The sequence below is a fragment of the Nocardia araoensis NBRC 100135 genome, assembly GCF_000308435.1.
Taxonomy (GTDB): Bacteria; Actinomycetota; Actinomycetes; order Mycobacteriales; family Mycobacteriaceae; genus Nocardia; species Nocardia araoensis.
In genome coordinates, this window is record NZ_BAFR01000347.1 from 1 (window position 1) to 40,764 (window position 40,764).

Annotated in this window: 38 protein-coding genes; 20 read left to right on the forward strand and 18 right to left on the reverse strand. The window is 68.1% G+C overall.

What is annotated here, in order from left to right:
* A partial coding sequence (locus ON21_RS33305; RefSeq protein WP_306307730.1) for a hypothetical protein occupies positions 1 to 850 on the forward strand: 850 nt, incomplete at its 5' end.
* A 1,518-nt stretch (positions 851 to 2,368) separates the two neighbouring features.
* On the opposite strand, the gene ON21_RS33315 is transcribed toward ON21_RS33305, so the two are convergent.
* From ON21_RS33315 to ON21_RS33325, 3 genes are read right to left on the reverse strand one after another with little or no spacing between them, the layout of a single operon-like run.
* A complete protein-coding gene (locus ON21_RS33315; protein ID WP_039804758.1) occupies positions 2,369 to 3,028 on the reverse strand; it encodes a 3-oxoacid CoA-transferase subunit B in 660 nt (219 codons plus the stop codon).
* Entirely contained in the window at positions 3,025 to 3,681 is a 657-nt protein-coding gene (locus ON21_RS33320; protein WP_039804798.1) for a 3-oxoacid CoA-transferase subunit A, read from the reverse strand. Before ON21_RS33320 ends, ON21_RS33315 begins: the two co-directional genes overlap by 4 nt.
* Positions 3,681 to 4,871, reverse strand: a complete 1,191-nt coding sequence (locus ON21_RS33325) for a thiolase family protein (protein ID WP_039804760.1) — start codon at positions 4,869 to 4,871, stop codon at positions 3,681 to 3,683. The genes ON21_RS33320 and ON21_RS33325 overlap by 1 nt, the downstream gene beginning before the upstream one ends.
* 82 nt (positions 4,872 to 4,953) lie before the next feature.
* Here ON21_RS33325 and ON21_RS33330 point away from each other — a divergent pair, with 82 nt between their 5' ends.
* Positions 4,954 to 5,901: a LysR substrate-binding domain-containing protein gene (locus tag ON21_RS33330; RefSeq protein ID WP_039804762.1), complete on the forward strand. Its 948-nt coding sequence runs from the start codon at positions 4,954 to 4,956 to the stop codon at positions 5,899 to 5,901.
* Positions 5,902 to 6,041: 140 nt separating this feature from the next.
* Here ON21_RS33330 and ON21_RS41190 read toward each other — a convergent pair whose 3' ends face one another.
* The 5 genes from ON21_RS41190 to ON21_RS33355 form a co-directional block, all read right to left on the reverse strand.
* Positions 6,042 to 6,965 carry a transposase gene (locus tag ON21_RS41190; protein ID WP_444543669.1) on the reverse strand — a complete coding sequence of 308 codons (924 nt, stop codon included), beginning with the start codon at positions 6,963 to 6,965 and terminating at the stop codon, positions 6,042 to 6,044.
* 107 nt (positions 6,966 to 7,072) lie between these two features.
* Positions 7,073 to 7,438 (reverse strand): SRPBCC family protein, encoded by a 366-nt coding sequence (locus ON21_RS33340; protein ID WP_157171148.1) that lies wholly within the window; start codon positions 7,436 to 7,438, stop codon positions 7,073 to 7,075.
* A 282-nt stretch (positions 7,439 to 7,720) separates the two neighbouring features.
* Positions 7,721 to 9,496, reverse strand: a complete 1,776-nt coding sequence (locus tag ON21_RS33345) for an oleate hydratase (RefSeq protein WP_039804766.1) — start codon at positions 9,494 to 9,496, stop codon at positions 7,721 to 7,723.
* Positions 9,497 to 9,522: 26 nt separating this feature from the next.
* A complete protein-coding gene (locus ON21_RS33350) occupies positions 9,523 to 10,383 on the reverse strand; it encodes a 3-hydroxyacyl-CoA dehydrogenase (protein ID WP_039804768.1) in 861 nt (286 codons plus the stop codon).
* 60 nt (positions 10,384 to 10,443) lie between these two features.
* Complete coding sequence (locus tag ON21_RS33355) at positions 10,444 to 11,097, reverse strand: TetR/AcrR family transcriptional regulator (protein WP_051021647.1); 654 nt, start codon at positions 11,095 to 11,097, stop codon at positions 10,444 to 10,446.
* Positions 11,098 to 11,396: 299 nt separating this feature from the next.
* On the opposite strand from ON21_RS33355, the gene ON21_RS33360 reads away from it, so the two are divergent.
* The 8 genes from ON21_RS33360 (at position 11,397) to ON21_RS33390 (ending at position 17,111) form a co-directional block, all read left to right on the forward strand.
* On the forward strand, positions 11,397 to 11,774 hold the full coding sequence (locus tag ON21_RS33360; RefSeq protein WP_039804803.1) for a YciI family protein: 378 nt from the start codon (positions 11,397 to 11,399) through the stop codon (positions 11,772 to 11,774).
* A 17-nt stretch (positions 11,775 to 11,791) separates the two neighbouring features.
* Positions 11,792 to 13,018: an RNA polymerase sigma factor gene (locus ON21_RS33365; protein WP_039804804.1), complete on the forward strand. Its 1,227-nt coding sequence runs from the start codon at positions 11,792 to 11,794 to the stop codon at positions 13,016 to 13,018.
* 100 nt (positions 13,019 to 13,118) lie between these two features.
* Positions 13,119 to 13,265, forward strand: coding sequence for a hypothetical protein (locus tag ON21_RS39100; protein WP_157171149.1), 147 nt, complete (start codon positions 13,119 to 13,121; stop codon positions 13,263 to 13,265).
* Between the two features lie 376 nt (positions 13,266 to 13,641).
* On the forward strand, positions 13,642 to 14,064 hold the full coding sequence (locus tag ON21_RS39105; RefSeq protein ID WP_051021649.1) for an SgcJ/EcaC family oxidoreductase: 423 nt from the start codon (positions 13,642 to 13,644) through the stop codon (positions 14,062 to 14,064).
* A gap of 2 nt (positions 14,065 to 14,066) precedes the next feature.
* Positions 14,067 to 15,008: an LLM class F420-dependent oxidoreductase gene (locus ON21_RS33375; RefSeq protein ID WP_039804770.1), complete on the forward strand. Its 942-nt coding sequence runs from the start codon at positions 14,067 to 14,069 to the stop codon at positions 15,006 to 15,008.
* 25 nt (positions 15,009 to 15,033) lie between these two features.
* The gene (locus ON21_RS33380; protein WP_039804772.1) at positions 15,034 to 15,567 is read left to right on the forward strand and encodes a dihydrofolate reductase family protein; all 534 of its coding nucleotides are present in this window, start codon (positions 15,034 to 15,036) and stop codon (positions 15,565 to 15,567) included.
* A gap of 19 nt (positions 15,568 to 15,586) precedes the next feature.
* On the forward strand, positions 15,587 to 15,892 hold the full coding sequence (locus ON21_RS39110) for a hypothetical protein (protein ID WP_157171150.1): 306 nt from the start codon (positions 15,587 to 15,589) through the stop codon (positions 15,890 to 15,892).
* A 238-nt stretch (positions 15,893 to 16,130) separates the two neighbouring features.
* Positions 16,131 to 17,111 carry a hypothetical protein gene (locus tag ON21_RS33390; RefSeq protein ID WP_157171151.1) on the forward strand — a complete coding sequence of 327 codons (981 nt, stop codon included), beginning with the start codon at positions 16,131 to 16,133 and terminating at the stop codon, positions 17,109 to 17,111.
* Between the two features lie 260 nt (positions 17,112 to 17,371).
* On the opposite strand, the gene ON21_RS33395 is transcribed toward ON21_RS33390, so the two are convergent.
* Entirely contained in the window at positions 17,372 to 18,010 is a 639-nt protein-coding gene (locus ON21_RS33395) for a winged helix-turn-helix transcriptional regulator (RefSeq protein ID WP_039804777.1), read from the reverse strand.
* A 94-nt stretch (positions 18,011 to 18,104) separates the two neighbouring features.
* On the opposite strand from ON21_RS33395, the gene ON21_RS33400 reads away from it, so the two are divergent.
* From ON21_RS33400 to ON21_RS33445, 10 genes are all read left to right on the forward strand, one after another.
* Positions 18,105 to 18,980, forward strand: a complete 876-nt coding sequence (locus ON21_RS33400) for an SDR family oxidoreductase (protein WP_039804779.1) — start codon at positions 18,105 to 18,107, stop codon at positions 18,978 to 18,980.
* A 257-nt stretch (positions 18,981 to 19,237) separates the two neighbouring features.
* Positions 19,238 to 19,960 (forward strand): recombinase family protein, encoded by a 723-nt coding sequence (locus tag ON21_RS41195; RefSeq protein WP_373281174.1) that lies wholly within the window; start codon positions 19,238 to 19,240, stop codon positions 19,958 to 19,960.
* A gap of 202 nt (positions 19,961 to 20,162) precedes the next feature.
* The gene (locus ON21_RS33405; RefSeq protein WP_051021650.1) at positions 20,163 to 20,675 is read left to right on the forward strand and encodes a nitroreductase/quinone reductase family protein; all 513 of its coding nucleotides are present in this window, start codon (positions 20,163 to 20,165) and stop codon (positions 20,673 to 20,675) included.
* 1,152 nt (positions 20,676 to 21,827) lie between these two features.
* The gene (locus tag ON21_RS33415; RefSeq protein WP_039804782.1) at positions 21,828 to 23,003 is read left to right on the forward strand and encodes an ABC transporter substrate-binding protein; all 1,176 of its coding nucleotides are present in this window, start codon (positions 21,828 to 21,830) and stop codon (positions 23,001 to 23,003) included.
* Positions 23,004 to 23,006: 3 nt separating this feature from the next.
* Positions 23,007 to 24,140: a FecCD family ABC transporter permease gene (locus tag ON21_RS33420; protein ID WP_039804784.1), complete on the forward strand. Its 1,134-nt coding sequence runs from the start codon at positions 23,007 to 23,009 to the stop codon at positions 24,138 to 24,140.
* On the forward strand, positions 24,137 to 24,946 hold the full coding sequence (locus tag ON21_RS33425; RefSeq protein WP_051021651.1) for an ABC transporter ATP-binding protein: 810 nt from the start codon (positions 24,137 to 24,139) through the stop codon (positions 24,944 to 24,946). Before ON21_RS33420 ends, ON21_RS33425 begins: the two co-directional genes overlap by 4 nt.
* A gap of 15 nt (positions 24,947 to 24,961) precedes the next feature.
* Positions 24,962 to 26,269, forward strand: coding sequence for an NtaA/DmoA family FMN-dependent monooxygenase (locus tag ON21_RS33430; protein WP_051021652.1), 1,308 nt, complete (start codon positions 24,962 to 24,964; stop codon positions 26,267 to 26,269).
* Between the two features lie 7 nt (positions 26,270 to 26,276).
* Positions 26,277 to 27,629: an LLM class flavin-dependent oxidoreductase gene (locus ON21_RS33435; RefSeq protein ID WP_039804786.1), complete on the forward strand. Its 1,353-nt coding sequence runs from the start codon at positions 26,277 to 26,279 to the stop codon at positions 27,627 to 27,629.
* Entirely contained in the window at positions 27,626 to 28,579 is a 954-nt protein-coding gene (locus tag ON21_RS33440) for an amidohydrolase family protein (RefSeq protein WP_051021653.1), read from the forward strand. Before ON21_RS33435 ends, ON21_RS33440 begins: the two co-directional genes overlap by 4 nt.
* Positions 28,569 to 29,624, forward strand: a complete 1,056-nt coding sequence (locus ON21_RS33445; RefSeq protein ID WP_051021654.1) for an acyl-CoA dehydrogenase family protein — start codon at positions 28,569 to 28,571, stop codon at positions 29,622 to 29,624. Before ON21_RS33440 ends, ON21_RS33445 begins: the two co-directional genes overlap by 11 nt.
* Before the next feature lie 120 nt (positions 29,625 to 29,744).
* On the opposite strand, the gene ON21_RS33450 is transcribed toward ON21_RS33445, so the two are convergent.
* The 9 genes from ON21_RS33450 to ON21_RS33490 all read right to left on the reverse strand — a co-directional run bounded on the left by ON21_RS33450 (position 29,745) and on the right by ON21_RS33490 (position 40,738).
* Complete coding sequence (locus ON21_RS33450; RefSeq protein WP_039804787.1) at positions 29,745 to 30,965, reverse strand: acyl-CoA dehydrogenase family protein; 1,221 nt, start codon at positions 30,963 to 30,965, stop codon at positions 29,745 to 29,747.
* 61 nt (positions 30,966 to 31,026) lie between these two features.
* A complete protein-coding gene (locus tag ON21_RS33455; protein WP_086006520.1) occupies positions 31,027 to 32,064 on the reverse strand; it encodes an aldo/keto reductase in 1,038 nt (345 codons plus the stop codon).
* Positions 32,061 to 33,101 carry an aldo/keto reductase gene (locus tag ON21_RS33460; RefSeq protein WP_039804789.1) on the reverse strand — a complete coding sequence of 347 codons (1,041 nt, stop codon included), beginning with the start codon at positions 33,099 to 33,101 and terminating at the stop codon, positions 32,061 to 32,063. The genes ON21_RS33455 and ON21_RS33460 overlap by 4 nt, the downstream gene beginning before the upstream one ends.
* Complete coding sequence (locus tag ON21_RS33465) at positions 33,098 to 34,447, reverse strand: NtaA/DmoA family FMN-dependent monooxygenase (RefSeq protein ID WP_039804790.1); 1,350 nt, start codon at positions 34,445 to 34,447, stop codon at positions 33,098 to 33,100. Before ON21_RS33465 ends, ON21_RS33460 begins: the two co-directional genes overlap by 4 nt.
* Positions 34,447 to 35,787, reverse strand: a complete 1,341-nt coding sequence (locus tag ON21_RS33470) for an LLM class flavin-dependent oxidoreductase (protein ID WP_039804792.1) — start codon at positions 35,785 to 35,787, stop codon at positions 34,447 to 34,449. Before ON21_RS33470 ends, ON21_RS33465 begins: the two co-directional genes overlap by 1 nt.
* Positions 35,784 to 36,980: an acyl-CoA dehydrogenase family protein gene (locus ON21_RS33475; RefSeq protein ID WP_039804817.1), complete on the reverse strand. Its 1,197-nt coding sequence runs from the start codon at positions 36,978 to 36,980 to the stop codon at positions 35,784 to 35,786. The genes ON21_RS33470 and ON21_RS33475 overlap by 4 nt, the downstream gene beginning before the upstream one ends.
* 287 nt (positions 36,981 to 37,267) lie before the next feature.
* Positions 37,268 to 38,173 carry a LysR family transcriptional regulator gene (locus tag ON21_RS33480; protein WP_039804794.1) on the reverse strand — a complete coding sequence of 302 codons (906 nt, stop codon included), beginning with the start codon at positions 38,171 to 38,173 and terminating at the stop codon, positions 37,268 to 37,270.
* A 94-nt stretch (positions 38,174 to 38,267) separates the two neighbouring features.
* On the reverse strand, positions 38,268 to 39,917 hold the full coding sequence (locus ON21_RS33485) for a dipeptide ABC transporter ATP-binding protein (protein WP_039804795.1): 1,650 nt from the start codon (positions 39,915 to 39,917) through the stop codon (positions 38,268 to 38,270).
* On the reverse strand, positions 39,917 to 40,738 hold the full coding sequence (locus ON21_RS33490; RefSeq protein WP_063821179.1) for an ABC transporter permease: 822 nt from the start codon (positions 40,736 to 40,738) through the stop codon (positions 39,917 to 39,919). Before ON21_RS33490 ends, ON21_RS33485 begins: the two co-directional genes overlap by 1 nt.
* Positions 40,739 to 40,764: the final 26 nt, after the last annotated feature.

The following is a 40,764-nucleotide window of genomic DNA, read 5'->3' on the forward strand; positions in this document are numbered from 1 at the left end:
CGCGAATTCAGCCTCGACACACCGACTCCCGTCACTGCTGCGGCTTGACACGGTCATTGAGAGTCCGATCGACATCCGCGCGACCATCGGACAGCGCGAAGTCACGCGCGAGCAGGTGCTCGCGTGGGAATCGCGACGGGCCGACGCCGTACTCACCAAGTTCGCCAGACGCCTGGGCCCACTCGGGGCCGCCGAAATCCTGCCCGGTCACACCATCGACCAATTGCGCGGCGCGCCACTGGCTCTGCGCCGATCCGCGCTGCTCTCGCTCAAGACCCAGCTGGGACACGCCGGGATCTACGCCATGCTCAAGCGGGAGCTGGCGGTCTCCGAACGGCTGACCCGCGCCGGGGTCGCGACGAGCAGGGGCCGAGTCAAATACGCGGTCACCCGCCTGCGCGCGCCGGGACTGTCCGCTACGCGGTTCGCCGAATGGTTACACAACCTGATCGTCATCGACGACGAGACCGAGATGAACGCCGCCTGTCCGGACCACTACCTGCTGCGCGGGCTCCCCGACGGCCGCCAGGAGGTCGTCGAGACCACCGGCGGCTCCCCCGCCGCGTCACGATTCCTGGTCGACTACGAGCGCACCGCGCATGTCACCGTCCCGGTCGACCCGGCCTATCCCGTTCAGATCGCCGGCACTGCCATTCTCGACGACGGGCTGGCTATCGGTGGCGTCCGCCACCAGTTCCGCGATGACGACGGCACGCTCGATGCGCTGCTGACCGTGCAGTTCCCCGCATCTGTGCCCGGCAGGAACATCCACCAGCACCAGTGGCACCTGGCCTGCGAGTTCAGCAATTGGATGATCGCGTCAGCACCCTTCGCCGGGAGGACACGATGACCCTGACGACCGAACCCCCACCCCGCCGTGGAGGTCCCGACGTCTCGGCGGGCGGGCCCACTCGCCTTCGCCACTACGTTGCCTTGGGCGGCAGCCAGAGCGAGGGCCTCGGGGACAGAGAGATCACACCGGGCTCGTGGGCCTGGCCGACCGGCTCGCCGCGAGCATGGCGCGGTCCAGTCCCACCCCGCCCTGCAGTACGCCGACCTCGTTCATGAATCACAGCCACCGCGCCGGCGTTCACGGCATCCCTGTCCAAATCAACAGTTCATCTGCCTACCACCGTCCTGGTCGTTGAGCACTCAGACGCGAACCCACGCGCTCAGCGGCGGGTAATCCGCGCCGAAAACGCTTGCGTCACAATAACTACGGGGATTCCTGATGCTCGATGACAGCGCCGACGTTGCGTACCACCCAAGCTGCCGCGGCGCCGTGGCACATTAACCGAGCGGCTGGTCACAGCGGCGGCTCGGGACAGTCTTTTCGGTTCCGACGGTCTTCGGAACGGAACTGGCTCGTCCGTGTCTCGGACGACCGGAGTGCTGCGTCTGGACGCCATCGCGCGTTACCTCAGCGATCTGGGTCTCGAACATTTCGACACAGTCCCCGGCGGTGACCGCCATCCGTACTGGATGGTCGGCGCACCACCATCGAGGTCCACACGCCGGTGAAGTTGGGCGATCGGGTACACCTGCGCCGGTGGCCTGCGGGGCTGTCGAGTCAGTGGTTGAGCGCACGCGTGCAGATCCGCAGCCAGGCAGGCGGCTTGATCGAGGCCGAGTAGTTCCTTGCCTGCGTCGATGCGCAGCACAGCCGGGCGACCCAGATGACCGACGCGTTCATCACGGCGATGACCGACCCAGCGATTACCGCGCGACTGCGCTGGGAGCCAACAATGCAGATCGTCGCGAACTCACCGACACTGCGACACCCGTTCTCGCTGCGCTGCTCCGATCTGTCTGCCTCAGGGCTCGCCGGGCATACCCTGTCTTGGCACGGAATCGTCGAGGCCCTGTCGGAAGAACCCGACATCGGGCGCCAACCACCCCGGGCAACTGTCGAGCATCTAAGCCCAGTGCAGTCCAGTCCAGTGATCAACCCACGCTGGCCCCATCGCGCACAGGCTCCGGACTTCACCAGCAGCTCGAGGTCGACGGCGTGGTGAAATCCCTCGCCCACGTCATGAGTACCGAAGATTCGGCCATCGATCCACACCGAGCAGCGACCGGAAGTCAACACTCGCTCGCGGCCCATGGCCTGACACCCTCCGGCAGAGAAGAAATGGACAGCGAACAGCAACAGCTCCTGAACCTGGCCTGACCTGGTAACCCTTCGGCGGACCACCTGAAGAACGCATTCTGCGCACCTACGGTGCAGCGTCGGCATCGGACTGCAGTGAAAACCACTCATCAGTGGGCCCTGAGGGGATCGTCGGAAAGATCTCAGCGTGACGCTGTCGCCCGGCGACGCACTGCGCTGCGGCTGTGACAACTCGGGCAGCGATGAACCGGTCGAGATCTACCGGTCACCCATTGCTCGTCGGCGTCGTAGGGGCATGTCCAGGCGGCCGGCCAGTTCCGGGAGGGCGATGCCGAAGGTGTCGCGCACGACGACTGCGTCGGGTTGGATGTCGAAGACCGCGAGGTCGGTGTAGACCCGGGAGACGCAGCCGACTCCGGTGAGGGGGTAGGTGCAGGTCGGGACCAGTTTGGGAGTGCCGTCTTTGGTGAACAGTGTCATCATCACGAAGATCTGTTTGGCTCCGATGGCCAGATCCATCGCGCCGCCGACCGCGGGGATGGCGTCGGGTGCGCCGGTGTGCCAGTTGGCCAGGTCACCGGTCGCGGAGACCTGGAAGGCGCCGAGCACGCACACGTCGAGGTGGCCGCCGCGCATCATGGCGAAGGAGTCGGCGTGGTGGAAGTAGGCGCTTCCGGGGAGTTCGGTGACGGGGATCTTGCCCGCGTTGGTGAGGTCGGAATCAATGTCGTCACCTATCGCTGCGGGGCCCATGTTGAGCATGCCGTTCTCGGTGTGCAGTACCACGCCGGAGTTGGCGGGGAGGTGATCGGCGACGGTGGTGGGCTGGCCGATGCCGAGGTTGACATAGGAACCTGGCGGGATGTCCTTGGCGATCAGGGCCGCGATCTGATCCTTGCTGAGCGGGCCGGTGTTCATACCGCGACCACCTTGTCGACGTAGAGGCTGGGGGTGACGACCGTTTCGGGGTCCAGGACACCGGTTTCGACGACCTCCTTGACTTGGACGATGGTCGTGGTGGCGGCGGTCGCCATGACCGGGCCGAAGTTGCGGGCGGTCTTGCGGTAGACCAGGTTGCCCATACGATCGGCCCGGTAGGCGCCGATGAGGGCGACGTCCCCGCTCAGGGGATACTCCAGAACGTAAGTGCGGCCGCCGATCTCGCGGGTCTCTTTTCCCTCGCTGAGTTGGGTGCCGACACCGGTGGGGCAGAAGAACGCGCCGATCCCCGCACCCGCCGCACGAATGCGTTCGGCGAGGTTGCCCTGCGGCACGACCTCGAGTTCGATCTGTCCGGCCCGGTAGAGGCTGTCGAAGACCCACGAGTCGGACTGGCGAGGGAACGAGCAGATCACCTTGCGAACCCGCTTGGCTGCCAGCAGGGCGGCAAGGCCGGTGTCGCCGTTGCCCGCGTTGTTCGATACCACCGTCAGATCGGTGGCGCCCTGGTCGATGAGAGCTTCGATGAGCTGCACGGGCATGCCCGCCATGCCGAAACCGCCGATCAGAACGGTGCTGCCGTCGGTGATCCCGGCGACCGCCGCCGCGGTGGTCTCGCAGATGTCCACCATCACCACACCTCCCGCATGTTCTCGAGCACGACCGCCAGTCCCTGACCGACGCCGATGCAGATCGCGGCGACACCCCACCGCTGCCCGGACTCGACGAGACGGTGCGCCAAAGTCCCCACGATCCGCGCGCCCGAAGCACCCAGAGGATGGCCGATCGCGATGGCGCCGCCCTTGGCATTGACGATCTCCGGATCGGCCAGTCCCTGCGCGAGCCAGGCATCGACACAAGCCAGCGACTGCACCGCGAAAGCCTCGTTGAGCTCCACCGCCGACACATCAGCCCAGCCGATCCCCGCGCGAGCCAGCGCCCGGTTGGCTGCCTCCACCGGTGCGTAGCCGAAGTCCTGCGGATCCAGCGCGTAGGTCCCCCGGCCCGCGATGCGAGCCAGCGGATCGACACCCAAATCGGCTGTCTTGCTGGCGAGCAGGACTGCGGCCGCGCCGTCGTTGAGCGGGGAAGCGTTCCCGGCAGTGATCGACCCGTCGGTCCGGAACGCCGGTTTCAATCCGGCCAGCTTCTCGGCGGTGGAGTCGGGACGGATGCCCTCGTCGCGGGCCAGGCCACCGAACGCGACCACGAGGTCGTCGTAGAAGCCCGCCTCCCATGCCGCGTCCGCCAACCGGTGTGAGCGGGCGGCGAACTCGTCCTGGCGGTCACGGGATACCCCGAACCGCTGCGCGAGTTGTTCGTTGCACTCACCCAGCGAGACCGTCCACTCCGCGGGCATCTTGTCGTTGACCAGCCGCCAGCCCAGCGTGGTCGAGACCGCGGTGACGTGTCCGGCGGGAAAGGCCCGCACAGGCTTCGGCAGCACCCACGGTGCCCGCGTCATCGACTCCACTCCCCCGGCCACGACCACCTCCGCGTCACCGGTCTCGATGGTCCGCGAGGCGCTCATCACCGCATCCAGCGATGAGCCGCACAGCCGGTTCACCGTGGTCGCCGGCACCCCGGTCGGCAACCCGGCCAGCAGCACCGCCATCCGGCCGACGTTGCGATTGTCCTCACCGGCCTGATTCGCACAGCCCCAGATCACATCCCCCACCGCGTCGGGGTTCAGATGTGGTGCTTTGGCGAGCACGCCGGTCAGGGCCGCGGCGGCCAGGTCATCGGGGCGCTGGTCCGCCAGCGCACCCCCGAGCCGCCCGAACGGCGTGCGCGCCGCGGCATAGACGAAGGAATCGGTCACGCCTCGACGCTAAACACCACGATTGATGCAGTCCAATACTCATTTCATGCGTATTGATAAGTAGCAGCGATAGGATTGCTGTGTGGACTTCGACCTGCGGACCCTGCGCTATTTCCTCGCCCTCGCCGACGAGCGTCATTTCGGCCGAGCCGCAGCCCGCGTCCACATCGCCCAACCCGCGTTATCCCAGCAGATCAAACAGCTCGAAACCCAACTCGGGGTTCAGCTGTTCGACCGCTCGACCCGCCGCGTCGAGATCACCCCCGCGGGCGAACGCTTCACCGAACACGCCCGGCGGATCGAGGCGGCATGCGCACGCGCCAGCGACGACATGGCGGCATTCGCCCGCGGCAGCGCAGGCCGCGTCTCGGTCGGCTTCATCGGCACCGCCACCTACGACGTCCTCCCCCGCCTCACCCGGATGGTCCGCACCGAACTCCCCGACATCGACCTGCAAGTGCGCGGCGAACTGCTGTCCCCGCAACTGCTCGACGGTCTGGCCACCGGGGAATACGACCTGGCACTGGTTAGGCCCCAACCGGCCTCCGAACCGAGACCCGTTCGAGGACTCCACCGCCTCCTCGCACCGAGCCTCGACGCGCCGAACATCGTGCTCGAAACACTGCGCACCGAACACCTTCTCGCCGTCCTCCCCGTCAACCACCCACTCGCCCACACCGATCCGGTCGATCTCGCCGCCCTGGGCGGCGAAACCTTCATCACCCACCCCTCCGGTGACCGATCCACCATGCACCACCTGGTACTCGACGCATGCGCACGCGCCGGATTCCGACCTCCCGTCCTGGAAGTCAGCGAAACAGCGACCCTCGCCGTCTCCGTAGCCGCCGGCCTCGGCGTCGCCCTCGCCCCCGAACCCGTCCGCAGCCTCGGCCTCGACGGCGTCACCTACCGACCACTCCGGCAGCCGGAAACGGTCGACCTCGTGCTGGCCCGACGAGAAACGGAAACCTCGCCCGGCGTAGCAGCCGTCGCCACACTGGCCCGAGCCGCGACCAGAGATTCCGCTTGAAAAGATCCCTCAGCTATCCGAATAAATGTACGAAGACCTCCGAACCTTCGTAACAGGCAGGTCCCGTGACCCGTCCGCGGCACTCGCCCACAGGGGAGTGTCGGATAGACGGCTCTGGCTCACTTCCGGTGGTGCCCGGGCTATGCGAGCAGGATGCGGTGCCGAAGTAGTGGAAAACTGGCCCGGCCATACATTTGTCGCTTGATCAGTTTGGTTTTGGTGTTGACGCCTTCGATGGGGCCGTTGCTGTAGGGCACGGTCAGACCGGCGACCGCGGCGTCGTGGTCCTGGTCGAGGCCGCGAAGGAAAGGGCCGAGTTCGGTCAGCCCGGCCTCGCGAACCTGCTTCATCCACTCGTCGAGATCGCCACCGCGACGTTCGATCAGGATCGCTGCGAACTCGCCGACGAGCCGAGCCAGGTCGGTCATCTCGGGACATGCCCCGACAAGTTCGTCCAGATGAGCGCGGCGTCCGGAGAGGGTTTCGGACTTGCGGTCGGCCAGGACGTCGATCCGTTGGTGAGTGACAGCGTCGATCACCGCTGTGCCGTAATGGTTTCGGCGGCGCAGGGCGAAGTCGTACACGCTGACCACCTGCGGGACCGGCCGGTGCGGCAGTGGGATCGCCAGCAGTATCCGCACCGCGGTATGTCGGGACAATCGAACCGGCAACGCGGCCAGCACGCGGACCGCAGCCCGACCGGCCAGTTCTTTCACGATTGCCCGCACCTGGCCGGTCAGTCGGGTCGTTCGCCGTTGGTAGCGTTCGAGCAGCCCGGGTACCTGTTCACGGAAAGTTCTGCAGCACTGCGGTGTCGGGCAAACCAGTCGTCGAACCCGTACCCGGACGATCACCACGCGACCGTCGGCGGGCAGGTCGGCGACGGTCCGGTGGTGGTAGCTGTGGACTTTCTCCGACTCCTCACCACAGCGTGAGCACACCGCCGGGCCGGGCGCTGTCCGGGCCCGCACTACGAGCTTCCAGCCCTCCTCGACAACCTCGTCGATCACCAGCGCCGACAAACCCGAGAACATCAGCCCGACAGCAACATCCGCCTCACCCACCCAGGCATCGTGCCGTCAGGCGACCACGCTCAGCCACCGGAAGTGAGCCAGAGCCGTTGTCTTTACAGTCCCGCCCAGCGGGCCGACTCACCACCGATGTCGCCAGGTCAATGCTGGTCGTGGTAGCCGTTGCGTCTGGCGCAGTGGTGGATTCGGGCTTGACGGGTGGGGTGTGTGCACAGGGATCGCAGTCTCGGCAGGCTGTAGTTGTGCCAGGTGTGTTGTAGGGCGGTGGCGAGCAGGGTGTCGGGGATCCAGGGTGGGGTGTCGAAGTGGATGCGGTAGTCCAGGTGGGTGGTCGGGCCGGTGGTGGTGAGGTGGATGCGGCCGTGGTGGCGGCGCACGGGGCCGCGGATGGTGCGGTACTCGATCAGTCGTGGCCGGTGGTGGGCGGTGATCTGCTCTTGGATCGGCCACAGACCGAGGGCTCGCTGGGCGCGGACGCAGCCGAGTTGATCGGACACTCTGACCACGCCAGTAGGCAAAATTGTCGCGGTAGGCAGGGTGGCGGGGTGCTCAGACCCCCGGGGGAAAGCGGGAATGTGGCGGGCGGTAATCGCGCAGGAGCAACTGCGAGCAGCTCAGCCACAACATGTTCGCGACGCTATCAGGCCGACTAACGTTTGCCAGCGTAGGGCGCCGTGCTGTCGTTGTCGACACCAACATCGTCGCAGACTCGCCCAGACTCAAAATCGGGTTCAGGAGTCCACCGCGACACCGCCGGAGATTCTGGCGGTGCCGCGGTGGTAAACGGCCTACTCGCCGGCGATCAGCCCGAATTCGGCGAGGAGCTCACCGATCTCGCTCTGGCCGAGCTTGTGCAGGATCAGCTTGCGCGCCAGCGGCCCGCCGGGCAGCCCGATCTCCTTGCCGTCGCGCAGCCGGCTGGTCGCCGCGAGCAGCGTGCGGATGTCGTAGGTGGAGTTGAACACTTCGGGCACGCCGCGCTCGATGTCGAGGAGGGTGTAAACCGCTTCCATCGGGGTGCGGACGGAGTATTCGGTGGTGAAGATGCAGTCGCGCTCGGCGGATTCGGCGAACTGGCCGATGAAGGCGAAGTTCACCGAGCCTTCCGGAACCACGTCGGGCCGGTCACCGGCCTGGCGCGGCATGAAGAACGCGGTCACATACGGCATCATCACGGGCACGGTCTTGGCGCCGGTCGCGGCGAGTTCATCGATCTCGTCGAGCGGGACTCCGAGGTGGTAGAGCCATTCCCGGGTGATCTCCTCCCCGGTGCAGTCCTGCATCGGCTTCTTCACGTAATCCCCCGGCACGTCGACGAACAGCGAGTACACCCATACCACGATCTCGTCGGGCGACTGCTGCTTGAAATGCGGCTGGCGGTTGACGGTCCAGGAAAGCAGCCAGCTGGAATCTCGGGCTGTGACGATCCCGCCGGTGACCACCTTGCCGCTGAACGGGTCGCGGCGGGCGATCTTCTCGATGTAGGCCGGAATACGCCGGTCCACCGTGGTGACCGTGGCCGATTCCCACTTCGTCTCTGGGATGTGGTTGCCGAAGACATCGGGCCGCCCGAACGACGGGTCCTTGGCCGCGATGCGCCGCCACAGATCCCAGGCTGGCGCCGGGCCCTCGTCGAGGCGGGCCGGTGTGTGGTGGTCGCCGTTGTCGGAGTTCTCGGTGAGCGAGCCGATGGTCATGAACAGCAGGTCGTCGGCGGTGAGATCGACGGTCGCCGGTTCGCCGTTCCGCACGAGGTGCAGGCGGGTGGCCTGCTTGCGGCCGGTGCCGGCATCGATGTCGAAGTCGACATCGGTGATCTCGGTGGAGAACTCGAACGCGACCCCCTGATCGAGCAGCCAGGTGTACAGCGGCAGCACCAGCGATTCGTACTGGTTGTACTTGGTGAACTTCAGTGCGGAGAAATCGGGCAGCCCGCCGATGTGATGGATGAACCGGTGCAGGTAGAGCTTCATCTCCAGCGCCGAGTGCCATTCCTCGAACGCGAACATCGTCCGCCAGTAGAGCCAGAAGTTGCTTGCCAGGAACTCCTTGCCGAACACCTCGTCGATCCGCTTGTTCTCCATCTCCTCACGGGTAGCGAGGAACACCTTGACGATGTCCTTCTGCGCCTTATCCGACAGCGCGAACAGGTTGTCGGTATGCGCGTCCTGGCCACGATTGATCGTGGCGCGCTGCAGCGAATAGTTGGGGTCGTCGCGATTGAGCCAGTAGAACTCGTCGAGCACGCTGGCATCGTCGACCTCCAGGGAGGGAATCGAGCGGAACAGGTCCCACAGGCACTCGAAATGGTCTTCCATCTCCCGGCCGCCGCGGATCACGAAACCCCGCTTCGGCTCTTTGATCCCGTCGAGGGCACCACCGGGCAACGCCAGCCGCTCGTAGACGGTGATGTCGGATCCGTTCATCCGGCCGTCCCGGATGAGGAACGCCGCACCGGCCAGCGACGACAGTCCGGCACCGACGAACCGGGCGGTCTTCCCACCCACTTTCGCCGGCTTGCGTGGCCGCGCGAAGGCCTCGTAATTGCCACTGGTGTAACGCATGTCGTGTCCTTTGATCGTCGGATCGGTCAGTTGCCGTAGCTGTAGAACCCCTGACCGGTGCTGATGCCGAGCTTGCCCTTGTCGATGTAGTTCTCCTTCAACCACGCCGCGAGCTTCCGCGCTTCGGCGTCACCGTGGGACAGGATGTTGTAGGGCGTATTGAGCCCGATGACGTCGTACATCTGGAACGGGCCGACCGGGGCGCCGGTACCGATGCGCCACACCTTGTCGACGTCGTGCGGATCGGCGTAACCACCGGCGGCCAACGCGGTCGCGGCGTTGAGGAACGGCACGAGAAGCGAATTGAGCACGTAGCCCGCCTTCTCCTTGTGGACCGGAATCGGCACCATGCCGATCTCGCCGGCGAAAGCCACCACCGCGTCGAAGACCGCGGGATCGGTGTCGGCGGTGCCCATCACCTCGGCGGTGTTGTACTGCCACACCTTGTTCGCGAAATGCAACGCCAGGAAGCGATCCGGACGGCCGGTGGCATCCTTCAGATCACTGGGCAGCAGGGTCGAGGAGTTCGTCGCGAAGACGGTCTTGGCCGGAGCCAGCTCGCCGAGCTTGCGATAGGTCTCGCGCTTGAGTTCGAGAACCTCGGGGATCGCCTCGATCACCAGGTCGGCGTCGGCGACGGCCGAGCCCAGATCCGCCGACAGGGTGATGCGGCTCAGTGCCTGTTCGCCCTTGCCGTCGGCGGCGCCGGCGACATCGTCGGCCTTGTAGGCCTGGACCAGTCCGTCGAGGCTGTGCCGAGCGCTGTCGAGGGCTTCCTCGCTGATGTCGTAGGCGATGACCTCGAATCCGCTGTAGGCGGTCTGGAAGGCGATCTGCGCGCCCAGCACACCGGTGCCCAGGACGGTGACCTTCTCGATTGCGGGCATCACTTCTCCTTTGTCGTGAGGGTGTCGACCCTCTCGTTCCGGGTTGTCTCCATGGGCCCGTTACTCGGCTGCATGTGCATCGGGCCCGTTGGTCCACGTCAGGAACCCTGTAACGATCTGCGTGATCTGGGCCCGAAGGTCCTCGGTCATGTCATAGCCGGGGTGCGCGCCGGTGGACAGGCGCGCGATGGCGAGATGGGTGACGGCGAAGACGCTGCCGCTCGCCAGCCGGGCGCGGTCCTCGTCGGTGGGCAGGCCGCGCGCGGCGGCTTCCGCGATCAGGCGGTCGGCGATCGCCGCTTCCAACTCGGCGATCAGCGCCAGTCCCACCGACCGGTGGACGTCGGTCGCCGCGCCGAACAGCAGCTCGCGCTGGTAGACGGCACTGTTCTCGGGGCGCTCGACAGCGCGCTCGACCACCGGAAGGACCAGCCTCGTCACCGCGTCGACGACATCGTCCGAGACAGCCGCGCGTTCCCGGCCCGTGGCGACCGCCCGCCGGAACTCCTCGTTATAGACCATGAGCAGCAGTTCGCTCTTGGACGCCGCGTACCGGAACAGCGTCCCCGCCGCGACATCGGCCCGCTCGGAGATCTCCTGCGTGGTGACGGCGAGAAACCCGCGTTCCTCGAACAGCTGCGCCGCAGCAGCGGCGATCCGCTCGCGCTTCTCCCGCATATTGCGGTCGCGCCGACCCTCGTGCACCGGGATCATGCCATGTCACTCCCTCCAAAACCGAGCGCGCTCATTTTTGACTGTACTCCGATTATCGTTGTGGGCAACCGTCCCGCAGCTGATCTGGCGAGCAGAGCGTCACGCTCGCCACGGCATCAAGTGTCGCGAAACCGCCCGCCTGCCCAGCTGACGGTGAGCTGCGAGCTTCCAAAACGATCCGAAAGTTGCGTTAGGCGCAACTCACGGGGTCGTTGTGGAGAATGCTGTCCAAGTCCGGCGCCGTCGCGCGTCGGGATTACAGGACGTCCGGACGGCGGGTGAACGAGGAGGTTGTGGAGATGTCGCGATACATGTTGTTGCTGTATGCACCAGACGGCGACGAGGCCGAACGGGCACGGCGCTGGGCGCAGCTGCCGCAGTGGGAAGAGCTGCTCGACGAGCTCCGGGAGGCCGGGCACCTGATTGCCAACGCCGCGTTGCATCCGGTGGAAACGGCGACCACGGTCCGTGTGCGGGAAGACGACGTGCATCTGGTCGACGGGCCGTTCGCGACGACCAAGGAGGTGTTGGCCGGGTACTTCCTGATCGAGTGCGCCGATCTCGACCAAGCCCTCGATATCGCGTGCCGGGTGCCGACGGCGCAATATGGGTCGGTGGAGATCAGGCCCGTCGTCGAGCTCCCCGCTCCGGACGTAGATCCCTCGACGCTGCGGTGAGCGGCAATCGAGCAGACATACGCGACGCGGCGGGGCGCACCTTTCGACGCGAACACGCCGCCGTAATCGCGACGCTGATCCGGCAGGTCGGGGACTTCCAACTGGCCGAGGACGCGATCCAGGACGCCTTCGTCGACGCGATGTCGACGTGGCCGCGTGACGGCATACCCGCCAACCCCGGCGCCTGGATCACCACTGCGGCCCGTCGTCGAGCCATCGACCGGATTCGCCGCAGCCACACTCAGCGCGAACGCGACCGCAGGCTCGCTGATCTCGCCCGTATGGACGCGCAAACCCACCCCGACGTACCTCAGCCGGAGGGTATCGTCGACGATCGCCTGCGGCTGATATTCACGTGTTGCCACCCCGCGCTGGACCCAACCGCCCGCGTCGCCCTCACCCTGCGCACGCTCGGCGGACTGGCAACCCGCGACATCGCCCGCGCCTTCCTGGTGACCGAACCGACCATGGGCAAGCGGCTGGTCCGGGCCAAAAGCAAGATCTCTGCAGCGAACATCCCCTACCGGGTGCCGACGCCGGTCGAAATGCCCGGGCGCCTACACGGCGTGCTGCGCGTGCTCTACCTCATCTTCAACGAGGGATACGCAGCCACTGCGGGCGAACACCTCATGCGCGTCGACCTCTGCGAGGAGGCGATTCGGTTGGCGCGCCTCCTGGCCGAACTCATGCCGGACGAAGCCGAGGTATGGGCGCTGCTCGCCTTGATGCTGCTGCACCATGCGCGCAGCGAGACCCGAGTCGACGAGGCAGGCCGCTTCGTGCGCCTCGACGTGCAAGACCGCTCGCGTTGGAACGCGGCTCTGCTCGCCGAAGGGACTGCCGCGCTGCGCCGTTCTCACTCGGCTACACCGGGCGAGTACCACTTGCAAGCCGCCATCGCGGCACTACATATGCCCGATGCCGACACGGACATCGACTGGGCCGCTGTCGCGAAACTGTATGCGACGCTCGCGGAATTGGCGCCGTCGCCGATAGTCCGCATCAATCTCGCCGCCGCGGTGGGCTTCGCCGAAGGCCCCCAGGCGGGCCTGGGCGTCTTGACGCCGCTGCTGTCGGACCCGGCTGTGGCGCGCTACCAGCCGCTGCACGCCACCCATGCCGACCTGGCCGTGCGGTCCGGCGACCTCGCCACAGCCCGCCTCGCGTACCTTCGCGCGCTCGACCTGACCACCAACGCCGTTGAACACGCGGAGCTGCAGCGTCGACTCGACACACTGGGATGAGCATGCGCTGTTTCCCGCCTACCGAGTGCGATGCGGCGGTGGCCGACGTGCAAGCGGGTGAGCGCCCCCGGGCCGTAGTCGGAATTGTGGCGGTGGCGGTGTGTCGCTCGTGGACCGCATCGCCGCCACTCACGCAGCGGTGGACGACATCGCGCGCATCCCGCCGAAAGTCTACGACCGCGTGATGGAGTTCATCGGCCCTCGCCAACTCCGGCGCCGAGTGGCCGATATCGGTGGTCCTGCATGAGTTCGGGCATCTCGTCAAGCAAGTACACGACTCGACCCCGACCGAACAGGAAACTCTCGAATTTCAACGCCTGCAGGATCGAGCTCAGCGCAGCCGCGCCGGCAATCCCAGGCGCAATCAACACATAGACACACCGGGCGAGCTGTTCGCGGAGGGGTTCGTGGCATGGCTACTCGGCCCGGATATGGTGAACGTCCTAGGCAACAACGACAATACGGTCGCACGCGGCATCGAGAAATACGTCGAGCGGCACTTCGGTCCACGCGCTCGACCGGCTTCTCGACGAAATCACTGCGAATCTGTCCAAACGCGGGGGCGTGGGACGACGGGTAGATACCGGCCGATGATCGATCGGCCCGCTACCCGAGGAGCAGCCATGGCAACCAGCTCATCCACGTCCCTGAAAATCGACATCGAGGTGATCCGCGATGTGATCGACGGGATCTACGCTGCGTGGGCCGCAGGCGATGCCGAGCAGTTCGTCGTCCACTATGCCGAAGACGCTACAGCCACCCTGCCCGGCGCCTACCTGAACAGTAAGCAGGCGGTGAAGCAGGCGATGGCCGAGCTATTCGCAGGCCCCTTGCGTGGTTCGCGTGCACAGTACGAAATCGACCAGATCCGCTTCGTCGGCGAGGAAACCGCAGTCGTCAATTCCCGCAGCGTCGCGCGGTACGCCGGGCAGGACGCGCCCGACGACGCCGACTGGAACCGCGACACCTGGGTGCTGCACGCAGTCAGCGAATGGTGGCTCGTCGACGCCTACCACAGTTGCCCCATCTCCGCAGGGGCGCGGTGACCATGAAGCTGAGCGTCTACCTGCCCACCGGATTCGCCTACGACTTCGCCCACCTCGACGACCCCGCAGCGACTTTCGAGTTGCTGACCGAACTCGCCCGGGCTGCCGACGACGGCTCGTGGCACTCCGTCTACGTCGCCGACCACTTCCTCACCTTCCCGCCGTCGCCGTCGTTCGTCTTCGAATGCTGGACCACGCTGGCGGCGTTGGCCCGCGAGACCGAACGGGTACGGATCGGCCCGATGGTCACCGGCAACGGCTACCGCAATCCCGCCTTGCAGGCGAAGATGGCCGCCACCCTGGATGCGCTGTCACACGGACGTTTCACCTTCGGGATCGGCTCGGGATGGTACGAGGAGGACTACCGCGCCTACGGCTACCCATTCGGCACCGCGCACGAGCGACTGGACAAGCTCGGCGAGGCCTTGCAGATCATCCGCTCCATGCTCACCGAGCCGCTGACCAGCCTCGACGGCAAGCACTATCAGGTCGAGGCCGCGATCAACGAGCCCAAGGGCGTTCAGACGCCCCACATCCCAATGCTGATCGCGGGCGGGGGCGAGAAAGTCACGCTGCGTTTAGTGGCCCAGTACGGCGATGCATGCAACGTGCACGAATCGCCGGACGGTCTCCGACGCAAGTACAGCCTGATCGACAAACATTGTGCCGCCGTCGGCCGCAACCCGGACGAGATCTGGCGCACCTCGACCACTTACTACGTTGTGGCAGACACCGACGACGAGGCGCGCGCCAAGGTTCCCGAGTGGGCGCCCGCGGTATTTCCCGGCGACATCGGCGAATACGGCCTGATCGGCACCCCCGACACCATCCGTGAACGCCTCGTCGCCTACGAAAACGCAGGCGTCCAAGAACTGTTGGTGAGCTTCCACGACAACACCAACCCCCAGGCGATCCGCGATTTCGCCGCGGCTTTCCTGTCTTGACCACCGAACCGAAAGGATTCGTTCTATGGGCACCATAGTTCAGTCGACCCTGATCTCTATCGACGGGGTCGTCGACGACCCCGGCTCCTGGGCCATGAGTTACTTCGACGATGACAGCGGCCGCGACGCAGTCGAACTCCTGAGACAGAGCGACGCGATGCTGCTGGGGCGCAACACCTATCGCGAGCTCGTCGCTCGGTGGGCGTCCGAGACAGGCCCCTTCGCCGAGGCGATCAACGGCATCCCGAAGTACATCTTCTCCCGTACCCTCGCCACGGCGGCCTGGGCGAACGCCGAAATCGTCACCGACGACGTGATCCAAACCGTCGCTCGACTCAAGAACGAAGAGAATCGCAACTTGGTGACCTACGGCTACGGCCCGCTTGGCCGGACGCTCCTGGAAAACGGACTGCTCGACGAACTGCGCTTCGCAGTCCACCCCATCATCGTCGGAAATCCCACAGCGCCGTTCCGCACAAACCCCCGCACCCCTCTGCGCCTGGTCGACCCCCGGTCCCGCCGATCCGGCGTGACCGTCATGATCTATCGCACGAAATAAGAACCTACGTGGCCTGCCGATGCGAGTCCTGTTCACCGGCGGCCAAGCTGGTGACAATCCGCAGATCCTGCCGCTGCTGGACGGGATCAGCGTGGCCCGGCCCGGACCGGGTCGGCCACGCATGCGGCCTGAGGTGGTCATCGCGGACAAGGGATACTCTCACCCATCGACGGGCCGCTTTGCGGCGACGGCAGGTCCGGTTCGTCAGTCCCGAGCGCGACCACGCCGAACCAACCATCGCCGCGATCATCCTGTGGTTGCGGTGAATTACAGGACAGACGCACGGGCATGTTCGAACGCAGGCGGGTCTTCCGGGTGGGAGTGACCGCATCGGCTTTCGGGGCGTTGCCCGCCGACTGTGCCGCCCGGGTGTACGAGATCGCGTTCTCCACCGGACAACGGGTGCTGGTGCACGAGGTATTCGCCCCCGCGTTGTGCCCACTGGGTCACCCGCCGGCAGCCGGAAGTGGTACGCGATCCGCGCTCACTGACCGCCGTGACGATCGTTGAGTACCTATCGAGTGCTGATGTCAGGGGGTCGCGGAGTGGATAGGTTCCTGTCGATGAAGTTAACCCGGGTTGGATTGATGGTGCTGGCCGGAGTGGCGGTTGTCGCGATAACGGCAGTCGCGCTGCTGTCTATCGCGTCGATGACGAAAACGGTGCAGCGGGACAACGAAGCGGGGCAGGACTCCGGTCTGCCCTCGAAGGCCTTCGCGCGAGACGCAGCGTTGAACGCCGCCAAGGAGGTGGCCGTCGCCGTGGTGGGCATGGACGCCGAGCGTATCGACGATTCGATGCGCACAATGCGATCGAAGATGACCGGATCTCTCCGCGAAGCTTTCGACAGCAACGCCGAGAGAATGAAACAAGCTGCTTCGCAGTCGAAGTCGTCGATCTTCGCGAGCCCGCTCGTTGCCGCGCTCGCGGAGCTCGACGACGGTGGGACGCGGGCCAAAGCCATCGTCGTGCTCGAACAGAGAACGAGCACCGACAGGCAGGCGCGTGCCGCTACGTATGTGCTGTCGCTGGCCAAGGAGGGGGGAGATTGGAAAGCAGACGATCTGCAGCCCATCGGCACACCACGAATGGCCGCTGACGTTCGCGCAGGTCCGCTCGCCATCTTCGGCGAAACACCGGCCAAGATCGACAATGACGCCTTCGTCGTCGACGCTGCCACCCGCGAGGTGAAGACGGCCGCAGCCGAGGCCCTACAGACGATGTACACCTACGACTACCGGCTGATCGACGAGCATCGGTCCAAGGTCTCTGCACTACTGACCTATCCGCTGCTGCAGATATTCGAGGCGTCCAGCGACGACCTCCTCGAGGGGGTCACTGCGACGCAAGCCAAGCAGACCGTGAAGGTGGATCCAGTCGGCTTGGTCGATCTCCGCGGCGACAGGGCCGACCTGCTGCTCGTTGTGGAGATCAGTGCGTCGAAGGTCGGAGCGGCGTCCGAACTCACGAGGGGAACCCTGGCGGCTCGGATGGTCAAGGTCTCCGGCAAATGGCTCCTGTCTGAGCTTCTCGACATCGCCTGATCACAACACGCTCCACCGGCGGCATGCGATAGATGACCGTGTACACGTCGACTCGGCTAACGCACATGGCCGGCGCTCTCGGCGGCTACGACGTCGTCGGCTCCGCAGCCCTGGAAGGGGTCCCGGTAGTAACCGCGCGAAAAACAACACATATGGCTGGACCAGCAGCGATGGCGTTGTGATCGGTTCGGGCTGCGGGCTGGTGCGGTAGGGTGCTCGGCTTGGCTGCCGATGAGGTTGGTCGGGCCCCCGGCATTGCATCAGTGACCGGTGAGCAGCCGTTCGGCGGCGTTCCGGTCGCCTTGAATCGCCAGTCGGCCGTCGCCGAGTGCGTCGGCGAATGGTTCGCGGTGCTTGATGACCGCGGTGAGCGTGGAAAGTTCCGAATCGATCGTGACGTCGGGGTCGCACGGCTCGGAACGCTCGACTCGGATTGCTGAGCCGTCGACGACGACGATCGAATACACGTCATCGGCAATCCGCACACGGTAGCGTCCAGCCGGAGGCAGCGCGCCACTGCTGAAGCGTGCCTTGAGGTGCAGTATGAGGGCGTCGGGGCTGAACCAGCCGTCTTGATCCAACATCGGTGAGGAACGCGCCCAGCCGCCGATCGCCAAGATGATCGGCTCCAGCTCGTAGCCCCAGTCGGTCAGCCCCCAGACCCATGCGTTGGTGGGCGCGCCGAGCTTGCGGTGCTGGACCAGTCCGTCCTGCTCCATCAGTTTCAGCCGGAGCGAAAGGGCGTTGGAGTTGGCTTGCAGCAAGCCGCTTCGCAGCACGTTGAACCGCTTGGGTCCCAAGAGCAGCTCGCGCACGATGAGCAAGGTCCAGCGTTCGCCGATCAGCTCCAGACCATGCGCGACCGCGCAACCTTCTCCGTAGCCGCGACGACCTTCCATGCCGAGCAGCCTACCACTCCGGTCCTCACATGTGAGTTGACGCTAAATTATTAGGATCATACAGTTAATTTTTAGGACTTACTGAGGAGCTCCGATGCTTTTGATCACTGGCGCCAACGGCCTCAACGGACGGGCGATGGTCAAGGAATTCGCCCGCCGAGGACAAGCGGTGCGCGTGCTCGTCCGGAATGCCGGCCGGATCGGCGACCTGGGAAAACTCGCCGGTGTCGAGGTCGTCGAGGGCGACCTACTGCGCCCCCAGACCCTCGCCCCGGCTCTCGAGGGTGTCGAACGCGCCATGTTGATCTCCTCGGCGGACGCCACCATGGTCGAAGCCCAATGCACATTCATCGACGCCGCGCGCACCAAAGGCGTAAAGCACATCATCAAGTTCTCCGGACTGGAGTCCGGCATCGGATTCGACCCGGACAACTTCCGCTTCACCCGTAACCACAAGCAGATCGAGCGATATCTGGAAGCTTCCGGCGTCGCCTGGACGCACCTGCAGCCGAGTCAGTTCATGCAGGTCTACCTCCGTGAGGCGCGCTCCATCGCCGCTCATGGCGAGCTGGCTTTGCCGACCGGGCAAATCCGCCTTTCGCCGGTCGACATCCGGGACATCGCGCAGGTAGCCTTCCATCTGCTCACCACCGACGGGCACGAGCAACGCAGCTATCCGATGACCGGCCCACAGGCGCTGACCATGAGCGAAATCGCCGCGACAATCGCGCAGACCACCGGTAAACAGGTCGCCTACGTCGGCATCACCCCCGAGGAGAGGCGAGAGGCCATGCTGGCCGCCGGCGTTCCGGGCAGCCTCGCCGAGGACCTGTACGACCAAGCCGTTGAACGGCTCAAGCACCCAGAGTCGCGCGTCTCCTTGGAGACGCACCAGGCGTTCGGCGTTCGCCCGACAACGTTCGCCGACTTCGCCGCCCACCACGCAGCCGACTTCACTGGATCCAGGTAGGCGGCGCCGGCGCAGCCCTGTGGGGTGCCGGTAAGAATCGTGTCACGTGGTACTTGAAGCGTTGCTACCCACTTGATCCCGCACCTTGGAGCGCCGGACGGTCAGGGGGACCGCAGCCGGAGTGGGCGGAAACGAACGTTCACGAGACACGTTGGGCCCAATTCGTTCCCGCAGGTCGGAGTCCACCGAGAATCTGTAACGGTTGCCGTGTCCGCGCCAACATCAACCCGTCGGGGGTTCGCAATGCACTCCCGCGCATGCGAATCGGCTACGGACGGGTCTCCACCCGCGACCAACATCCCGACGCCCAGCACGACGCGCTCACCGCCGCCGGCTGTGAGGAGATCTTCATCGACAAGTATGTCGACCGTCGAAGACGGCGAATCGCCGCGCGAGCCTGGGCAGCTATGGCGAGGGACAATGCCGCAAATGCGGCGCGCCGATCGACCGCACCGACCAGACAGCGGGGCCGCCCCGAACCTTCTGCGACCGCTGTTGCGCCGAGAAGTACCGATCACACGGGTCGCGGGCTCGAGCGACCGTGCCACCTGTGGACGTCTCCGGGTCGGCCGAGCCTGGCCGATACCCAACGGGCGACCCATGCGGTCGATGCAGCGGGCCGGTCGACCGCAGCGACCAGAAAATGGGGCGTCCGCGGGTCTATTGCCGCGCAGCAGCATCGCGCAAGCAAGGCCCGGCAGCGGTCCCGATCGCGAGCGCGTGTCTTCGCCGAACTGCGGCCCGAGGACATCCTCGGCGAGGACGCCACCCAAGTCGGCCGCGCTGTCGTCGAGCGGCTGATCGCCCGACTGCGCGCCGATTCCGACACCGCCTCCTCTTTGCGGACCGTGGACGGATCGCCCCCAATGCCACACTGCCTGCCCCGCTCGAATCGCGGACTCAGCGGGCCACTGGCATGTCCACTCCGCTACAGCATTCCGACCCATCGCAATGTGGTCACCAAAGTTCGTCGGAACTAATCGGATTCCAAGCCACCACAGCAGCAACTCGGTTCAGTTCCCGTTGAAGAACCGTCACTGACGCCGAACACGTCCGGTTTCGGAGAGCAAGGCCGTTTCGAACCGCGCACCATGCGGCATGAGGCGTTGGTTCGCGAAGTGCGTCAAGATTTCTCGTCGAGTTAGGACCGGGACTGTCCTACCTTCCCGACATGCTCGACGCATGAGTGAAATCGAATCGACTGCGGGACAGCCGGATCACGCCGACATCACCGACTACAACGATCCGGACGCGCCGTGGAACCAGGCGTGGGACCAGGCGGGCGGCATTGCCAACTGGAACGATGATGTGATCAAGGAGTTCCGGGAGAACTCGGGCAAGGTGGGCGGCGCGTACGCGGGCGGGGACCTCATCCTGCTCACCACCATCGGAGCCAAGAGCGGCAAGCGGCACACGACTCCGCTGGGACCCCTGTACCGGGACGACACCATGTACGTGAGCTCGTTCATCGAGGACAAATACCCGGCCTGGTGGTACAACATCAGGGCGAATCCGCAGGTCACCATCGAGCTCCGAGACAAGACCTACCAAGCGACCGGCAAGGTGCTCGAAGCCGAGGACTACGACGAGTTCGCGGCCTGGGTACTGGCCAACAACCCGCTGCTGGCGGATTTCCAGTCCAAGGTCGACCGGCCGATTCCCCTGGTCGTGCTGACCTTCCACGGCGAGGGCTGAGCGCTCCAGGAGAACCCAGCCGCGGCGTATCGACATTGCACCGGGCGGCAGGAGCATCAGCATGCCGCCCGGAGGCAGAGTGCGATCACACCGAAAACGGGTGGGTGCGCGGAACCGCTGGTGAAGGCCGTCGCGGTCGAAGCCACGCGAAAAGCGACCTTGATGAGCTCGTCGTCGCTGGTATCGATCGGGGCCCCATGCAGGTAGTACGCGGTTTCGAGTTCGCCTGTGATGTTGGGGGTCAGTGACCGGCGGGCCAGCAGCCAGCGCCTGTCTGCGCAAGGGTGCACCGCAGGTAGCCGTCGCGGCAGGTGTGCCCGTGGCCGCGACGCATTAGGAAAACTGAACGATCCTCGTAGTTCAGCTGCCTTGTTCGGCATCGGCCGCGCTTCGATACTGGACTCGTTCGGTCCGCCGGGAAGGAGTGCTCGTGGTGCACGAGGACATTCGCCACGCCGTCAGCGCCGAGGCACCGGGAACGATTCGGCGCTGCGTCCGCCCGCGATCCGCGGATCCTCGACGGTGTTGTCGCTGAACTCGGTGCGAGAGCTGTCGGTGTAGGCACAGGAACAGGCCGATCGCGCCGCGTTTCAGAGGTGACGGGGCGATCCGGTGCGTGGCGCGGTGGCGAGCGTCCTGCGACCGGCCACGGTAGAACGACCGGGCGCGAGTGCGGATCCCGGAGAACGCCTCCGGTGGGTCGAGCAGACCCGATACGGCGATCCGCGTGAACAGTGCGGTGGTTCGACAAGATTCTCGCGCGTGCGCAGCGGCACGGGTGTCGGACCGTACGGAGATCCAGCCGAGGCGCAGGCCCGGTCACTGTTCAGGCGCAGTGATCGCCCGCACGCCTGCGGGTCGCCGACCGTGAAAACGGGGTCGGAATTCCCGGCGAAGGTCTCGAAGAATGGGGCGCGAATAGTTCACGCGATTTCTTCTTCGGTGCGGGAGTCGTCGGGTGATCGCAATGGACAGGTGCTCTGTTCGACGCGCCCATTTTGCTCGGCGGTGTTGATCCGACGAGACCGCAACACTTTTCGATCAACGCGAGAGCAATCGTTGCGGCGGCGTGATGACGCCGCGCATGATTCCCAAGAGTTTCCCGCGTCCGAATTCGTTTCGGCGCAGTGCGCATTTCCGAGGAGATCACGAATGGCACCACCGATCGGTTCGCCGACTATTCCCGGAACGTTGAGCAGGCGTTCCTTCGGCCGGCTTGCCGCGCTCTCGACGGTCGCGGCGGGCGCGACCGCGCTCGCCGCCTGCGGGACCGGCACCGAGGCGGCGTCGAGCGCCGCGGCCGGACCGGCCACGAAGATCGTCGACGAGACCGGGCGCACGATCGAGCTGAACCTGCCCGTCCAGCGCGTGCTGTCGGGTCTCGGCGGTAACCAGTACATTCTCGAGCTGGTCCGCGCGGTGGGCGGGCAGGACCGGATCGTCGGGGCGACCGCGAGTCAGATCACCACCGAGGGGTGGTCGGGGTACTGGGACAGCTTCCGCGGCATCTCCGCGGACAAGCTCATCGCGGGCACCACCGGCGGCTTCAATTACGACCGGATTCTGGCGCTGAACCCCGACGTGTTGCTGACCGGAAGCAACAGTCCCTGGCAGGAAGCCGAGGCGAAACTCGCGCCCTTCGGCATCAAGGTGATCGTCTTCACCGCATGGGAGCCCCGCTTCTCCACGGTCAACACCGAGTTGCTCGGCAAACTGTTCGGCACGCAGGAGCAGGCGAAGAAATACCGCGAGTCGATCCCGGCGGCCATCGAGCAGGTGCTGCGGGAGCGATTGGACGGTCTGGCCGAGCAGCAGAAGAAACGGGTCTATTTCGAAGGCGCGGTGGATTTCGTGGCCGGGGTCCCCGGCGGCTGGGACTGGGTCATCAGATACGCCGGTGGCCGCAACATCTACGCCGACATCCAGATCAACGGCGGCCTCGGCTGGAACGAGATCACCGTCGAACCCGCCGACATCGTCGCGCGCGATCCCGACTTCATCATCAAGAACGGCGTGCAGGGGCTGCCGCAGGGCTTCTATCAGCCCTGGTCACGGGACAGATTCGTGAGCACGGCGCGCTCGCTTCTCGCGCGGCCAGGCTTCGCGGAGCTGAAGGCGATCCGTAGCGACAATCTCTGGATCACCAACAACTACCTGATCAGCTCGGCCTCCAAGTGGGTCGGCGCGCTGTACCTGGCGAGCTGGCTGTATCCCGAACGCTTCGCCGGGGTCGACAAGCAGGCGTACTTCCGCAGCTGGGTCGAGGAGTACCAGCACACGGCGTACATCCCCGACACCGAGTACTTCCACCACCATCGGACGGCGTGAGCGATGTCCGACACCGTGCAACGGGAAGTCACCGACAACGAATCTCCCGGAGTGTCGGCGTTTTCCGGATTGCTGTCGCGCTACCGCGCGGTCACACGGTCCGATACCGGACGTCGTTCGGTGATCGCGATCGGCGTCGTCCTCACGGCGCTGCTGGCCATCTGGGCATTGACCGTGGGCGGCAACATCATCGGCGTAAGTGACGCGGTATCGGCGCTGTGGGCGAAGGCGACGGCCGCGTCGGCGCCCGACACCGCGACCGCCCGGCTGTGGTTGCAGGTCTGGGAACTGCGCGTACCGCGGGTGCTGCTCAGCGTCGTGGCAGGCGCCGCGCTGGCGGTGGCCGGCGTGCTGTTCCAAGGCCTGCTGCGCAACCCCCTGGTCAGCCCCTACACCTTGGGCATCGCGCCGGCCGCCGCCTTCGGCGCCTCGTATGCGATCGTCTTCGCGGGCAACGGGATCGCGGGCCTGTCCAGCGACGTCTGGGTGGTTCTCGGCGCGCTTGCGGTCGCGATCGTGAGTTCCGGTTTCGTTCTCGCGCTCGCGGCGACCAGGAGCACCGACCCCTCGACGCTCATCCTGCTCGGCATCGCCGTCACCCAGTTCTTCACCGCCGCCACCTCGGTTCTGCAGTTCACCGCCGACCAGGAGACCCTCGCCCTGATCGCGCAGTGGATGTGGGGTTCGGTCAACGGGGCGGTCTGGCACGAGGTGGTCATCGTGGGGATCCTGTTCGCGCTCACCTACCCGCTCGTGCAGCGCCGTGCCGGAGCGCTCAACGCGATCGCCTTCGCCGGCGACGATGCGGCCAAGAGCCTCGGCGTCCCGGTGACGCGAACCCGGCTGTGGCTGCTCGGCCTCGCCGTCGTGCTGACCGCGGTAACCATCAGCTTCACCGGCATCATCGGTTTCGTCGGCCTGGTCGCGCCGCACATCGCCCGGCTGCTGATCGGCGCCAATCATCGCTTCCTGCTGCCGTTCTCGGCGATCATCGGCGGGCTGCTGCTGATCGTGGCGGATTCCGCGGGCCGATCGGTGCTCAATCCGGCGGTGATTCCCGTCGGCATCGTCGACGCGCTCATCGGCGCGCCGGTGTTCCTCTATCTCATTCTGGCCAAACGAAGGACGACCGCATGACGCTGGAGATCACGGACCTGCGCTTCGGATACGGACGCCGCGCGATCCTGCACGGGGTGAGCCTGCGGGCCGAGCGTGGCGAACTGCTGGGATTGCTCGGGCCGAACGGATCCGGCAAGTCCACCGTGCTCAAGAACATCGCGCGCATCCACAACCCGAGTTCGGGGCGCCTGGTCTGGAACGGCGAGGTGGATCTCGCCGCGCTGAGCCGCAGGGAGCTGGCTCGGTTGGTGGCCTACGTGCCGCAGACCATCGACGTGTCCTTCGAGCTGGATGTGCGCGAGGCCGTGGTGCTCGGGCGCACCCCGCATTTCGGGGCCCGCCCGAGCGCCGAGGACTGGCGCCACGTGGACCGTGCCATCGACCTGCTCGGACTCGGACCGTTGGCGCACCGCTCGGTGACCGAGCTGTCCGGCGGGCAGGCGCAGCGGGTGCTGATCGCCCGATCCCTGGCGCAGCAACCGAACATCCTGCTGCTCGACGAACCCACCAGCGCGCTGGACATCAAATACCAGCTGCAGACGCTGCGGTTGGCCCGCCGGATCACCCGGACCGCGGGGGTGGCCGCGATCATCGCCATCCACGACCTCAGTCAGGCGGCGCGGTACTGCGACCGGATCGCGTTCCTGGAAAGCGGCCGGGTGCGGGCGGTCGGCACGCCAGAGGAGGTGCTGACGCCCGAGCTCATCGCGGACGTCTACGGCATCGAGGTGAGCACTTTCCACGCCAACGGCGCGGTGCACGTGGTGCCGATCGACCACCCGGACGCCGAACTTCCGCTCGGTGAGAACGCCACCGCCGCCTGAAATCCTGGAGACACCGTGTCCTCGAACGCTTCGCCGCATCGGTTGCGGCTCGGACTGCTGACCAACGCCCCCGGCAATGCCCTGCCGGGGCAACTCGTTCCCGGCGACGTCCGCCACCCGGCCGACACCCTCGCGCATTACACGAATCTGGCTCTGACCGCCGAGGCCGCCGGGTTCGATCTGCTGTTCGCCGCCGACGGACTGAGCTCCGACACCGAACTCGGCGCCAAACCCGAACCGATCACGCTGTTCTCCGCCCTCGCCGCGGTCACCACGCACATCGGCCTGGTGCCGACGGCGTCGACGACCTTCACCGCGCCGTTCAACCTGGCCCGGCAGTTGCAATCGCTGGATCACCTGTCCGGCGGCCGGGTGGGCTGGAACGCGGTCACGTCCTCGGTGGGAGAGCGCAATTTCGGCACCGCCCCGCTGCCCGCGCACACCGACCGTTACCGGCAAGGGCTCGAGCACGTCTCGGTGGTCACGCGGCTGTGGGACTCCTGGCGCGACGGCGTGCAGGGCGGCCCGATCGACCACCGCGGCGAGTTCTACACGGTGGAAGGGCCGCTGCCGCTGCCGCGCTCACCGCAGGGGCGGCCGGTGCTGTTCCAGGCCGGGTCTTCGGCGGACGGTATCGCGTTCGCGGCGCGGTTCGCCGAAGGCGTGTACACCGCCCAGCAGACGCTGTCCGGCGCGCAGCGGTTCTACCGTGAGTTGAAGGCCCGAACCGCCGCCGCGGGCCGCGATCCGAGCCACATCCTGGTGCTGCCGGGTGTGAGCACGACCATCGGCGGCACCGAGGCCGAGGCGCGCCGGCTGGACGAGGACCTGTTCGAGGCCGGTTACAGCGACGCCTCCCGGGTCGCGCTGGAACGTCAGCTGGCAGGCATCGATCTGTCCGCCTTCGACTTCGACGACGTCATCCCCGAGACGCTGCTGCCCCCGGTCGCCTCGATCCAGGGCAGGCAGAGCCGCTACGGCGTGTTCCGCGATCTCGCGGTGGAGGAGGGCTGGACTGTCGGCGAGCTGATCAGGTTGCAGCAGCGCTCGGCGGGGCACGGCCGGGCGGTTGGCTCTCCGGAACAGGTCGCCGATCAGCTGGCCACCTGGTTCCGGCAGGGCGGCGCGGACGGATTCGTGGTCATGCCGGGACAAGGGCCGGGCGGGGTGGAAGCGTTCACCGAGCACGTCGTTCCGATCCTGCGGAAGCAGGGGCTGTTCCGCGGCGAATACGAATCGTCCACGCTGCGCGGCAATCTCGGCCTGCCGCCTGCGACCGCGCGATACCGCGTCGCGCCGCCGTCGATCGCGCAGGCGGTGTGACCGGTCGATGAGCGGACAATTGCATCTGAACATCAACCTGCTCACCGCGGGCGCGCATCCGGCGGCGTGGCGGTCGCCGCGCGGGAACCCCCGCGCACTCGTCGATCCCGAGCATCTGCGTGCCGTGGCGCGGGAAGCCGAACGCGGGCTCCTCGACGCGGTGTTCCTCTCCGACGCCGTGCTGCTGAAGGGCGGCGGTTCGGCCATGCCGATCGCCGGGCTCGATCCGGCCGTCGCCGTGGCCGTCATGGCGGCGGCCACCGAGCGGATCGGGTTCATCGCGACCACGACGGCGACCTTCCAGGAGCCGTATCACATCGCCCGCACCTTCGCCTCGCTGGATCACGTGAGCGGCGGCCGGGTGGGCTGGAACGTGGTGACCACGCGAGATCCCGGAGCGGCGGCGAATTTCGGTGCCGGACAGGGACATCAGGAACGGGCGCTGCCCGCACGCGCGGACCGCTACCACCGGGCGGCCGAGGCCGTGCAGGTGGTGCACGCGCTCTGGGACAGCTGGGAGGACGAGGCGCTGGTGGCCGACCCGGCGTCCGGACGGTTTTCCGACCCTGCGCGCATCCATCGGATCGATCACCGCGGCGAGCACTTCAGCGTCGCCGGTCCGTTGCAGCTGCCCCGTCCGCCGCAGGGCCGGTTGCCGATCGTGCAGGCCGGTGGCTCCGAGGGCGGGCGGGAGCTGGCCGCACGGTTCGCCGACGCGGTGTTCACCGCCCAGCATCTGCTGCCGCAAGCGATCGAGTTCGCCACCGACATCCGGCGCCGCGCCGTGCGGCACGGGCGGTCGCCGGAGTCGGTCAAGATTCTGCCCGGCCTCAATCCGATCGTCGGCGGCACCGAAGCCGAGGCACGGCAACGCAAGGCGGATCTGGACGCCCTGATCCCGGTCGAGGACCGGCTGCGCGGGTTCGCGGCTTTCCTCGGCATCGACGCGTCGTCGCTGTCGCTGGACGATCCCTTCCCGCCCGAACTGCTGCCGCAGGCCGGGAGCACCTACGGTTCGGAAGGGTTCACCGAAGCCGTGCGGAACCTGTTGCGTTCGCGGCCGCACACCGTGCGCGAACTGCTCGACCGCGGCGCCTATCACCGCGACCTGGTCGGCAGCCCCGAGCAGATCGCCGACTCGATCCAGCAGTGGTTCGAGGCCGGAGCGGCGGACGGATTCAACCTGCAATTCGCCGTCTACCCCCAAGGGCTGACCGATTTCGTCGACCACGTCGTACCGCTGTTGCAGCGTCGCGGGCTCTTCCGCACCGAATACGCCGAAACCACGCTGCGGGCTCGCCTGGGCCTGTCGCGCCCAGCCAGCCGCTACGCCACCTCCGAGCAAGGAGCGCTCCTGTGACCGACGCACCCCCGGTGATCGACTTCCACAGCCATTTCCGTCCGCCGTGGTGGCGGGAGATCGCCCCGGGCGACGCCCGCACCACCGGGCCGTTCGCGGCGCTCGACGACGTGGACGCGCTGGTGGCGTTCACCCGCGACGGCGGCGTGGAGCAGCGGGTGCTCGGCGCGCCGACCGAGTTGCTGTTCGGACCGGACGCCGACATCGCCACCGAGCAGATCGACCGCGTCAACGAGTATCTGGCGGAGCTGGTCGCCGCGCATCGTCCGCTGCTCGGCGGCTTGGCGACCGTCGACGCGTTCGCCGGAGCGGCGGGAGCCGAGCAGGCGGTGTACGCGATCGAGCGGCTCGGGCTGTCGGGGATCGTGGTCGATTCCTACCGGCGCGGGGAGTACGCCGGGGCCGCTGTCACCCGCCCGACCTTCGAAGTGGCCGCCGCACTGGGCGTTCCGGTTTTCGTGCACCCGGTCTTCGCCGCAGGGTCCGACGCGGTGGGCGCGGCCGCAGGACAGCCGGGTGTCTCGTTCGGACGCGGCTTCACCAACGGTCTGGCCTTGCTGTCGCTGCTGCACGGCGGGACGCTCGCCGCCCTGCCCGGCTTGGACGTGGTCTTCACGGCGCTGGGTACGGGCGCCCTGCTGTTCGCCTCGGACTACATCGCCGACAACCGCCGTGCGGTCGCGGTCGGAACCGCGCTGCCGCATCGAATCCATATCGACACTTTGCGCCTGGACGTGCCGACGCTGCGCTACCAGATCGACGTGCTCGGACCCGAGCGTGTGCTCGTCGGCACGGACTGGCCGATCCGCACCGACGGCACCAGGACCGAGATCCTCGAGGTGCTCGCCACCGCCGGGCTGAACGCGGGCGACCGGGCGCTGGTCGCCTCGGGCAACGCGCGGCGTCTGTTCGCGGTGCGGTCGGCAGTAGGAGCCGGCGATGGCCGATGAGTCCGGCCATCCGTTCCTGCGCCGGTTGACGCCGGTGGTCGGAGAGGTCATCGCTCCGGCCGCCGTGCGCGTCGACCGCGATGAGGTCCCGGCCGGGCACTTCACCGCGCTGGGCGGGCACACCGACCTGCTGCGCGTGGGTATCGCGTCCCGGTGGGGCGGCACGGAGCTGCCGGTGGAGGTTGAGCAGCGCGCCTGGGCGCTGTTGGCCGCCGCGTGCCCGTCGACCCATTTGATCGCCCAGCAGCATTCGGCGCCCGCACGGTGGCTGCACCCCGATTCCGCGGCCGCGGCCGAACTGCTGCCGCGTCTGGCCGCCGGTGAGCTCGTCGGCGCGGCCGCTTTCGGACACGTGCGGAACTGGCCGCGCCGCCGGGACGTCACCGCCACCCGCGTGCGAGGCGGCTGGCGTTTCGACGGCGTCGCGCCGTGGTTGTCGGGGTGGGGGCTGGCGTCGCTGCTCGCGGTAGCGGCGGTGGAACCGGAGCGGGAGCGGGTCGTCCAAGCCGTCGTCGACATCCCCGCGCGGTCGCTGACCGCGCTTCCGCTGCAGCTGAGCGCGATCGCGGGATCCAGGACGGTCGCGGCGCGTTTCGACGGGCTCGAAGTGCCGGACTCGCGGGTCACCCACCTGATCGATCTGGCGGACTGGCTCGACCGCGACGGTGCGGGCGTGCCAGCGATCGATCCGGCCGTACTCGGCGTGGCCGCGGCGGCGATCGGGTACGCGCGTGATCGCCATCCCGACGACCCGAATCTGCCCGAGATCGCCGCGGAGATCGACCGGCTGTGGGAGGTCGCGCGCGCCGCCGCTCCCGCCCCGAACACCGAACTCCACGACGGGCGTTCCCGGCTGTACTGGCGCACCACGGCCACCGCGCTGGCGGTGCGGGCCACCCAGGCGGCGATCGTGGCCGCGGGCGGCAGCGGGCTGCGCGCCGACCACATCACCCAGGTGTGGGCCCGCGCCGCGCTGTTCTACCAGGTGCGCGGGGTCAACAGCGCGATGCGCGCGGAGCATTTCGCCCGCTTGGCGGGCAAGTAGCGAGCCGGCGTCCGGGCTGAACGCGGGTAACCGGGCCGATGTCACCCGTGTGCACCCGGCCGCCGCGCGCAGCCTCGGCGTTGCGTGCCGTATCGAGGTTTCCGAGCGATGACTCCGGCCTCAGAAGTGACCCGCTTCGGGCAGCGGGGTGTCGTTGACCAGGAGGTCACCCAGCGCGCGGGCCTTGTAGGCCGCGGGGTTGTGGGAGAACAGCGTGCGCAGGTTGCGCCAGTGCCGGTCGTACTGCGCGGAGGCGCGGGTGGCCGAGGCACCGCCGGCATCGAAGATGCGCCCCGCCGCCCGCAGTGCGGGCTCCTCGATGGCGACCTTGGCTTTGGCGGCCAGCACCGCCGCCTCGTGTTCGAGGTCCGCGTCGATCCCGGTGGCGCGAGCGGCGTCGAAGGCGCGATCCTGCGCCAGCGCGGCGGCGCGCACCAGCGATTCGGCGGCGAAGGCCGTGGCGGAGATCGTGCCGATGATCTCGAGCAGTTGCGGATCGTGGCGGGGCTCTTCGGCATTGGCGAAGACGAAGTTCCGCCTGCGGGTGCGCACCAGCTCGGCGGCGTCGGCGGCCGCGGACCGCAGGATGCCCGTTGCGATGGCGTGCAGGTACAACTGCGGGAACGCCTGACGCGGCGGCACGCCGGAATCCGAACCGCGCCACGGCAGCGTCTCCGACTCGGCCACCGCCACGTCGGTGAGCACGGTGGTGCCGCTGCCGGTGTGCCGCTGGCCGATGCCGTCCCAGTCGTCAAGATGGGCGACGCCGGCCCGGTCGGCGGGGACCACGGCGGTGAGCAGGCCTTCTCCGGGCACCTCGGCGCTGATGCGCACGTAGTCGGAATAGAGCGCGCCGGTGCTGTAGAACTTGCGTCCGTTGAGCAGGTAGCCCCCGCCGGGTGCGGGCGTCAACGTGCTGTCGTAGGTCCAGCTGCCCGCGGAACGATTGCTCAATTCGGTGAGCGCTCCGCCGAAGAGCTTGCCCGCCAGCACTTCCGGGATCCAGGCCGCCTTCTTGCCGGTGCGGGGCAACCGGAACAATTCCTCCACGAAGCCGAAGTGGATGCGCAGGATGTGCGGGACGTCGGGGTCCGCCTCGGCCAGGTCGATCAGCAGATCGAACAGCTCCGAGATCCGCCAGCCCCCGCCGCCCAGATCGGTGGGTACCCGGACAGCGCCGAGACGCAGCCGTTTGGCCGCCGCGATCGCCGCGTGCGGTGGCTCGTCGCCGCCCTCGGCGCGTCGGCGCGCCGCGTCCGCGGCCACCTCGGCGACGAAGGCCGCGATCTCGGGGGAACCGGGGCGCGCGATGGCGGCCGCGGCGGTATCGATGCTGGTCATCGGAACTCCTGGAGTAGGGCCGGTGCGCCACCGGCGAGGGACGGATTCGGCGCGGGGGTGCTCAGGCGACGCTGCGCCGCAACGCCGGGTCGGCCAGCGCGGGCGGGATCGCTCCGGTGTCGCGATCGCTGAAAACGGTTCCCGGAGCGACGATCTCATCGATGCGATCGAGCACGTCCGCGCTCAGCGTCACTGCGGCCGCGCCGAGGTAGGCGTCGAGGTGCTCGGCGGTGCGCGGGCCGATGATCGCGGCGCTGACATCCGGGTGCGACAGGACGAAGCCGACCGCCAGTTGCACCAGGGTCAGCCCGGATTCCCCGGCCAGCACCGCCAGCGCTTCGGCCGCGGCGAGCTTGGCGGCGTTGGCCGGGGCGGCGATGTCGAAACGACCCGGGATCAGGTCGGCGCGGTAGGACTCGGGTTGCGCCGCGCCCGCGCGGTACTTGCCGGACAGCCAGCCCGCCGCCAGCGGACCGTAGGTGAGCACGCCGAGCCGGTACCGACGCGCGATCGGCAGCGTCTCGCGTTCGATGCCGCGCACCAGCAGCAAATACGGAACCTGTTCGGTGGCAGGTCGATTCAGCTTGCGCCGATCGGCCGCCCACTGGGTCTCGATCAATTCGCCTGGCGAGAACACGGAGGTGCCGTAGTAGCGGATCTTGCCGGCGCGGACCAGATCATCCAGCGCTCCGACGGTTTCCTCGATCGCGGTGACTGATTCGGGCCGGTGCACCTGATAGAGGTCGAGATGATCGGTGCCGAGCCTGCGCAGCGAGTCCTCGACGGCGCGGGCGATCCAGCGCCGCGAGTTGCCGCGGTGGGTGAGGTCGTCGTCGACGGCGTTGTGGAACTTACTGGCCAGGATCACCTCGTCGCGCCGGCCGCGCAGCGCTTTGCCGACGATGATCTCCGATTCGCCGCGCGAGTAGGTGTCGGCGGTGTCGACGATGTTGACGCCCGCGTCCAGCGCGCGGTGGATCACCGCGATCGCCTCCTCGTGCGTGGTGCGGCCGCGGGCACCGAAGTTCATGGTGCCCAGGGCCAACGGGCTGACCCGCACCCCGGTGCGGCCGAGGACACGCAGATCGGACAGGCTCATGAGTGGGCTCCTCGGACGATGCGGCGGGTGGCGGAGTCGGTGAGCGAAGGCGGCAGATAGCCCTCGTCGGCGGGGCTGATGCTCAGGCCGGGTGCGACGATCTCATCGATGCGGTCGAGCACCGCGGCGTCGAGCCGGACGTCCACCGCGCCGAGCTGTCCCTCCAACTGCTCGAGGGTGCGCGGCCCGATGATGACGCTGCTCACCGCCGGATGCTGGAGGACGAACGCCAGCGCCACGTGCACCAGCGAGAGTCCCGCGTCGTCGGCCAGCTTCGCCAGTTCCTCGGCGGCGGCGCGCTTGCGCTGGTTGGCCGCCAGCGCGGGATCGTGCCGATGCGGTTGCCTGGTGAGCCTGCTCGACGGCGGCGCGTCCGTCCCCGGCCGGTATCGCCCGGACAGCCAGCCACCGGCCAGCGGGCTCCAGGTGAGCACCCCGAGGCCGTACTTCTGGGCGATCGGCAGCGTGGCCCGCTCCGCCGCGCGCGCCAGGATCGAATAGGGCGGCTGTTCGCTGACCGGGCGGGTCAGGTTGCGGTCCTCGGCCACCCACTGCGCCTCCACCAATTGGTGCGGTTCGAAGGTGGTGGTGCCGTAGTAGCGGATCTTGCCGGCGGCGACCAAGTCGTGCAGGGCGCGCAGCGTCTCCTCCAGCGGCACGTCCGGGTCGGGACGGTGCACCTGATAGAGGTCGAGATGGTCGGTGTTCAACCGGCGCAGGCTGTCCTCGACGGCGCGGATGATCCAGCGGCGGGAGTTGCCGCGCGAGTTCGGGTCGACGCCGATCTGCCCGTGGAATTTACTGGCGAGCACGACTTCGTCGCGGCGGCCGGCGAGCGCCTTGCCGACGATCTCCTCGTTCTCGCCCTGGGAGTAGACGTCGGCGGTGTCGACGACGTTGATGCCCGCGTCGAGCGCGCGGTGGATGATGCGCGCGGCGTCGTCGTGGTCGCGGTTGGCCCAGGCGCCGAAATTCATGGCGCCCAGAGTGAGCGGGCTGACCAGCACACCCGTGCGGCCGAGATAGCGGAGTGTCATCGTGGGGTGGTCACTTTCTCGTAGTGCGTACGGCCGAAGGAATTCGCCGGTTCGGTGAGGCCGAGATGCCCGCGCAAGGTGGCGTGCTCGTAGCCCTGCCGGAACAGGCCACGGGCGCGCAGTTCCGGGATCACCTGATCGACGAACTCCTCCAGATAACTCGGCAGCACGGCCGGGATGATGGTGAAACCGTCGACGCCGGTCTCGCGGAACCACCGCTCGATGTGGTCGGCCACCGCGACGGGGGTGCCCGCGACCACCCGGTGCCCGCCGAGGAACTCGGTCAGCAGCCTGCGCACCGTGTGACCGGTCTCGGTGGCGTAGCGGGTCAGCGATTCGAAGAAGCCCTGCGGGCCGATGCGGCCATCGGGCAGCGCGGTCAGCCGCGCGGGCAGCGGCGCGTCCAGATCCAGCTCTTCGTCGGGGTAGCCGAGCCAGCGGGCCAGTGCGCGCGCAGGCGCGCTGTCCGCGGGCAACCGCTCTTGCAGCGCGTCGAAGCGTTCGCGTGCCTGCGCTTCGGTCGCGCCGAGCACCGGCACCAGTCCCGGCAGAATCCGGATGGCCCGCGGGTCCCGGCCCGCGGCAGCGGCAGCGCTCCGGATCCCGGTGACGAATTCCCTCGCCGCGGTGGCGCTCAACTGGGTCGTGTAGATCGCCTCGGCGTGCGCGGCCGCGAACGCCTTGCCCTGCGGCGACGCTCCGGCCTGCACCAGCACCGGACGTCCTTGCGGCGACCTGGTGACGTTCAGCGGACCGGCGACGGCGTAGAACTCGCCGCGGTGGTCCACCGCGTGCACCTTGTCCGGGTCGGCGAAGCGGCCGCCCGCCTGATCCCCGATGACGGCGTCGGCTTCCCAGCTGTCCCAGAGCTTCTGGGTCAACTCCACGAATTCCGCGGCCCGCCGGTAACGCTCGTCGCGCTCGGGCAGGGACTCGATGCCGAAATTGCGGGCGGCGTTCGGTTCGAACGTGGTGACGACGTTCCAGCCCGCCCGTCCGCCGCTGGCATGGTCGAGCGAGAGGATCCGCCTGGCGAGGTTGTAGGGCAGGTTCAGCGATGTGGTCGCCGTCGGGATCAGCCCGATCCGTTCGGTCGACACGGCAAGCGCCGAAGTCACCAGGATCGGGTCGAGCGTCGCGGCGGGGGCGCGGGCGATGCCCGGCTGCTGCACGGGAATGTCCGGGAACAGCAATCCGTCCAGCGCGCCGCGCTCGGCGACGGCGGCCACGTGCTGATAGTGCTCGAGCCGGATGAACGCGTCGGCGGGCAGGCCGGGCTCGCGCCAGGCCGCGGGGTGATAGCCGGAGCTGCCGACGTTGACGAAGAAGTGCAGGGTGCGGGTCATCAGGCGGCTCCTTCCGCGCGGGGGCGGGTGTGCCCAGGGACGGGCAACCCGAGATGCCCACGCAGCGTGGTGGTCTCGTACTCGGTGCGCAGCACGCCGCGCCGCCGCAGAATGGGCACCACGCCGTCGACGAAATCGTCGAATCCGTCCGGCAGCACGTCGGGCATCAGGTTGAAGCCGTCGGCGATGCCTTTGTCCACCCAGTCGACGATCGCGTCGGCGATCTGTTCCGGTGTGCCGGTGACGATGCGGTGGCCGGCGCCGCCGCCGAGCTTGCGCAGCAATTGGCGCACGGTGAGGTCGTCCCGGCGAGCCAGCCCGAGCGCGATCTTGTAGAAAGTTTGCGAGCCGCCCGCCCGGTCCGGCTCGGGCAGCAGGTGCCACGGCAGCGGCGCATCCAGCCGCAATGCTTCACGGTCCACGCCGAGCTGGGCGGCCAGCCGGCTCAGCGCGTAGTCCGGCGGCACCAGTTCGTCGAGCAGCTCCCGCCGCTGCGCGGCCTCCCGTTCGGTCGAGCCGAGCACCGTCGACAGACCCGGCAGGATCAGCACGTCCTCGGCGCGGCGGCCCAACGCCACCGCGCGCGATTTCACGTCGCGGTAGTACTCACCGGCCTCCTGCTCGGTCTGCGCCGCCGTGAAGATCACCTCGCCGACCCTGGCGGCCAGCCCGCGGCCGTCACTGGACGCGCCCGCCTGCACCACCACGGGTTCGCCCTGCGGGGACCGCGGCACGTTGAGCGGACCGGCCACCCGGAAGTGCGTGCCGCGATGATCGACGGGATGGATCTTGTCCGGATCGGCGAAGCGGTGCGCGGCCTTGTCGCCGACCAGAGCGCCGGGCTCCCAGCTGTTCCACAACGCGCGCACCACGGCGACGAACTCCGCGGCGCGCTGGTAGCGGGCCCCGTGCTCGGGCTCCTCGTCGAACCCGAAGTTGCGGGCGGCGTCCGCTCCCGCGGTGGTCACCACGTTCCAGCCGGAGCGGCCCCCGCTGAGCAGGTCGAGCGAGGCGAAGCGGCGGGCCACGTCGTAGGGGTGGTTGTAGCTCGACGAGAGCGTGGCGATCAACCCGATGCGGCTGGTGGCCGCGGCCACCGCGGCCAGGATCACCGAGGGCTCCAAGCTGTTGAACGGCCGGTACCGGATGTCCTCCCGGATGGCCGGGCCGTCGGCGAGGAAGACGGCGTCGAACCGGGCCTCCTCGGCGCGCCGGGCGATCCGCACGTAATGGTCGAGCCCGAAGCTCGCCACCGGGTCCGTCCCGGGGAAACGCCAGGAGCCGCCGAAGACGCCGGCATTGAGGATGTTGACGTTCAGGTGCACTTGCCGTCGGCTCATGGTCGCTCCGCTGCTCGGCCCGCCGCCAGCGCCGTGCGACCCAGGTCGGCCAGCACGAAATCGCTCTGCGGGAAATGGATTCGCCCCACCAGGGCGTCGCGGTGGTGGCGCTCGAGGGGATTGCGGCGATCCAGCCCCGGGTTCCCGGTCAAGTCGAGCGCGGACTCGGTGACCCGGATGGCGGTGGTGGTCGCGACGTGTTTGGCCAGCGCGGGCAGCGCGCCCGCCGGATCGCGGGCCAGGCTCGCGACCGCGTGGCGCAGCAGCGCCCGGCTGGTCTGGATCCACGCCTCGATCTCCCCGACGCGGTCGTGGAAGCGCGGCACGGTGGCCAGGGCGGCGCCCAGCGCGGTCGGCACCCTGGTGTGCAGGTAGCGCACCAGCCAGTCGCGCGCGGCGATCGCGACGCCGTTGTAGTTGGCGGCCAGCAGCAGCGGCAGCGCCTGGCGGCCCGCGCGGCGCACCTTCGCCGTGCCGGCGGAGGGATCGCGCAGGTCGACGAGCCGGGCGTGCGGCACAACGGCAGCATCGAAGATCACCGACTGGGTGTCGGAAGCCCGCAGGCCGAGGTGGTTCCACGTGCGCTCCACTCGCCAGCCGGTCACCGACCGGTCCAGCAGGAAGGTCGCGATGCGCGGCTGCGGCTCCGCGGTGCTGGTCGTCACGGTGAACCAGGTCAGACCGGAAATGCCGGTGGCGTAGGCCTTCTCGCCGTCGATGCGCCAGTCGCCCGACGGCAGCCGGGCCGCGGTGGTCGCGGGCACGCCGCCGCGCGCCAGGCTGCCGAGTTCGCGTTCCACCGCGAGACCGTTGATCAGCGCGCCGTCGGCGGCGGCCGACCGCAGCACCAGCTCCTTCAACTCGCCCGGCCACGGGCTGTCCGGGTGGAGCATGCCGAGGTGGTTCGTGAAGTTCCACTGCAGGATCAGGCCGACCGAGGGGTCGGCGGCGCCCACCCGCTCGATGAGTTCCACCGCTTCGGCGATGCCCGCGCCGCGCCCGCCGTAGGCGACCGGGACGGTCAAGGCGGGCGCGCCGATGGCGTGCAGCGCCTCGAACGCCGCGAACGGGAAGGATCCGGCCCGGTCGTGTTCCTCGGCGCGCCCGGCGATCGTGGCGAGCACGCCGGTCAGCGCGTGCTCGTCCAAGCCGGTCGGCCTGGTATCGGCGGTCGTTGGCAATGTTTCGGTCATGACGCGCTCGCGGCGCGCGGTGGCACACAATTCATGATTTCTCGGCAAACTCGTTCGCAAGGTGTGGCCGCAGGGGCAAGGAATGGAATACGGTGACGAAATTCCGGCGTCACCGGCAACAGCGAAACGGCACCGAAAGCGATGTGCCCCACTGTGTTTCATGCTTTGCCACGGGGACTCCTCTCGTTCGTGCCGCCTGCGATCCCAGTATCGGAAGCGGGAAACCGGCGAACAAGGCAGTCGTCCTACGAGAATCGTTTAGTTTTTCTCGACGGTCCGGACGCGGTTCACGACGCCAATCGCTGCGGGCTGGCGAGGGTGCGCAGGGCGCGGATGGCGGCCGCGACGGCGGGACGTTCCAGCGACGCCTGCCGGTAGGTGACCCCGATCTGCCGTGTCCCGTTGGCCACCGTGCAGGCGATCAGATGGCGATGCTCGTCGTCGACCGACATCTCCGGCACGATCGTGACGCCCAGCCCGTACTCGACCATCTCGGCCATTCCGGCGAAGCTACCGCTGCGGTGCTCGATGCGGGGTGCGAAACCGGCCTCGCGGCAGGCGTAGAGCACCGAGACGATCGACGGTGCGCCGTCGCGCGCGGCGATCCAGTCCGCGTCCCGGACCGCGGCGAGTCCGTGCTGGCGGACCCGCTCCCGCACTCCGTCCGGCGCCAGCAGCACCAGCGGGTCGCCGAACAGGAATTCCGAGCTCAGGCCGAGCGGCAGGTCGCGGGCGCGGAAGGAATAGGCGTAGGTGATGGCCAGATCCACCTCCTGCTGCCGCACCGCGGGCACCGAGTCCACCGGCATCAGGTCCACCACCCGCACCCGCAGATTCGGGTACTCCGCGCGCAACTGCGCCGCGGCGGGCAGCGCCAGCCGCGACTGCGCGGTGCGGAACGTCGCGAGGGTCAGTACCCCGGTGACCTTCTCGGCGGTGGCGGCCACCGCACTCTCGGCCTCCTCCAGCGCGGCGATGATCCGCGAGGTGTGGTCGACCAGCACCCGGCCCGCCGGGGTCAGGCGCAGCACCCGGCCCTCCCTGCGGGTCAGCACGGTGCCCACTTCGTCCTCGAGGATGCGCAACTGCTGCGACACCGCCGAGGTCGTGATGCCGTGCAGCTCCGATACCGCGGTCATGGTCGTGCGTTCGGCCAGATCCCGCAACAGGATAAGACGCCGGATGTCGTACACGACTGCCTCGCTTTCGCTGCCTGTTCCGGATCACGATCATCGGCCTCGGCAACGGTGGAGGAAATGCTTACGATCAGAACGATTCTGTGCGGGATCAAGTCGGTGACAGCGCGCCCACGGGCAAAGGGGTTTCCGGCCTCCGCGTGGGCGCCCCGGGGACCGCCGCCAGCAGCCGCCGCGTGTACTCCGCCGACGGCTCGGCGAAAACGGACGCCACCGGACCCGTTTCCACGATTCGCCCGCCACGCATCACCGTGACGTCGTCGGCGATCAGCCGCACCACGCCGAGATCGTGGGTGATGAACAGGTAGGTGAGCCGCTGCTCGTGCTGTAGATCGACCAGCAATTGCAGGATCTGCGCCTGCACCGACACGTCCAGCGCCGAGACCGCCTCGTCCAGCACCAGCATCCGCGGTCCGGCGGCCAGGGCGCGGGCGATCGCCACCCGCTGCCGCTGCCCGCCGGACAGTTCGGCGGGCCTGCGGCGCAGGTGCGAGCGGTCCAGCGCCACCGCGTCCAGCAGTTCGGCCACGCGCTGTCGCCGCCGGGCGCGGTCGGGCAGTAGTCCGAGCGATACCAGCGGCTCCGCGATGATCGTCTCGACGTCGAACCTGGGATCGAGGGAGGAATACGGGTTCTGGTAGACGAACTGGATCTCGCGCCGGATCGGCCGAGCCCGCCTGCGGGACAATCCGCTGATCCGCTCGCCGTGCAACAGGACCTCCCCGGTGTCCGGTGCGGTCAGTCCCACCGCGATCCGGGCCAGCGTGGACTTGCCCGCGCCGGACTCGCCGACCACCGCGTGCGTCGATCCAGCGACGACGTCCAGGGAGATGTCGTCCACCGCGCGGATCTGCCCGCCGAAGGTCTTGGCCACCGCGCGCACCCGGAGCACGACCGAGCCGCGGTCGGGGGTCCTGCGGGCGGTGGCGCCGGTCGGCGTGAGCGGTTCGCTGTGCCGGGAGGGCGCCGCGGCGACCAGCTCGCGGGTGTACGCGGTGCGTGGCGCGGCGAGGATGCCCGCGGTCGCGCCCTCCTCGACGATGCGCCCGTCGCGCATCACGATCAACCGGTCCGAGCGCTCGGCGGCCACGCCCAGGTCGTGGGTGACCAGCAGCACCCCGAGCCCGAGCGTGGCGCGCAACCGCGCCAGATGGTCCAGGATGACCTGCTGCACCGTCACATCCAGTGCCGAGGTCGGTTCGTCGGCCACCAGCAGGGCGGGGTCGTTGGCGAGGGCGATCGCGATCAGCACCCGCTGCTTCATGCCGCCGGACAGCTCGTGCGGATACTGCCGGTACACCCGCTCGGGATCGGACAATCCCGCGAGTTCCAGCTTCGCGACGGCCAGCTCGCGGGCCGCGGCGCCGTCGACGCGCCGATGCAGCCGCAGCGCCTCGCCGACCTGGGTGCCCACCCGTTTGACCGGGTTCAGCGAGGTTCCCGGGTCCTGCGGGACGAATCCGACGAACGGGCCGCGCAGCCGCGCCAGCCTGCGTTCCCGCCACCGCGCGACGTCCTGGCCGTCGAGTTCCAGCGCCCGCGCTCGCACCAGGGCCGAGTCCGGCAGCAGCCGCAGCGCGGCGTGCACGGTGGTGCTCTTGCCCGAGCCGGATTCGCCCACAACGGAGACGAATTCGCCGGGGCGCACGGCCAAGGACACCCCGTCGACGGCGTAGCCGTGCGCGGACCGGTAGCGCACCCGCAGGTCGTCGACGCGCAGCAGCGGTTCGTTCGTGCCCATCACGATTCTCCCAACGATCGGCCGATCCTGTTGGCCGACAACACGACCACGGCGATGAGCACGCCGGGCAGGATCGAAATCCACGGATAGGTGGCCAGGTAGTCGCGGCCCTCGGCCACCGCGAGACCCCACTCCGGCTGCGGTGGCGGCGCGCCGTAGCCGAGGAAACCGAGCGCGGCCACGGCCAGCACGGCGGAGCCGCACTCCAGCGCGGCCAGCGCGAGCACCGCCGATACCGAGTTCGGCAGCACGTGCCGCAGCACCACCCGCCCGAAACCCGCGCCGGCGCCGTAGGCGGCCTCGACGTAGTCGGAGGCGGCGACCTTCAGCACCTGCGCCCGCATCACCCTGGCGAACGCCGCGATCGCCGAAACACCAACGGCTACGGCGATGTTTACCGTGCCGTAGCCGAGCGCGGTGACCACCGTCATGGCCAGCAGCAGGCCGGGGATGGCCAGCAGCACGTCGACGCAGCGCATGATCACCGCGTCGATCCGGCCGCCGACGAAGCCGCTGAACAGGCCGATCGCGGCGCCGATGAGGAAACCGAGCGCGACGGCGAGCAGCGTCGCGCTCACTGTGGTGGAGGTGCCGTAGATCGCGCGGGCCAGCAGATCGCGTCCGAGCCGGTCGGTGCCGAACGGATGGGCCGGGCCGGGTGGGGCGAAGCTGACCGACGAGTCGCCCTCGAGGGGGTCGTGCCCGGTGAACCAGGACGGCAGCACCGCCCAGGCCAGCACCACGCCGACGACCAGCCAGGCCAGCGTCAGCCCGGGGGCGGCCGCGGCGGCCAGGAGCAGCCGCCGCGGCCACCGGGTCACGGTGGGAGCCGTCGCGGTCGGCGCGC

Coding starts and splice junctions, on each gene's coding strand:
- ON21_RS39105 (WP_051021649.1), top strand. CDS start 13,642: ATGGCAACCAGCTCATCCACGTCCCTGAAAATCGACATCGAGGTGATC.
- ON21_RS33425 (WP_051021651.1), top strand. CDS start 24,137: ATGACGCTGGAGATCACGGACCTGCGCTTCGGATACGGACGCCGCGCG.
- ON21_RS33445 (WP_051021654.1), top strand. CDS start 28,569: ATGGCCGATGAGTCCGGCCATCCGTTCCTGCGCCGGTTGACGCCGGTG.
- ON21_RS33420 (WP_039804784.1), top strand. CDS start 23,007: ATGTCCGACACCGTGCAACGGGAAGTCACCGACAACGAATCTCCCGGA.
- ON21_RS33345 (WP_039804766.1), bottom strand. CDS start 9,496: ATGCGTTACACCAGTGGCAATTACGAGGCCTTCGCGCGGCCACGCAAG.
- ON21_RS33350 (WP_039804768.1), bottom strand. CDS start 10,383: ATGCCCGCAATCGAGAAGGTCACCGTCCTGGGCACCGGTGTGCTGGGC.
- ON21_RS33360 (WP_039804803.1), top strand. CDS start 11,397: ATGTCGCGATACATGTTGTTGCTGTATGCACCAGACGGCGACGAGGCC.
- ON21_RS39110 (WP_157171150.1), top strand. CDS start 15,587: ATGCGAGTCCTGTTCACCGGCGGCCAAGCTGGTGACAATCCGCAGATC.
- ON21_RS33460 (WP_039804789.1), bottom strand. CDS start 33,101: ATGACACTCCGCTATCTCGGCCGCACGGGTGTGCTGGTCAGCCCGCTC.
- ON21_RS41195 (WP_373281174.1), top strand. CDS start 19,238: ATGCGAATCGGCTACGGACGGGTCTCCACCCGCGACCAACATCCCGAC.
- ON21_RS33395 (WP_039804777.1), bottom strand. CDS start 18,010: ATGGAAGGTCGTCGCGGCTACGGAGAAGGTTGCGCGGTCGCGCATGGT.
- ON21_RS33380 (WP_039804772.1), top strand. CDS start 15,034: ATGGGCACCATAGTTCAGTCGACCCTGATCTCTATCGACGGGGTCGTC.
- ON21_RS33455 (WP_086006520.1), bottom strand. CDS start 32,064: ATGAGCCTGTCCGATCTGCGTGTCCTCGGCCGCACCGGGGTGCGGGTC.
- ON21_RS33435 (WP_039804786.1), top strand. CDS start 26,277: ATGAGCGGACAATTGCATCTGAACATCAACCTGCTCACCGCGGGCGCG.
- ON21_RS33315 (WP_039804758.1), bottom strand. CDS start 3,028: ATGAACACCGGCCCGCTCAGCAAGGATCAGATCGCGGCCCTGATCGCC.
- ON21_RS33375 (WP_039804770.1), top strand. CDS start 14,067: ATGAAGCTGAGCGTCTACCTGCCCACCGGATTCGCCTACGACTTCGCC.
- ON21_RS33405 (WP_051021650.1), top strand. CDS start 20,163: ATGAGTGAAATCGAATCGACTGCGGGACAGCCGGATCACGCCGACATC.
- ON21_RS33415 (WP_039804782.1), top strand. CDS start 21,828: ATGGCACCACCGATCGGTTCGCCGACTATTCCCGGAACGTTGAGCAGG.
- ON21_RS33485 (WP_039804795.1), bottom strand. CDS start 39,917: ATGGGCACGAACGAACCGCTGCTGCGCGTCGACGACCTGCGGGTGCGC.
- ON21_RS33390 (WP_157171151.1), top strand. CDS start 16,131: ATGAAGTTAACCCGGGTTGGATTGATGGTGCTGGCCGGAGTGGCGGTT.
- ON21_RS33475 (WP_039804817.1), bottom strand. CDS start 36,980: ATGACCGAAACATTGCCAACGACCGCCGATACCAGGCCGACCGGCTTG.
- ON21_RS33355 (WP_051021647.1), bottom strand. CDS start 11,097: ATGATCCCGGTGCACGAGGGTCGGCGCGACCGCAATATGCGGGAGAAG.
- ON21_RS33470 (WP_039804792.1), bottom strand. CDS start 35,787: ATGAGCCGACGGCAAGTGCACCTGAACGTCAACATCCTCAATGCCGGC.
- ON21_RS33465 (WP_039804790.1), bottom strand. CDS start 34,447: ATGACCCGCACCCTGCACTTCTTCGTCAACGTCGGCAGCTCCGGCTAT.
- ON21_RS33400 (WP_039804779.1), top strand. CDS start 18,105: ATGCTTTTGATCACTGGCGCCAACGGCCTCAACGGACGGGCGATGGTC.
- ON21_RS33320 (WP_039804798.1), bottom strand. CDS start 3,681: ATGGTGGACATCTGCGAGACCACCGCGGCGGCGGTCGCCGGGATCACC.
- ON21_RS33450 (WP_039804787.1), bottom strand. CDS start 30,965: ATGACCAGCATCGATACCGCCGCGGCCGCCATCGCGCGCCCCGGTTCC.